A 57,041-nucleotide genomic window follows, 5' to 3' on the forward strand; every position below is an offset into this window, starting at 1 on the left:
CGGAAGAATCCGGTGGCAATGATCAGTCCCGCAACGTGTGCGGATTCCCCGGCTGCCGGATCGCCGGCCAGCGGCACCCGACCCAACAGCGGGGCGTTGTCCCGGGTGCCGGGCCGCGCCCGTGCCGTGCATTCCAGCAGCTCGAGTTCGGCGACGGCGGGCACCAGGACCTGGGCATCCCGGAGGAGCTGGTAGACCCCGCCTGCCGATACAGCGCCCGCTGCAGCCCGGGCACCGGCCGCCGGTGCATTATGTGTCGCGGCAAGGGCGTCCTCACGCTGGGTGGCTCCGATCACCACCGTCCCGTCCTGCCGCGGGACGATATACACCGGGACGCCATGGACCAGCCCGCGGACCGTTGAGGTTACGAGCGGCTGGAGCTGCCGGGGCACTGCCAGGCGCAGGATATCCCCATACACCGGCCGCAGCGGCAGCTGCAGGCCGTCGGGCAGGCCCGCCAGGGCGGCGGCATCCAGGCCGTTGGCAACGATCGTTTCGCGGGCCAGGACCGTGCCGCCGCCTGCGAGCCGGGCCCCGGCCACTGCCCCGTCCGCCCAGACCAGCCCGGCGGCCCGGTCCGGCACGGCGTAGCCGTCGATGGCCCCCGCCACGTCTGTTCCATTACTTTCGACGGCGGGGCCATGCGCGGCGAGCGCGCGCCGCAGGCAGGACACCAGGCGCCGGGGATCCACCTGGTGGTCCGCGGGCGTGTCCAGTGCGCAGGCGATGGCAGGGCTGAGCAGCGGTTCCCGGCGCCGGGCCTCCCGGACAGTCAACGGCTCCACGGACAGGCCGCTGGCCTGCTGCACCCCGCGCAAATCCATGAGGGCGCGGCGGTCGGCGGCATCGGCACCCACGGCGAGCGTCGGCGTCGTGAGGTACCCGGGACTTTCGCCGGAAGCGGCAGCCAGTTCCGCGGCAAAGCCCGGCCACCGGGCGGAGGAGGCAAGCATGAGCTCCAGGAGGTCCTCCTCCTGGTAGTGCAGCTCGCTCACCGGGGCCAGCATTCCGGCAGCCGCCCAGCTGGCCCCGGCTCCGGGCGCGTCATCGATCAGCACGACGGACCGCCCGGACCGCCTCGCCTCCCAGGCGATGGCATGCCCAACCACTCCGCCGCCGATCACGGCCACGTCGGCACGGATGGTGCCGGAGGGAGCCCCGGGCGGGGCAACGTTTGGGGTGCTCATGTGTCTCCTTCCCTACGCCGGCATTAACCGGATCAGGTCAAGCGGTCGGCTCTGACGCCCTCTCAGCCCGGCGCTTTATGACAGCTGCCGCGGGCTCCCGCAGTACGAGGCCAGTGTAGAGGAACTAGGCTTGCAGCCATGAATGTGTCCCAGTCCCCTGCCCCCGCTGCCGCAGTCCCCGCCGCCGATGCCTTTACCCATGCCGAAGGCACTGCAGGCCTGAACAGCGCCCGGCTTTACCTCTGCACTGATGCCCGCCGGGACCGCGGGGACTTCGGGCAGTTCGTGGATGCTGCCTTTGCCGGCGGCGTGGACATCATCCAGTTGCGGGACAAGGCCATCGAGGCGGCCGAGGAGCTGGAGCTGCTGGCGGTTTTGAAGGAAGCGGCGCAGCGCCATGGCCGGCCGTGGGCTGTGAATGACCGGGCGGACATCGCCGTGTTGTCCGGTGCGCCGGTGTTCCACATCGGTCAGAAGGACCTTCCGTTGGATGCAGCCCGCACCCTGCTCAACGGCAACGCCGCCATCGGGCTTTCCAGCCATGCCCCCGGGCAGGTGGACGCCGCCCTCGCTGCCGCAGCCGGACCGTCCGCGCTTGACTACTTCTGCGTCGGACCGGTCTGGGCCACACCCACCAAACCCGGCAGGGCCGCCGTCGGACTGGACCTGGTGAAGTACGCCGCCGAAGCCTCGGCCGAGGCCGGGAGCGGGGTGCCCTGGTTCGCCATCGGCGGCATCGACCACTCCAATGTGGACCAGGTTGTGGAAGCAGGAGCGAGCCGCATCGTTGTGGTGCGTGCCATCACGGAAGCCGATGACCCTGCCGCCGCTGCCGCCGCCCTTCTCGCTGCCTTGGACGGGGCCACACCCTAAAGACGCCGCAACACGGCGCAGCCCCGTGCGGCGTCAATGCCATGCAAAATCGGGGTTCTTCGGGCTAGGCTGATTTTCGTGTCACATCATCGGCTGGCTCCCAACGTCCACGAGCACAACAATGCCCTCGAGGAAGCCCTGGGTGCCCTGCGGACCGAACTGGAACTGCCCGGCCCATACCCCCTACACGCCGTCAGGGATGCCGAAGCGGCCGTCGCGGCCTTGCAGCTGCCGGCCTATGACCTCACCGGGGTCGGGTTCATCACCATCGATCCGGCATCGTCCACGGATTTGGACCAGGCCCTGTTCATCGAGGCCGACGGCGATGGGTACCACGTGCTGTACGCCATCGCCGATGTTCCCTCCTTCGTGACGCCCGGCGGGCCCCTGGACGCCGAAACACGGCGCCGCGGCCAGACCTTTTATGCCCCTGACGGCCGGATTCCGCTGCATCCGGAAGTCATCAGCGAGGGCGCCGGGAGCCTGCTGCCGGGGCAGGACTGTTCCGCCTTCGTCTGGGATTTCCGGCTGGACAGCGACGCCGAAGTCGCCTCCGTCGCCGTGAAGCGGGCCCGCATGCGCAGCCGGGCCAAGCTCAGCTACAAGGGGGCGCAGGCTGAACTGGATTCGGGCAACGCATCCCCCGTCCTCCAGCTGCTTAGAGAGGTTGGCCTCAAGCGCGTAGAGCTGGAACGCGCCCGCGAAGGTGCCAGCCTGAACATGCCGGAACAGGAGATCGTCCAGCTTCCCGACGGCGGCTACCGCATCGCCGCCGCCCCGCAGCTTCCCGTGGAGGACTGGAACGCGCAGATTTCGCTGATGACCGGCATGGCCGCCGCGCAGCTCATGCTGGCGGGCAGGGTGGGTATCCTGCGCACCATGCCCGCGCCTGACGAGCGCTCCCTCAACCACTTCCGCCTGCAGACCGAAGTGCTGGGCAAACCATGGGACGGGGAGGTCAGCTACGGCGAATACCTGCGCACCCTGGACCCTACCGATCCCCGACAGCTGGCCATCATGCATTCGGCGGGAATGCTGTTCAGGGGCGCCTCCTACACCGCCTTTGACGGTGTGGTCCCGGAAGACGCGGTGCAGTCCGCCATCGGTGCCGCCTACGCCCACACCACCGCTCCGCTGCGCCGGCTGGTGGACCGCTTCGTGCTGGTGATCTGCGAGGCCCTGAGCAACGGCGGCAACGTTCCAGCGTGGGCGAGGGAGGCGCTGCCGTCACTGCCGGACATCATGGCAGGCTCCGACCAGCTGGCGTCCCGGATGGAGCGCATGGCCCTGGACACCGTGGAGGCGGCGCTGCTGGTCAACCACATTGGCCAGGAATTCGACGCAATCGTCATTTCCGGGTCCAAGCCGCAAAACGGCAATGGAAAAAACGGGAACGGCAGGAACGGGAACGGCAACGGCGGTTCCGGAATCATCCAGGTGTCAGAGCCCGCGGTGACCGCCCGGTGCGCCGGCGAACTGGAGTCCGGCACCAAGGTCCGCGTGCGCCTGGTTTCCTCCGATATTGCCACCCGCGAGGTCCACTTCGAACTGGTGCAGTAGTCCCCTGCGGACACCACGCTTAAGGGCGCGGCAGGGCCGAAACCGGGATTTAGGCGGTGTACGGCTAGACTGGAGAAGTAGATATGGATGCCCGGTCGTTGATTTCCTTGATTTGAAACCAACAAGCCCGCCCCTACGCGATCTTGAGATTTGCCCGCTGGTCACCAGTGCCAGCATTTAGATAGCCCGCGATCGGCTTCCACTGGAATTGCTTGCGCGCCCGAGCGTGCTCCGGATCAGCCTCCCCGGCCGGCCCGTTGAGCAGGCAGCGCCATTGCCCAAATGAATAAGGAAACTCCCTGTGAGTGAATTGCATACCCATCAGCTTCTGACGGACGACACCGGCACCGAGACCATCGAGCCCGAAGAAACCATCATCTCCGATGAGAAGCCGCACGAAATCGCGGAAAAGTCCTTCGCCGACTACAACGTCCGCGAAGACATCGTGGAATCGCTGGCCGACGCCGGCATTACCCACCCCTTCCCCATCCAGGCCATGACCCTGCCCGTGGCGCTGTCCGGCCACGACATCATCGGACAGGCCAAGACCGGTACCGGCAAGACCCTTGGCTTCGGCATCCCGGCGCTGCAGCGCGTCGTCGGGCAGGACGACCCCGGCTACGCGAAGCTGGCCGTTCCGGGCGCTCCGCAGGCCCTGGTCATCGTCCCCACGCGCGAACTCGCGGTGCAGGTGGCCAATGACCTGCAGACCGCGTCCCGCAAGCGCAATGCGCGCATCACCACCATCTACGGCGGCCGCGCCTACGAGCCGCAGGTGGAAGCCCTGAAGCAGGGCGTGGAGGTTGTGGTGGGCACGCCCGGCCGCCTGATCGACCTCTACAAGCAGAAGCACCTGAGCCTCAAGAACGTCAAGATCGTTGTGCTCGACGAAGCCGACGAGATGCTGGACCTGGGCTTCCTGCCGGACGTGGAAACCCTTATTGCCGGCACCCCTGCCGTCCGGCAGACCCTGCTGTTCTCAGCCACGATGCCCGGCCCGGTCATCGCCATGGCACGCCGGTACATGACGCAGCCAACGCACATCCGTGCGGCGGACCCCGAGGACGAGGGCCTGACCAAGCGGGACATCCGCCAGCTCATCTACCGTGCACACAGCATGGACAAGACCGAAGTGGTGGCCCGCATCCTCCAGGCCAGGGGCCGGGGACGCACCATCATCTTCACCAAGACCAAGCGCACCGCCGCGAAGGTGGCCGAGGAGCTGGTGGACCGCGGGTTCGCCGCTGCCGCCATCCACGGCGACCTTGGCCAGGGGGCCCGTGAGCAGGCCCTGCGCGCCTTCCGCAACAACAAGGTGGACGTGCTCGTGGCGACGGACGTTGCTGCCCGCGGCATCGACGTCGAGGACGTCACCCACGTCATCAACTACCAGTGCGTGGAAGACGAGAAGATCTACCTGCACCGGGTGGGCCGCACCGGCCGCGCCGGCAACAAGGGCACCGCCGTCACGTTCGTGGACTGGGACGACATGCCGCGCTGGGGCCTGATCAACAAGGCCCTGGGGCTGAGCGTGCCCGAGCCCGTCGAAACGTACTCCTCCTCGCCGCACCTCTACACGGACCTGGATATCCCCGAGGGCACCAAGGGCCGGCTGCCGCGTGACAAGCGCACCCTGGCCGGCGTAGACGCCGAGGTCCTGGAGGACCTGGGCGAAACCGGCAAGAAGAACAGCCGCAGCCCCCGCAGCGGGGACGGCCGGGACCGTGACAGCCGTGGGCGCTCAGGCAAGACCGGTGGCCGTGAAGGTGGCCGCGGCGGCGAGTCCGCCGCCCGCTCTGGTGAGCGCCGCCGTCGTTCTTCCGAGCCTGCCGCAGCCTCCGCACCTGCCGCCGAGTCCCCAACCGGGACCGACGGCGAGCAGCCCTCGCGTGCCCGCCGCACCCGCACCCGTACCCGCCGCCGCAACGGTGAAGTGGTTGCCGGCACGGACAAGGGCGCACAGCCTGGCAGCAGCGAGGGCTAACTGCCTTCATGACTGACACTGTTTGGGCGCCGGACGGCGGCAGCCTGGTGGTGCACGCGGACAACGCGGAGTACCTCCCCACCCTGCCGGCCGGCGCCTTCACGCTGATTTACGTCGATCCGCCTTTCAACACGGGCAGGCCGCAGCTGCGCCAGGAAACCAGGATGGTGGCCAACGCCGAGGGCAGCGGGGACCGGGTGGGCTTCAAGGGCCGCTCCTACGACACCATCAAGGGTGCCCTGCACCGCTACGACGACGCGTTCAGCGACTACTGGTCCTTCCTGGAGCCGCGGCTCGTGGAGGCCTGGCGCCTGCTGGCAGAGGACGGCACCCTGTACCTGCACCTGGACTACCGCGAGGTGCACTACGCCAAGGTGATGCTGGATGCCATCTTTGGCCGGGAATGCTTCCTGAACGAGATCATCTGGGCCTATGATTACGGCGCCCGCGCCAAGAACCGCTGGCCCACGAAGCACGACAACATCCTGGTGTACGTCAAGAACCCCGCGAAGTACCACTTCGACAGCGCGGAGGTGGACCGGGAACCCTACATGGCCCCCGGCCTGGTGACCCCCGCCAAGCGGGAGCTGGGCAAGCTGCCTACGGACGTCTGGTGGCACACCATCGTCTCCCCCACCGGCAAGGAAAAAACCGGCTACCCCACCCAGAAGCCGGAGGGGCTGGTCCGCCGGGTCGTGGCCGCCTCAAGCCGGCCCGGCGACTGGTGCCTGGACTTCTTCGCCGGTTCCGGAACCCTGGGCGCGGTGGCCGCCAAGCTGGGGCGCAGGTTCGTCTGCGTGGACCAGAATCAGCCGGCCGTGGACATCATGGCCAAGCGGCTGGGTGCCCACGCCACCTTCGTGACCCACCAGCCCAACTAGGTAGCGCCAATTGTCGTTGTGGAGCTCCATAACGACAGTTGGCGCTACCCAGTTGGGGAAGCCGGGCAGGATCAGGGGCGGACGACGGCGGTCCCCGTGCCGAGCTCCTCGATCCGGGCCAGGACCTCCGGTGCCGTCAGGTTCTCCCCCAGCAGGTTGGGCTTGCCCGTGCCGTGGTAGTCGGAGGAGCCGGTGATCAGCAGGTCATGCTTCGCCGCCAACCGCCGCAGGAACGCGCGGCCGTCCTCCGGGTTGTCACGGTGGTCGATTTCCAGCCCTGCCAACCCGGCGTCGATCATCTCCTGGTAGACGCGCTCCCCCACGATCCTGCCCCGGGCGGATGCCACCGGATGGGCGAAGACCGGGACTCCGCCGGCTGCACGGACCAGTTCGACGGCGGTGGCGGGGTCCGGCGCGTAATGCTGGATGAAGTAGCGCGACCGCGAGGTGAGGATGGAAGCGAACGCCTCGGAGCGGTCCTCCACCACACCGGCGGCCACCAGCGCGTCGGCGATGTGCGGGCGGCCGAGCGTCGCACCAGGAGCCACATGGTGGATGACGTCATCCCACGTGAGCGGGTAGTCCTCGGCAAGGAGCGTGACCATCCGCTCGGCGCGGGTCAGCCGCGCATCCTTGGCCTTGGTAATCTCCTCCAGCAGCCCCGCATGCGCGGGATCGTGCAGGTAGCTCAGGAGATGGACACTGATCCCTTCGCCGGTCCGGCAGGAAACCTCCATGCCGGGCACCAGCGCCACCCCGTGCTCGGCAGCGGCGGCAGACGCTTCCGCCCAGCCGTCCGTGGAGTCATGGTCGGTCAGGGCCACCACGTCCAGGCCGGCGCGGGCAGCGGAGGCCATGACGTCGGCGGGTTTCTCCGTGCCGTCGGAGACATTCGAGTGGGCATGCAGGTCGATCCTCACCTGTCCAGCCTAGTAGACGGGCTGCCGGCCCGCCGGAAGCCCCGTTCGCATCGCCGGGAAGCTGGTGAGACGATGGTGCCGTGAACCATGCCGATAACACCCCGAACTCTGCTTCCCAGCCGCTGGAAGAGCGGGTCAACAACCGCTCGCAGCGGCCCAGTTCCGACGCTTTCAAGGCCTTCATGGCCAGCAACTGGGCGCCGTCAAACGAGGAGCTTCCCGGCCTCGACGCCGTGGCCGGCTACGCCGCAAACCGGCGGAAGGCCATCTCCACCCAGTTCAAAGGCGAGCGCCTGGTCATCCCCGCCGGCCCGCTGAAGGTCCGGTCCAACGACTGCGATTACCGGTTCCGCCCCCACTCCGGCTTCGCCCACCTGACCGGCCTCGGCCTGGACCACGAGCCGGACGCCGTGCTGATCATGGAGCCTGTTGAGGAAGGAAAGGGCGACGACGGCGGGCAGCACCGTGCCACGCTCTACTTCCGGCCGCTGGCTGGCAGGGATACCGAGCAGTTCTACGCAGACGCGCGCTCCGGGGAGTTCTGGATCGGGCGCCGGCCCACCCTGGCCGAGTTCGAGGCCCGCCTGGGCCTGGCCACAGCCCACATCGACCAGCTGGAAACGGCCATCACCAAGAACGTGGGCGCCCCGGAGATCGGCGGCATCTCCATCCGGCTGGTCCGCAAGGTGGACGAAAACATCGACGCGCTGGTGGACACGGCGCGCTACAACACGGCGAAGGATCCGGACAACCTGGACCTGGGCGTCCTGGATGCCCTCGACGAAAAACTCAGCGAAGCCCTCTCCGAGCTGCGCCTGCTCAAGGATGACTGGGAAATCGAGCAGATGAAGACCGCCGTGGCCGCCACCGTTGAAGGTTTCGAAGAAGTGGTGAAGGTCCTGCCGCGGGCACTGACCCACGCCCGTGGCGAACGGGTGGTTGAGGGCGCGTTCTTCGCCCGTGCCCGCGAAGTGGGCAACGAGCTGGGCTACGACACCATCGCGGCATCCGGCAACAACGCCACGGTCCTGCACTGGACCCGCAACACCGGAAAAATCAGTGCCGGCGAACTCCTGCTGCTCGACGCAGGCGTGGAAGTCGATTCCCTCTACACAGCTGACATCACGCGCACCCTTCCGGCCAGCGGGGTGTTCAGCGACGTCCAGCGCAAAGTCTATGAGGCAGTCCTCGACGCCGCCGACGCCGGCTTCGCCGCGGCGCGTCCCGGCACGAAGTTCCGGGACATCCACACGGCCGCCACCACCGTCCTGGCCGAGCGGCTCGCCGAATGGGGCCTCCTTCCGGTCAGCGTGGAGGAGGCCATCAGCCCCGAAGGCCAGCAGCACCGCCGCTGGATGCCGCACGGCACCAGCCACCACCTGGGACTGGACGTCCATGACTGCGCTCAGGCAAAGCGGGAGCTCTACCTGGACGGCATCCTTACAGAAGGCATGGTGTTCACCATCGAGCCGGGCCTCTACTTCAAGGAAGAGGACCTGGCCATTCCCGAGGAATACCGCGGAATCGGCGTCCGGATCGAGGACGACATCCTGATGACCGCCGACGGACCGGTCAACCTCAGTGCCGCCCTGCCGCGCAAGGCGGACGAGGTTGAGGACTGGATGGCCGGCATCTACCGCGAGGCTGACGCCGCCTCGTAGCCCGCTGTAGGCAGGCAGTCCGCCCGGCTTAGGGGATTCGGCAAACGAAAAAGCGGGACCTCCGGAAGTACCCGGTGGTCCCGCTTTTGCGTGTTCCTGTAACGGCTACTGGCGCGGTCCGGCAGGCCCCTGCTGGCCGTCTCCGTCGCGGTCGGCGTCCGCGGCGGGCACGTTGCCGCCGGGCACCTGGGTGGCGCCGGGCTGGTCCACGCCCTGCTGGGCCTGCCCTGGAGCCGGTTCCTGGGGCAACCGGACGCCGTATTGGGGCCGGCCGTCCGGCAGGTCCGGGTAACGGACCGTGCGCACCGGCTCCTGGCGCGGGCCGCCGTCGGTATTCTGTCCGTCCTGCTGGGCACCCTGCTGCTGGCTGCCGGCAGCAGGGTAGCCGCTGTCCTGGGCGGAGGATCCCGAGGACTGGCCGTAGGGGTCGTTCCAGCCCGACGGGCGGGCAGGGCCCTGGCCCGGCTGCTGGTAGTTCTGGTTCTGCTGGAACGGCTGGTTCTGGTAGTCGCGCTGCGTGTAGGGGCCGTTGCCCGCGGCCGCGTCCGAGCGGTTCATGGGCAGCTGATGCAGCAGCCGCCGGGCCTCGTGCGCCGCCTCAGGCGACACCACGACGTCGTAACTGGTCGCAACCACTTGGCTGGTGGAGGTGAAATCCCGCTTGCCCCGCTGCATGGCATAGGTGACGATGCCGAAGAGCATAAAGAACGCCGCGCCCATCAGCACCGACGTGAGGATCGAGAAGTACCCCGGCGAGGGCGCGAAGAACGAGAGCAGCACACCCACGAACAGGCCGAACCACATGCCGCTCAGTGCGCCGGAAAGGGCCACCCTGGGGTAGCTCAGGCGCCCCGTCACCCGCTCAACCATCTTCAGTTCGTTGCCCACGATGGATACCATGTGTACCGGGAACTGCTGGTCCGCGAGGTAATCCACCGCTTTCTGGGCATCCAGGTAAGAGGTATAGGAGCCGACGGTGTCGCCGGTGGGAACGGCCCTGGCTTCGTCCATGCCGTTGGGGCCACCTGCCTTGGGAGCACCAAAAATGTTTGCCATGGTCCCATTCTTGCCCATCCGTATGGATGCTGCCTGTGAATTCAGCTAAAAGAGAGCAGACTCGGTAGCCTGTAGGGGTGAGCACAACACCTACCCGCGTCTTCGTGGCCCGCCTGCTGGGCCTCGACGTCTTCGACCCGCTGGGCGACCGGCTGGGCCGGCTGCGCGATGTTGTTGTGCTGTCCCGCGGAACCCAGGGCGCGCCCCACGTGGTGGGCATCGTGGTGGAAGTACCGGGAAAAAAGCGCGTCTTTGTGCCCATGACACGCATCACCTCCATCGACCAGACCCAGATCATTTGCACGGGGCTGGTCAATTTGCGCCGTTTCGAGCAGCGCGGCGCGGAGACGCTGGTGGTGGCCGAGATGTTCGACCGCCGCGTGACGCTGCGGGACGGCAGCGGTGACGCCACCATCGAAGACATCGCCATGGACCAGACACGCTCCCGCGACTGGTTCGTCAGCAAGCTGTTCGTCCGCCGTGGCCATTCCCTCTCTCCCCTCAGCCGGCTGCGCCGCAACGAAACCCTGATCATCGACTGGGCCGACGCCCTGCAGGGCCCGCGCACCGAGCCTCAGGCCGCCACCCAGTTCGTGGCCAACCACGAGGACCTCAAGCCCGCCGACTTTGCCGAGGCCCTTCAGGAAATGAGCGACAAACGCCGTTTCGAGGTGGCCAGCGAACTGCAGGACGAAAGGCTCGCCGACGTCCTCCAGGAGCTTCCGGAGGATGACCAGGTGGAGATCCTCTCCGCCCTGGACGTGCAGCGCGCCGCCGACGTGCTGGAGGAGATGGATCCGGACGACGCCGCCGACCTCCTTGGCGAGCTCCCCTCCGCCCAGGCGGAGGAGCTGCTCCAGCTGATGGAGCCGGAGGGTGCCGAGGACGTCCGGCGCCTCCTGGAATACGACGAGGACACCGCCGGCGGCCTGATGACACCGGTCCCGGTGATCCTGCCTCCGGAAGCAACCGTGGCCGAGGCCCTGGCCCACGTGCGCCGTGAGGAACTGTCACCGGCCCTTGCCTCCTCCATCTTTATTGCCCGGCCCCCGCTGGAAACACCCACCGGGCGTTTCCTGGGCGTGGTGCACATCCAGCAGCTGTTGAGGTTCCCGCCGTTCGAGCCGCTGGGGAACCTGGTGGACAAGAACCTGGAGCCGCTGTCCGACCAGGCACACATCAGCGAGGTGGCCCGCACCCTGGCCACGTACAACCTGAATTCCCTGCCGGTGGTCAATGACACCGGCCGCCTTGTGGGGGCGGTGACTGTTGATGACGTCCTTGATCATCTGTTGCCGGATGACTGGCGCGCCCATGATGGCGAAGCCCCGATAAGAAAGCTCGGTGGCCGCATTGGCTGACAACACCGCTCCGAAGACCCCCAACCAGCGGATCCCGGGCCGGGCGGCCAAGAACAACATGGGCAGCCTGGACACGCCCCTGAGCGGCCGCCAGCGGATCCTGCCCAAGTTCTCCCCAGACCCGGACGCCTTCGGACACGCCACGGAGGGTTTCGCGCGCTTCATGGGCACGCCGCAGTTCCTGGTCTACATGACGGTATTCGTTGTGGTCTGGCTGGCGTGGAACACCTTCGCGCCGCTGGAGTGGCAGTTCGACTCCCGCGACCTCGGCTTTACGCTGCTGACCCTGATGCTGTCCCTGCAGGCCTCGTACGCGGCGCCGCTGCTGCTGCTGGCACAGAACCGGCAGGATGACCGGGACCGCGTTTCGCTGCAGCAGGACCGCCAGCGCGCCGAACGCAACCTCTCGGACACCGAATACCTCACCCGGGAACTCGCTTCGCTGCGGATCGCGCTGCGCGAGGTGGCCACCCGCGACTACGTCCGGGCGGAGCTGCGGTCGCTGCTGGAGGACATGCTGGAGGCCCAGGAAGAGCTAAGGACCCATGACCCTTCCGGCCCCGGCAGCCACGAGTCCCCGCGGGACAAGGTCAAGGACAAGCTCCGGGAACAGCGTGACCGGCAGCGGAACCCGCGCACGCAGCAGATTCCCCGGGTCAAGCCCGGCCACTCCACCCAAGACAGGTAAGCCCAGGACCCGATAGTGAGCACCCCCATCGTCAACTCCCAGCTGGCCGAGGCCATCAACAACGCCCTCGCTACTGTCATCGACCCTGAACTCCGGCGCCCCATCACCGAGTTGGGGATGGTGGACTCCGTCAGCGTGTCCGACGACGGCAGGGTCAGGCTGGCGGTGCTGCTCACCATTGCGGGCTGCCCGCTCCGCGACACCATCACCTCCGACTCCGAAAAGGCCCTCTTCGCCGTGCCGGGCGTCACCGCCGTCGACGTCGACCTGAAGGTGATGTCCCAGGCACAGCGGGACGCCCTCAAGGAGAAGCTCCGCGGCCCCGGCGGCCAGCGCGGCATCCCGTTCAACCAGCCCGACTCCCTGACCAAGGTCTTCGCCGTGGCCAGCGGCAAGGGCGGAGTGGGCAAGTCCTCGGTCACCGTCAATCTGGCGTGCGCCCTGGCCGCGCAGGGACTGCGGGTGGGCATCGTGGACGCGGACGTGTACGGCTTCTCCGTTCCGGGCCTGATGGGCATCACCCAGGCGCCAACCCGCGTGGACGACATGATCCTGCCGCCCGTTGCCTACGGCGTGAAGGTCATCTCCATCGGCATGTTCGTCACCGGCAACCAGCCCGTGGCCTGGCGGGGACCCATGCTCCACCGGGCCCTTGAACAGTTCCTCACGGATGTCTATTTCGGGGACCTGGATGCCCTGTTCCTGGATCTTCCGCCGGGCACGGGCGACATTGCCATCTCGGTGGCCCAGCTCCTTCCCAAGGCCGAAATCCTGGTGGTCACCACGCCGCAGGCCGCAGCCGCGGACGTCGCCGAACGGGCAGGTGCCATCGCCACCCAGACAGGCCAGAAAGTGGCCGGCGTGATCGAGAACATGTCCTACCTGGAAATGCCCGACGGCGGCCGGATGGAACTGTTCGGAAGCGGCGGCGGGGCGGTACTCACCGAGAGGTTGACGGCAACCGTGGGCGCCGACGTTCCCCTGCTGGGACAGATCCCGCTGGACATCCAGCTCCGTGAAGGCGGGGATGCCGGGGTTCCGATTGTCATCGGGCAGCCGGGGACTCCCGCGGCGGAGTCGCTGGCAGGAATTGCAGCCCGGCTCGCAGCCGTCCCGCGCGGCCTGGCAGGAATGAAACTGGGTCTGCAGCCGCGCTGACCCGCCCCGTGCCGCTTCCCGGTGTGGTCAGGTGGCTTCGGTGTCGAACGGAGCGGCTTCGCCGGCGGGCAGGGACTGCACCACCCGCTGTGGCCTTGCCGGAGCCGCATCCGCGGCGGCAACGGCCGCTGCGCCGGAAACAGCTGCGACGGCGGCAGGCGCCCCTGCACTGACAGGCTTGGGATCGTCGTCGAGGAGCGCTTCCTTGATGATGCGCCGGGGATCGTACTGGCGGGGATCGTACTTCTTCCAGTCGACATCGTCGATGTCGATCCCCACTTCTTCCTTGATCTGCTCGCGGGCGCCGGAGGCCATGCGCCGGACTTCCTTCACGAGGTTCGCAAGTTTCTGGGTGTATTCGGGCAGCCTCTGGGGGCCGATCACCAGGATGCCGATGAGCAGCAGAAGAAAGAACTCCGGGCCGTTGATTCCAAACACTTTAGGAAGATTACCCTCTCCGGGCTGCCAGTGACGATTCCCGTCACGCGCGGGCGGAAACCACCCTTATTACTGGGTAAAACGGGCCACGATCTTGTTGATTCCGCGCTGCAGCCGGGTGGCCAGTGACTCCGGCGCACTGCTGCTTTCGCCCGCTCCGGCTGAGACACCCTCTCCGGCCTGGCTGGCCAGGCGCTGCAGGATGGGCAGGGCGTCGTCAGCGCGTTCAGCCGGCAGGTTGGACTCGTAGGTAAAAGTGCGGCCGGCGGTCCGGTAGGTGGCAGACCACGGCGAGGAGCCCAGGACCTGCAGTAAGTTGTCCTGCCGGCCGCCAGCACCCGGGGACGGCGGGTGCTGTTCGGTGACGGTGGCGTAGTGGGATCCGTCCGAGAGCCGAAGATGGACCGCCGGCTGGCCGTCAATGACCACCGCTTGTGCCGACTCGAGATGGAACCCCATGGCTTCGAGTTCAGGGCAGGCCCAGCCTTCTGAGCGGAGCATGCTGACCTGTTCGGCGCTCAAGGCCCGCCCGTCTGCCGGCGTCTGCGACGAAACGGGCGACAACGCCGCTGAGGCGCCCGTCCCGGTGAGCGGATCACCGGCTGCAGCAAAGGCGCCAACGGCCAGCACACCGGCTGCCGCTACCGTGCCGCCGGCCGTCATGGCCAACACACGGACCGCTGCCCGGGGCCTCGCGGGGTGGACGGCAGCAGGCCGGGGCTCTGCCGCCAGCTCCGATGTGCGCGCCAGGAGCCGGGCGGTCAGGTCGTCACTGGCGGGCGGAATGGGGGCGTCCCGGAGCCGCTCCAGGTACTGGCGCTCCCGGCGCACGGCGGAAGCGCATTCATGGCACGAGGCAAGATGGCTGGAGGTTCGCTGGTGCCTGCCGCCAAGGGGAAACGGGGACCTCATGCGCCGTTCAGAGGATGCCCGCGATGCGCGGCATGGAAAGCTTGCGGCGCGCCTGCTGCGGACGTGGATCCCTGTGGGCGAGCTTCTCCCGAAGCATGGTCCGTCCACGGTGGATGCGCGAGCGGACGGTTCCGAGCTTAACGCCCAGGGCCTCCGCCACCTCGTCGTAGGACAACCCTTCCAGGTCGCACAGGACGACGGCGGCCCGGAAGTCCGGCGGGAGTTCCTCCAGTGCTGCCTGGACATCCAGGTCCAGGTTGTTCAGCTCGAAGCTCTGCTCGGGGCCCGGTTCGCGTCCGGGGAGGCGGGATTCCGCGTCCTCGGCCAGGGCATCGAACCGGATCCGCGTTTTGCGCCGCGCCTGATCCAGGAACAGGTTGGTGGTGATGCGGTGCAGCCAGCCGTCCAGGGTCCCGGGCTTGAAGTTTTCGAGCGAGCGGAAGACGCGGACGAACACCTCCTGGGTGAGGTCCTCGGCGTCGTACTTGTTACCGGTCAGGCGGTATGCCAGCCGGTACACTTTTGCCGAATGGTTGGTGACCACTTCTTCCCAGGTAGGACGGACCCACTCAGCGTCGGGATTATGTACTGCAGGGACAGGTGCCACAACTGAAGATGACATCGTCCACTCCCCTCGTGGAATTGCTAACGCCCGGATACTGTTGACATCTCTGATTCGGCGCCGATCACCTTTTGGATGAGCGGATAATAATCATTTCAAATTTGGCTGGGAATTTCCTGACTGCGGGAAAGTTCAGCCGTGGGCGCAACAGCCCGCCTCCGCTGCCCGCTCCCCCGGACACAGTAGGCTGTAGAAGACACTCCCCCTCCCGCCCAGAAAGCGAAAATTCATGAGCGCCGACAAGTCCATCAGCTGGTCCTATGCAGAAGATCTGCCCGCTGAGGATGAGGTCATGCTTCGGGCCCGGGAGCGTTCCTTCGAACTGGGAGTGACCCCCATCGGACCGGGAGTAGGCGCCGTGCTCACGGTCCTGGCTGCCGCGTCCAAGGCGCAGACCGCCGTCGAGATTGGAACGGGGGCGGGAGTGTCCGGCGTGTGCCTCCTCCGAGGGCTTGGCCCGCAGGCAGTCCTCACCACCATCGACGTCGACGTGGAACACCTGAAGGCCGCGCGGGAGGCCTTTTCCGAGGCCGGGAGCCCAGCCAACCGTACCCGTACCATTTCCGGCCGCGCAGGCGATGTCCTGCCGCGGCTCACGGATGCTGCCTATGACCTGGTGTTCATCGATGCCGACAAGCCCGGCCTGCCAGGCTACGTGGAGCAAGCCATCAGGCTCCTGAAGCGGGCCGGCCTGCTGATCATCAATGACGCCCTCGACAAAGACAAAGTGGCAAACCCTGCCGGCCGCGAGGCCACCACGGTGGTCCTTCGCCAGGTTGGCAAGGCGATCCGCGACGACGACAGGCTCGCGTCAGCCATGCTTCCCACCGGAGACGGCCTGCTGGTCGCCGTCAAGAAGTAGCCACCGCCGCAGCACAAGATAAAGGACAGGGTCCGCAGCACGGCTGCGGACCCTGTCCTTTTCACGATTATTCGGTAACGCCGACGAGGCATTCCTTGAGGTTTGCCGCTTCGGCAGCGTTCAGTTCGACCACAAGACGCCCGCCGCCTTCGAGCGGGACGCGCATGATCAGGCTGCGGCCCTCCTTGGTGACTTCCATTGGGCCGTCGCCGGTGCGTGGTTTCATAGCCGCCATGAGGAATTCCCCTCCATTTTGTCCCAGGACTGATCAGCCCGGGCGGGCTGTGTCCGCATGTCGATCAAGCCGCTATGGCGGCGGTAGTTTCCACCGCCAAGGCTGCGCGTATTCTGAATGCTTTTTGTCCTTGCTTACTTACCATTATCGCGGAATTACCCGCACGTAGCTAATCGATGGACATTTTCGGCGGGCCGGTATTCCTGTCCTGACCTGCACGGAAGTCCAAAAAAACTAGGGCGGGTAATCGCCGCCGCCCGGCAATTGCGCCCAGGCCCACAACCACACAATCCACACGATCTGCAGCAGCAGGAACATGGTCACCACCGTGCCCCGGTAGGCCCGCGAGCGGGACAGCAGCACGGCTCCCAGTGCCAGCGGAAACAGCGGCAGCAGCATACGGAACGTACTGGTCTGCGGATGCAGGAACGCCAAAAGGTACCCCATGTAGCAGGCGCACCACAGGCGGAGTTCGACGCCGAGCCGCACCACGGGCGGCAGGAACAGCAACAGGCCGAAAAGGGCCACAAAGACGAACGGCGCAAGCAGTCCCAATACCGGCCCGAAGAGGTCGACGCCGGTATCGAACCACGGTTTGAACGGCACCAGGTCATGGCCCCGCCACACGGTTTCGGTTTTGGTATACGCCTGGAAGTCGCCGGTAGCGGCCCACGCTGCGGCGGGCCACGCCAGCGCGGAAACGCCTGCGACGGCGGTCAGGCCGGTAAGTGCCGCCATTTCACCGAAGGTGTGGTTGCCGGCTGGCAGGCCAGCCGCGCCGCCGCTCCGGAGGCGTTCCAGCAGGCGATACACCAGGACGAGCCCGAGCATGGCGGCGAAAGGGACGCCGATGGGACGCGAGAGGCACAGGAGCACCACCACCGGTATGGCCCACAGGTAATGCCGGCGCATCACCAGGAGCAGGGCCGACGCCAGCAGGAGGAGCGACAGTGACTCCGCGTAGGGAACCTGCAGTATGGCCGAGACCGGGAAAGTGGCGAAGAAGGCAACGCCCCACAGCGCCGGGACGTGGGACACCCTGTGCCTGAAAAGGGTGTAAACCACCAGCGCCGCTCCCCAACCGGCCAGCATCGCAAGGAGGGTGAGTGAGGCGGCAGGAATTAGTCCCGTCAGCCTGCTGAGGCCTCCCGCCAGGGCTGGAAACAGGGGGTAGAAGGCCCAGGCGTTTTCCTGGACGTTGCCGGCAGCGTCTGTGGGGAGCTCTGACGGGTATCCGTTGGCGATGACCTCGCCGTACCAGCGCGCGTCCCAGATGTTGATGAAGTTCCAGTAGTCGGGCCTGGCCGGGAACCAGGGATTGGGGCCCTGGTGGAGCGCGGCGGCCATGAAGATGCAGGCGCTGACCAGCCGGGCCGCGGCGTAGATGACCGTGACCTGTGCCCACCAGGGCCAGCTGCGATAGGCGGAACCGGCCTGCCCGGCCCAGGCCTGGGCGGCAGTAGCAAAGCCCGTCCGGCGGCGCGCCACCGTACTCACTGCCCGCTCTTCCCTGGCACCGCATTCCCGCCGTCGCGCGCCGCGGCGGTTCCGTCGTCGCGCGTTCCGCCGGGGCTGCCCTGGTTCGGCTCCTCAACGGCCAGCAGCCGGGCGCGCAGCTCGTCCACTTCCTGCTGCCTGGCAGCAAGCTGGTCCCTCAGTTCATCAAGGACCTGGTCCACCTGGTCCATCCGGTAGCCGCGCAGGCCCAGCGAGAAGCGCACGCGGTCCACATCCTCCGCAGCTGCGTTGGCCGGAAGCAGCACCGGGGGAAGGTTGGCCGGCGGCTGCTCGAAGCCACCGTCCAGCAGGGTCGGCAACGGGCGGTGGCCCGACTTCCGGGGGCGCCGCCCCAGGCTGGCCCACAAGACCGCCCCTACCAGCACGATGGCGAGGAAAACCAGAAAAAAGCTCACTGCTCCATCGTGCCAGACCTGGCGCTGCCGCTACTCCGGACGCTGCTCCCCGTTCAGGGACGGGGTGATGGCCCCATGGAGGACACGGTCCACCGCTTCGGCCGGATCGTCAACCACCTGGATCAGGTCCAGGTCCTTTTCGGAGACCATTCCCTCGGCTACCAGGGTTCCCCTGATCCAGTCGATCATGGGGCCCCAGAAATCGACGCCGAGAAGCACGATGGGGAACGACGTCACCTTCCGGGTCTGCACGAGCACCATGGCTTCGAAGAGCTCATCGAGCGTTCCCAGGCCGCCGGGGAGCACAATGAACCCCTGGGCGTACTTGACGAACATGGTTTTGCGGGCGAAAAAGTACCGGAAGTTGATGCCCAGGTCCACCCACTGGTTCAGCCCCTGTTCAAAGGGAAGCTCGATGCCCAGGCCAACGGATATGCCGTTGCCCTCCACCGTGCCGCGGTTGGCTGCCTCCATGGAGCCCGGCCCGCCGCCGGTGATGACCGCGACGCCGGCCTCCGCCAGTTTCCGCCCCACCTCAACACCCATCTCGTAGTAGGGGCTGCCGGGCTTGGTGCGGGCCGAACCGAAAACGCTGACAGCCTTGCCGATGTCCGCCAGCGCGCCGAAACCTTCGACGAATTCGCTTTGGATCCGCAGTACCCGCCACGGATCGGTATGGACGAACTGGCCGGGGCCCTTGGTATCGAGCAGATGCTGATCGGACATTTCCACGGCGGCCTGTTTGCGGCGCAGTTCAAGGGGCCCCTTACGGCGCGGCTGGGAATTTTTGGCCGGATCTGCATTGATGCTCATTCACCTAGGCTAACCTCCCGCGGCAGGTATCTCTTGAATCACGATCCGCAGGAACTTGGGGTGATTCCCGTCATAGCCGCCCGCAGTTCGCTAGATTCTTCCTATGACTACTCATGTGCCCGGCGATACCCTCGTCTCCCTGAACGCCGTAAATAAGCACTACGGCCAGCTGCACGTTTTGAAGGACATCAATCTGCAGGTCCGCAAGGGCGAGGTTGTTGTGGTCATCGGGCCTTCCGGCTCCGGTAAGTCCACCCTGTGCCGCGCCATCAACCGCCTGGAAACCATCGAGGGCGGAACCATCAGCATCGACGGGAAGGTGCTTCCGGAGGAAGGCAAGGAACTCGCCCAGCTCCGCGCCGACGTCGGAATGGTTTTCCAGTCTTTCAACCTCTTCGCGCACAAAACCATCCTGGAAAACGTCACGCTCGGCCCCATCAAGGTCAAGGGCGTGGCCAAGGCCGCCGCGGACAAGGACGCCATGGCGCTGCTCGAACGGGTGGGCGTGGGCCACCAGGCGCCCAAGCTGCCGGCCCAGCTCTCGGGTGGCCAGCAGCAGCGCGTAGCGATCGCCCGTGCCCTGGCGATGAAGCCCAAGGTGATGCTCTTCGATGAGCCAACCTCCGCGCTGGACCCCGAAATGATCAACGAGGTCCTGGACGTGATGATCCAGCTCGCCAAGGAAGGCATGACCATGATCGTGGTCACCCACGAGATGGGCTTCGCCCGCAAAGCCGCGGACCGCGTGGTCTTCATGGCGGACGGCCAGATCGTCGAGGACGCCACCCCGGAGGAGTTCTTCACCAACCCGAAGAGCGACCGGGCCAAGGATTTCCTGTCCAAGCTCCTCACCCACTGATGCACCGCTTTCACTGATTTACCGAACAACCACACTTCAGTTCGCACCCAGGCCGTGACCCACGGCCACCAATGAAAGGAATGTCATGAAGGCATTTATGACCCGGCGGAAGTCATTCTTCGTGGCGGCTACCGCTGCCATCGCCCTGTCCCTGAGCGCCTGTGGCGGTGGCGGCACCGGCACCGGCAGCGACCCCACCGTTGAAGCAGCACCCACCTTCGCCGCCGGCAGCACCATGGAGAAGCTCTCCTCCGCCGGGACCATCAAGATCGGCACCAAGTTCGACCAGCCGCTGTTCGGCCAGGTGGGCCTGGACGGCAAGCCCGTAGGCTTCGACGTCGAAATCGGCAAGCTGATCGCAGCGAAGCTGGGAATTTCCGCCGACAAGATCGAATGGTCCGAGACGGTCTCGGCCAACCGCGAACCCTTCATCGAACAGGGCAAGGTTGACCTGGTCATCGCCACGTACACCATCAACGACAAGCGCAAGCAGGTTGTCAGCTTCGCCGGCCCGTACTACGAAGCCGGCCAGGCCCTGATGGTTAACAAGGACAACGACGCCATCAAGACCCCCGAGGACGTCAAGGGCAAGAAGGTCTGCTCCGTCACCGGTTCAACCCCTGCCGCCACCATCGTGGAGAAGTACGGAGCAGAGCTGGTCCCGGCCGCCACCTACTCAGCCTGCCTGGAGCCGCTGCGCAACAAGCAGGTGGAGGCTGTCACCACTGACAACGTGATCCTCGCCGGCTTTGTGGACAAGGAGCCGGACGCCTTCAAGCTGGCCTCCGATGAAACATTCACCAAGGAGCCCTACGGCATCGGCCTGAAGAAGGACGACACCGAATTCCGCACCTGGATCAACGACCAGCTGGAGGCATTCGAAGAGGACGGGTCCTACAAGGAGGCCTGGGAAGCCACTGCAGGTTCGGTCATCAAGACTGCACCCGAGCTCCCCGAGATTGACCGCTACTAAGTGAGTCCGGAGCTGCCGGGGCCGGTAGGCCGGCCCCGGCAGCTTTCAGCCTTTAAATCCGTCCACGCCCAAAGCCAAAGGATCCTATGGACGTCATCATTGAAAACCTGCCCCTGTATTGGAACGGTTTTCTCCGCACCCTCTTCCTGTCAGCCGTCTCCGGGATCATCGCACTGGTCCTTGGCACGCTGCTGGCAGCCGCCAGGGTGTCCCCGGTAGCAGCCCTGCGCGGCTTCAGCACCGTGTACGTGGAGGTTCTCCGGAACACCCCGTTGACCATTGCCTTTTTCTTCGCGGCGATCGTCCTTCCCCGGCTCGGCGTCAAGTTTGAGCAGTTTGAAATTGCCGCGATCATCGCCCTCAGCACGTACACCGCAGCGTTCATCGCCGAAGCTGTCCGCTCAGGTGTCAACAGTGTTCCTGTGGGGCAGGCCGAGGCCGCGCGCAGCATCGGCATGAACTTCGGGCAGGTCCTGAACCTCATCATCCTCCCCCAGGCCCTGCGGACGGTGGTCCCGCCGCTGATCAACATCCTGATCGCCCTGGTGAAGAACTCTTCCGTCGCCGGCGCCTTCTTTGTCCTCGAACTGTTCGGCTACGGCCGCCAGCTGGCCAACGCCAACGGTGATGCCGTCATCGCCGTGCTGCTGGGTACCGCGTTCTTTTATCTGCTCCTCACCGTTCCGCTCGGCATCCTTGCCAGCACGGTGGAACGAAAGGTGGCGATTGCCCGATGAGCTCAGTCCTTTACGACGTTCCGGGACCCAAAGCCCGGCGGATCTCCCTGATCGGCTCGATCGTAGGTTCCGTTCTGATCCTGGGTTTACTGGCATGGATTGTCATGACCCTCGCCCAGCAGGGGATTTTCGAAGGCCGACGCTGGCAGATCTTCACCCGCGCTGATGTGTGGATGCTCCTGGCCAACGGCCTGAGCGCCACCCTGTCTGCTGCTGCACTGGCAGCCGTCATCGCGTTCCCGCTGGGGCTGCTGCTGTGCCTGCTCCGCATCTCCGATGCGGCCATCATCCGGATCCCCACCCGGGTGGTCCTGGAGTTCCTCCGCGGCATGCCCGTGGTCCTGATGATGCTGTTCGTCCTGCTGGGCTTCGGCACGTCACCGTTCATTGCCGTTGTCACCGGTTTGGTGCTCTACAACTCGGCAGTGTTCGCCGAGATCATCCGGGCAGGCATCCAGTCGCTGCCCCGCGGGCAGCGCGAAGCAGGCCTTGCCATTGGCCTGACCAGCTTCAAGTCCCGGATGCTCATCGAACTTCCGCAGGCAATCCGCCGCATGATGCCGTCCCTGGTGGCGCAGATGGTAGTGCTCCTGAAAGACACCTCGCTGGGCTACATCGTGGCGTACGGCGAGCTGCTGCGCGCCGTCCAGGTGATGGCGGACTTCCTGGGCACGCAGTTCCTGTTCCCCATCTTCTTCGTCGCCGCTGCGATCTACATCGCCATCAACATCCTCGTTTCCAGGCTTGCGGTCTGGATTGAGCGCCGGGGGTCGAAGAAGGCAGCCGGAGGTGTGGCCAAGGCCGAGCCGGAAAAGGCAGAGGCCCCGGTTCCCTAGACAGACCCTACGCGAACGGCCCGGACCACCAGGTCCGGGCCGTTCGGCATTTTAAGCGCGGGCAACGTGCTCCTGGCTCAGCCCGCCAGCCAGTCCTGCAGCGCCCGGAGGCAGGTGCGGATGGCATCCGCGTGGACATGCTCGTTGTCCTTATGCGCCAGCAGTGCATCACCGGGTCCGAAATTCACCGCCGGTATCCCCAGTTCGCTGAAACGCGCGACGTCGGTCCAGCCGTATTTGGGTTTCGGCTCGCCTCCCACGGCGGCAACGAAGGAAGCGGCAGCCGGGTGCTGAAGGCCGGGGCGGGCGCCGGCTGCAGCGTCCGTGCGGACCACGTCGAAGCCCTCAAGGAGTTCCCGCACCACGGCTTCGGCCTGGTCCGGTGTCTTGTCCGGGGCGAAGCGGTAGTTGATTTCCACCACGCAGCGGTCCGGGATGACGTTGCCGGCGGTCCCGCCGTTGATCTTCACGGCGTTGAGGCTTTCGCGGTACTCCAGGCCGTCCACGGTGACCGTTTGCGGTTCGTAGGCCGCGAGCCTTGCCAGGATGGGGGCTGCGGCGTGGATGGCATTGCTGCCCATCCAGGCCCGCGCCGAGTGCGCTGCTTCGCCCACGGTTGTTGCTTCAAACCGGCTGGTGCCGTTGCACCCGCCCTCCACAATGCCGTCCGTAGGTTCCAGAAGGATGGCGAAGTCCCCGTGCAGCAGGTGGCCGTGGTTGCGGACCAGGCGGCCCAGGCCGCTTTTCACCGCTTCCACTTCCTCATGGTCGTAGAAGACGAACGTGACGTCCCGCTTGGGCTGCGCGCCGCCGTCGAACAGCGTGGCCGCCAGCGCAAGCTGTACTGCCACACCGCCCTTCATGTCGGTGGCGCCGCGGCCGTACAGGATGCCTTCGCCCGGGACGCCGGACTCCCAGCTGGAAGGCACCGTTCCCTTCGAGCCTTCGGTCAGCGGCAGCGGCACAGTGTCCAGGTGACCTGCCAGGATGACGCGTTCGGGGTGCTCCAGTTCCGTCCGCGCGATGATCGAATCCCCGTCGCGGACCACCGTCAGCTCCGGAAGACCCAGCAGCGCCGTTTCCACGGCGTCGGCCAGTTCCTTTTCATTTCCGGACACGCTGTTGATGTCCATGATGGCGGAGGTCAGAAGCGCAACGTCCTGCCGCAGGTCCAGCCGCGCAGGCACGGACCCCTGGCCGGATTCCTGGCTGGACAGGACGGATGCGGGGTCTGGAGCGGTTTCGGCAGTCACGAAGCCAGTCTAGTTCGAACCCGGCGCCCGGCCCTCGATAGACTGGAGCACATGACTGAGACCGCTTCTTCCGCCGTGCCCGAAACCCTGAACGCAACCACCGACGAACGCTCCGCCTACGGCTTTGGCGTGGCCACCATCGCCACCGCCAACGGCAGCGCCACCGTTTTGGACGTCTGGTTCCCCGCACCGGCCCTCGGTGTCGCCGCCGAGCACCTGCGTGCCGTGGAAAACGCTGACGATTCCCTGACGCAGATCGCGGAAAACGGCACCGATGAGGACCGCGGCACCGAGCAGAAGGTGGTGTTCGTCCAGATCAACCTTGACGAGGCCCCCGCCGACACCGCCGACGCCTACCTCCGGCTGCACCTGCTCTCGCACCGCCTGGTCAAGCCCAACACCATCAACCTGGACGGCATCTTCGGGAAGCTGCCCAACGTCGTCTGGACCAACTTCGGTCCCGCTGCCGTGGAGGGCTTCGAACTTACCCGTGCCCGGCTCCGCCGGCGCGGCGCCGTCACGGTGTACGGCATCGACAAGTTCCCGCGCATGGTGGACTACGTTGTGCCCTCCGGCGTACGGATCGCCGACGCCGACCGGGTGCGCCTGGGTGCGCACCTGGCTGAAGGCACCACCGTCATGCACGAAGGCTTCGTGAACTTCAACGCCGGAACGCTGGGCACCTCCATGGTGGAAGGCCGTATCTCCGCGGGCGTCGTGACCGGTGATGGCAGCGACGTGGGCGGCGGCGCATCCATCATGGGCACCCTCTCCGGCGGCGGCAAGGAAAAGATCACCATCGGCGAGCGGGTCCTGCTGGGCGCAAACTCAGGCGTTGGCATCAGCATCGGGGACGACTCCGTGGTGGAAGCCGGCCTGTACGTCACGGCCGGCACCCGCGTGCGCGTGCCCGGGCCCAAGGACGAGGTGGGAGAGGACACCACCAAGATCGTCAAGGCGGCCGAGCTGTCCGGCGTTTCCAACCTGCTGTTCCGCCGCAATTCCACCACCGGTGCCGTGGAGGTCCTCCCCCGGGCCGGCCAGACCGTGGAACTGAACGACGCCCTGCACGCCAACTAATTTATGGCTCGACGACGCGGCCTGCGCCGCCTGGCGGTACTGCTGCTGGCCCTTGCCCTGGTGGCCGGCGGCATCTATTCAGCGGTGTTCTTCGTGCAGCGTTCCGAAACCCTGGTTTCGGAACGCTGCACCGCTGTTGTCGGCGACAGGACAGCCGAACTGGCACCCGACCAGGCAGTCTACGCCTCGCTGATCACCGCCGTCGCAGTCCAGCGCGGGCTGCCTCCCCGGGCCGCGAGCATCGCCCTGGCCACGGCCATGCAGGAGTCCAAACTCCGCAACATCGCCCACGGGGACCAGGCCGGACCGGACTCGCGGGGACTGTTCCAGCAGCGGCCTTCGCAGGGCTGGGGCACCGAGGAACAGGTCATGGACCCGTACTACGCCGTCAATGCGTTCTACGATGCGCTGGTGAAGGTCCCGGACTACGAGACGCTTGACATCACCGACGCCGCACAGCGCGTCCAGCGGTCCGCGTACCCCAGCGCCTATGCGCAGCACGAGGATATGGGGCGGTCCTTCGCCTCCGGGTTGTCCGGCCAGACACCCGAAGCCGTGCAGTGCACGCTGCGTTCGTCGGGCTCCGCCGGAGACGCCGCGGCAGTGGCCGCCGAACTCAGCACGGCGTACGGAGCGCTGGACGCTTCCGTGGAGGGACAGACCGTGGTGGTGAACGCCAGCGGCAGCCAGGCCTGGTCCGTTGCCCAGTGGGCGGTGGCGAATGCCAAAGGCCTTGAGGTGACCCGGGTGGAGGTGGCGGGCCGCAGCTGGGACCGTGCGGATCGGAACGGCTGGCAGGAATCTGCGGCGCCGGACGGACAGGTCCGGATTACGGTAGCCCCGCAAAGCACCCAGGCGGGTGTGGGCCAATGACTCAGACGAGGATCTCCACGACCGGCTGCACGTAGCTGCGGAACAGCTCCGGCTGGCCCATCAGCTGGTGGCTCATGATGATCTTGTCCGGCTCCAGGTACCAGGCCCGCTGCTCATTCAGGGGCAGTTCGATGATGGTCAGTGTGAAGTCACGGGAATCCCGTCCCACTTCCATCAGCCGGTCGTCCACCAGTTCCTCCAGGAGCTGGTCCGTGCCGCTGGCCAAGCGTTCCGCCTCCAGCCGGGCGTACTCGCTCCTCCGCTCCCGCGCCCAGGTGAGTGCAGCGCCAAAGTGGGCCTGCAGGACCCGCTGCAGGGCGGGCGAGTTGCCGAATGCGCCAAACTCCGGCGGCGACAGTTCCGGCGAGGTCTGCGGATGGGCTTTGACCAGTTGTTCCCACCAGGCTTCCCACTCGGTCTTGAGCGCGCTCAGCCCGCCGACGTCGGCTGTCAGGTGGGTGTGGTCCGCCGGACGGATCTTGGGAACGGCATGGGACAGCGCGGGGTGGCCTGCGCCGTTCAGCCCGACCGTGTCGCGGACGTAGAGTGCGATCATCATGGGTCCGGACGTGTCCGTAGTGATCTGCCACCGTGAACCGCTTGCCTGATGCATCCGAAATCCTTCCCTGGCGTGCTCCTGCCGGGTCTGCTGATCCGGTTTCGCGCCCCCGGCTATCAGTCTATTCCCGCTCCCTGCCCACGGTAACGCCCCTCAGCGACTCAAGCCGTCAACATGGCGTTCCAGCACGTCGGAGCACATTTGCGCGGTCATCCACCCGGGTTGCAGCAGGGCATGCATGCACAGCCCGTCCAGTGTTGCCAGGAGGCGTTCCGCTTCCACCACCAGGCTCTCCTGCGGTTCGTCCTGGGGCATCAGTGCAGCCACCACCTGCCCGGCAATCGCTGCCACCTCCCGGTGGCTGCTGTCGGCAACCGGGGCGAGGAAAGGCCGGATCCTGGCCGCGTTCTTGAACGCCATCCAGGCGCAGGCTTCTACCGCCCGGGACTCATCCAGGGGCAGCAGGCCACCCATCAGGGTTAATACCGCTGCACGCTGCTCAAGGCTGCGCGGCGCTGCGGCGGCGACACCGGGCAACGCTCCCTTGAGCCGGCGGACAATCCGGTCCACCACCGTGGCAAAGGAATAGGTCAGGAGTTCGTCGCTGCCGGCGAAGTAGTGCCGGACGGATCCGACGGCGAGTCCGGCCTCATCCGCCACCTCACGCAGCGAGGCGCGTTCCAGTCCGTCCACCGCGATGATCCTGAGGACCGCTTCCACAACGTCCTGGCGGCGGGCTTCGGCATCTACAATTTTGGGCACTGCTCCTTTTTAGCACGGTTGTGCTCCATCGCTTGCCGCGCCTGCCCGGCATCCGGAACATGGCGGCGGCACCGCGGCCCGGTGGGATAGCGTTGAGGCATGAAAATTCTGGTTACAGGGGGCACCGGCTACATCGGTTCCCACACTGTTCTTTCCCTGCAGGAAGCCGGCCACGATGTTGTCGTCATCGACAACCTCACCAACTCCAGCGAGGAGTCACTGCGCCGGGTTGCCGAACTCAGCGGCAAAACGGCTGAGTTCCATAACGTGGACCTGGTGGACGAAGCCGCGGTTGAGGCGGTCTTCGCCGGCAGCGCGATCGACGCCGTCATCCACTTCGCCGGCCTGAAGGCCGTAGGGGAATCGGTGCAGGAGCCGCTGAAGTACTACTACAACAACCTCGTGGGCACCCTGAACCTGATCCGCGTGATGGACCGGCACAACGTCCGGTCTTTTGTGTTCAGCTCGTCAGCGACGGTTTACGGCGAACACAACCCCATCCCCTACGTGGAAAAGATGGAGATCGGCGCCAACAACCCCTATGGCCGCACCAAGGAGCAGATCGAGGACATCCTCTCCGACCTTGGCGCAGCCGACGACCGCTGGCATATAGCCCTGCTGCGCTACTTCAACCCGGTAGGCGCCCACCCGTCCGGACGCATCGGCGAGGATCCGCAGGGCATCCCCAACAACCTGGTTCCGTTCATCGCGCAGGTGGCCGTTGGCCGGCGCGAAAAGCTCATGGTTTTCGGCGGCGACTACGACACCCCGGACGGCACGTGCCTGCGGGACTACATCCACGTGGTGGACCTTGCAGAAGGCCACGTGGCCGCCCTGAACCACGTGGCGGACCGCGCCGGGGTGTTCCGCTGGAACCTCGGCTCCGGCAAGGGCTCCTCGGTGCTGGAGGTCCTTCGCTCCTTCGAAAAGGCCGTTGGCAAGCCCATCCCCTACGAGATCACCGGCCGCCGCGCGGGCGACCTTCCTGCTTTCTGGGCTGATGCCACCTCGGCGCTGGCAGACCTGAGCTGGTCCACCACCAAGACCGTGGACCAGATGTGCGAGGACCACTGGCGGTGGCAGAAAAACAACCCCCAGGGCTACGCGTCCTGACAGCAACGCGGGGTCACTAAAGTGCCCCTCAGGGACACTTTATTGGGCGTTTGGTGACCCCGCGTTGCCTGTAGTTGGTGATTAACGACGACGGCCGCCCACCTCCAGGAGGTGGGCGGACGTCGTCGTTAATTTCAGCGGGCGGGGTAGTCCCTGGCCGGCTCGCCGATGTACAGCTGGCGCGGGCGGCCGATCTTCGTGTTCGGGTCGCTGATCATTTCACGCCACTGCGCAATCCAGCCGGGGAGGCGGCCGATGGCGAACAGGACGGTGAACATCTTCTCCGGGAAGCCCATGGCCTTGTAGATCAGGCCGGTGTAGAAGTCCACGTTCGGGTAGAGCTTGCGCTGGATGAAGTAGTCATCGTTCAGCGCCTTCTCTTCCAGGCGCAGGGCGATGTCCAGCAGTTCGTCGTTGCCGCCGAGCTTGGTGAGGATCTCGTGGGCCGTGGCCTTGACGATCTTGGCACGCGGATCGTAGTTCTTGTAGACGCGGTGCCCGAAGCCCATCAGCCGGACGCCGTCTTCCTTGTTCTTGACCTTCTCCATGTAGTCCTCGGGCTTGGTGCCCTCGGCCTGGATCTGGCGCAGCATCTTCAGCACGGCTTCGTTGGCGCCGCCGTGGGCGGGTCCGAAGAGTGCGTTGATACCGGCGGAAACGGAGGCGAACAGGTTGGCGTTGGAGGAACCCACCAGGCGCACCGTGGACGTGGAGCAGTTCTGCTCGTGGTCGGCGTGCAGGATGAGGAGCAGGTCCAGGGCCTTGGCGACGACGGGGTCAACCTCGTACTGCTCGGCCGGCAGGCCGAAGCTGAGGCGCAGGAAGTTCTCCACGAGGTTGTGGGAGTTGTCCGGGTACAGCATGGGCTGGCCGATGGACTTCTTGTGCGCGTAGGCAGCGATGACGGGCAGCTTGGCCATCAGGCGGATGGTGGAAACTTCCACCTGCTCGGCGTTGAACGGGTCCAGCGAGTCCTGGTAGAAGGTGGACAGCGCGGAGACGGCTGAGGACAGGACGGGCATGGGGTGCGCGTCGCGGGGGAAGCCGCCGAAGAAGCCCTTCAGCTCCTCGTGAAGCAGCGTGTGGCGCCGGATCTTCTGGTCGAACTCGTCCAGCTCGGTGGGCGTGGGCAGGTTGCCGTAGATCAGCAGGTAGGACACCTCGAGGAAGCTGGAGTGCTGCGCCAGCTGCTCGATGGGGTATCCGCGGTACCGCAGGATGCCCGCATCGCCGTCGATGTAGGTGATAGCCGAGGTGGTTGCTGCGGTGTTCATGAAGCCGGGGTCAAAGGTGACTGCGCCCGTCTGCTTCAGCAGCTTGGAAACGTCGTATCCTTCGTTTCCTTCAATAACCTGGATGCGCGGGAGCTTGAGCTCGCCTCCTGCATGGAGCAGGGTAGCCGCGTTGTTGGTCTCAGTCATGGAGTCCCCTTCATGAGGCTCTCTGGGCCTCTGTCGAAAGCTTGATCCAACATCAGGTGAGCCGCGCACTGACCCTGAGAACACAGGTTCCAACACCCGGGCTGCCTTCTTGTAGAAAGCCACCATTGATAGTCACTTAAAAAGTACCGCTCCTTGGCGGGTGTCACTAATCCAAGACAGCCCAAAATCCCCTAAAATGCGGGCTGTGTGGCGCGAGTCACACGATTGTTACGCGGCTTTTTGCTACCGGGCTTCCTGCAGCCGGGCCACTGCGGCGTCAATCCGCTCATCGGTTCCGGTAAGGGCGACCCGGACATAACCGTTGCCTGCCTCGCCGTAGAAGACTCCCGGGCCCACCACGATGCCCCGTTCTGCCAGGCGCGCCACCGTGTCCCAGGTGTCTTCCCCTGCCGTGGACCACAGGTAGAGCCCGGCATCTGAATCCTTGATTTCCAGGCCGAAGTCCAGCAATGCCGGAACCAGCCGCTCCCGCCGGCCACGGTAGAGGTCCTTCTGGGCCTCGACGTGCGCATCATCGCCGAGCGCCACGCGCATGGCTTCCTGCACGGGGTAGGGAACGATCATGCCGGCATGTTTGCGGCTGTTGACCAGGTTGGGCATCAGGTCCGGATCGCCGGCTACGAAGGCGGCACGGTAGCCCGCGAGGTTGGACTGCTTGCTCAATGAGTAGACGGAGAGCAGGCCCTGGTGCGATCCGCCTGCCACCCGCGGGTCCAGGATGCTGGGGACGGACTGGCCGCCGCGCTGCACATCCCAGGTTCCCCAGCCGAGTTCTGCGTAGCATTCATCCGAGGCCACCACGGCCCCCAGCTCCCGGGCCTGCTCCACGAGCGCTTTCAGGGAGTCTGCGTCGCGGACGCTGCCTGTCGGGTTGCCCGGGGAATTGACCCAGACGAGCCGGACGCGCGCACGGGTGGCGTCGTCGAGCTCGTCAAGGTTGTCGGTGGCAACGGAGGTGACGCCGGCCAGCGTGGCGCCGATATCGTACGTGGGGTAGGCGACCTTGGGACGTACGACGACGTCACCCGGCTTCAGCCCGAGCAGCAGCGGCAGCCACGCCACAAGTTCCTTGGAACCCACCGTGGGCATGATGTTGCGGGGATCCAGCCCGGCCACACCGCGGCGGCGTTCGAACCATCCTGCGATGGCTTCCCGAAGCGCCGGTGTGCCGTGCACCGTGGGGTACCCCGGCGCGTCGGCAGCAGCCTTCAAGGCATCCTGGACCAGCGCCGGGGTGGGGTCCACGGGTGTGCCGATCGACAGGTTGACGGCACCGCCGGGGTGCTCCGATGCCTTCGCAAGATACGGCGCCATGGCCTCCCACGGGTAATCGGGCAGGTCAAGGCCAAACGTAGTCACTGCTGCGGTCACCTTTTCTGCGTCAGTGGTCTTGGTTCTGCGGGGGCAGCGCGGCGATCATCGGGTGGTCCTTGCCGGTGTTGCCGATCTTGGCGGCGCCGCCGGGTGAACCGAGGTCGTCGAAGAACTCCACGTTGGCCTTGTAGTAGTCGGCCCACTCGTCGGGGGTGTCATCCTCGTAGTAAATGGCCTCGACCGGGCAAACGGGCTCGCAGGCGCCGCAGTCGACGCATTCGTCCGGATGGATGTACAGCGAACGCTCACCTTCATAGATGCAGTCGACGGGGCATTCCTCGATACATGCCTTGTCCTTGACATCTACACACGGCTGCGCGATTACGTACGTCACGTCCCTGGCCTCTCCACGTTGGTTCCGGCAACCCGCCGGTTCTTGCATCCGGCAGCTCTGGCCGGACTCTTGACATCTGAGCCTATTATCTCCCAGGCCGTTCCCGCGAACCTAGCCGGGCCGCCTAGTATGAACTGGTGAGTCAGCCCCCTACCCCCGCAGGGTTCCTTTCCGCCGCCGCACCCGGAACACGGGTGGTGGTGCGGTACCGAATCGAGGACGGTCTGACCGATGCGCTCGGCCACCTGGTCTCGTGCGACGCCGGTGCGTGCACCGTCCGCACCCGGCAGGCCGACGTCGTCATTCCCCTTGACCTTGTGGTGGCGGCCAAGCAGGTCCCGCCGGCGCCGGAGCGCCGCAGACCCGCGGCACAGTAAAGCGCGCCGTCACTGCGCTGGGACTGCCGCCGCGCACCGAACCCGGGCTTCAGTGCGCCCGCCGGTACGCGGCAAGAGCTTGGTGAACCATCCGCACGAACTCCCCGGGCTCGCCGACCAGCATCTCGAACGTTACGCGGAGCGTGGGAACGCCCCGGACAACAGTGATGTTCCACCGCCGCCGGTCCTCCCTGTACGCCTGCCGGCTGCTGTGATGGGCATACCCGTCCGTCTCGATGCCCAGCAAGCCGTCAACGAGGAGGTCAAGGTGTCCCATTCCGGGAATGTTGACCTGGAGCTCGACTGTCAGGCCGGCTTCTTCCAGCAGGTACCGGGCCATGGTCTCGATGATGGAGCCGGACTGGGGCCGGATTCTTGCCACCAGCCCCAGCAAAGCCTTTTCCCGTGCCGCTGGAAACCGGCCGCGCAGTTCCGAAAGTTGAACCAGGCCCTGTTTGACCGCCGATTCTGCGATAGTCAGGCCCTCGAGCGGCGGCAGGCATCGCAGCGATTGGCCCACGATGTCCAGGTGCGTCAGTGGCAGGTGGCTTCGATGCACCACGCAACCGTTGATGTGCCTGCCGTGGCGAGCGGCCAGATGCGGCTCGACGGGCCTTCGTACGACCCACAGCCCTGCTGCTAGGGCGGCCGTCACGCAGCCAGGCACCGCATGATGGCGACCGGCGTGGACTAAAAAGGGATCCGCGCCGGGCAGCGCATAGACACCCCTGGCCACTCTTTGAACGGATGCATCCAACAGGCCGGCTTCGAGTGTCCGGCGGGTGACGCCGGCCTGCCTCAGTGAGTCGACGCCCGCAACTCCGCCCAGCCCGGCCAGGGCATCAGAAACTGTTCGCATGACTGCATGATCCCCGTGACCGGGTTCCCGAGTACAGCAGGGACAGAAGGCATGTGGACAACGTCCGGGCGCGGAGACGCCGGGACTCGGTGCGCTGGGACTGCTGCTGCGGCCCGAACCCGGACTTCACTGCGCAGCCCGGTACAAACATGGCAAAACAAAAGCTGCCGGCACGACGGCGGGAATCCCGCCTGCCGTACCGGCAGCTTTCAAAGAGGTCCTGAGGAACTAGGCCTTGGCGCGGGCGCGGTTGGCCTTGGCACGCTCGTTGGTGTCCAGGATGACCTTGCGGATGCGGATGGCTTCCGGGGTCACCTCGACGCACTCGTCCTCGCGGGCGAATTCGAGGGACTCTTCGAGGGTCAGGTCGCGCGGCGGCGTCAGGTTCTCGAAGGTGTCGGAGGAAGCGGCACGCATGTTGGTGAGCTTCTTTTCCTTGGTGATGTTGACGTCCATGTCGTCGGCGCGGGAGTTCTCGCCCACGATCATGCCCTCGTAAACCTCGGAGGTGGGCTTGACGAAGAACGAGCCGCGCTCCTGCAGGTTGATCATGGCGAACGGGGTCACAACACCGGCGCGGTCGGCAATCATCGAGCCGTTGGTGCGGTACTCGATGGGGCCTGCCCACGGCTCGTAGCCTTCGGAGATGGACGCCGCGATGCCTGCGCCGCGGGTGTCCGTGAGGAACTTGGTGCGGAACCCGATCAGGCCACGGGCCGGAACGATGAACTCCATGCGGCACCAGCCGGTACCGTGGTTGGCCATGTTGGTCATGCGGCCCTTGCGTGCGGCCATCAGCTGCGTGACGGCACCGAGGTATTCTTCGGGCACGTCGATGGTCATGTGTTCCATCGGCTCGTGGATCTTGCCGTCGATGGTCTTGGTGACAACCTGCGGCTTGCCCACGGTCAGCTCGAAGCCTTCGCGGCGCATCTGCTCAACGAGGATGGCCAGCGCGAGCTCGCCACGGCCCTGGACTTCCCAGGCGTCGGGACGCTCGGTGGGGAGCACCTTGATGGAGACGTTACCGATCAGTTCCTTGTCCAGGCGGTCCTTCACCTGGCGGGCGGTAACCTTGGCGCCCTTGACCTTGCCGGCCAGCGGGGAGGTGTTGATACCGATGGTCATGGAGATGGCGGGATCGTCCACGGTGATCAGCGGCAGCGGCTGCGGGTTCTCGACGTCCGTGAGGGTTTCGCCAATGGTGATGTCCTCGATGCCGGCGACGGCGACGATCTCACCAGGTCCCGCGGACTCGGCAGGAACGCGGTCCAGTGCCTTGGTGGCGAGGAGCTCGGTGATCTTCACGGTCTTGAGCTCGCCGTTGGCACGGGCCCAGGCAACCTGCTGGCCCTTGCGCAGGGTGCCGTTGTAGATGCGGAGCAGCGCGAGGCGGCCCAGGAACGGGGAGGCATCCAGGTTGGTGACGTGCGCCTGCAGGACACCTTCCGGGTTGTAGGTGGGGGCCGGGATGTGCTCGATGATGGTCTTGAACAGCGGCTCAAGGTCCTCATTGTCCGGGGCGGAGCCGTTGGCCGGCTGCTCCAGGGACGCGCGGCCAACCTTGGCCGCCGCGTACACAACGGGAACTTCAAGGACCTTGTCCAGGTCAAGGTCCGGAACTTCGTCCGCAAGGTCGGAGGCCAGGCCCAGGAGCAGGTCCATGGACTCGTGCACCACTTCGTCGATGCGGGCGTCGGGACGGTCGGTCTTGTTCACCAGGAGGATGACCGGCAGGTGCGCTGCAAGGGCCTTGCGCAGCACGAAGCGGGTCTGGGGCAGCGGGCCCTCGGAAGAGTCAACCAGCAGCACGACGCCGTCCACCATGGACAGGCCGCGCTCCACCTCGCCACCGAAGTCAGCGTGGCCTGGGGTGTCAATAACGTTGATGGTGATGGTCTCGCCGTTGGAGGACGGACCGTTGTAGGCCACCGTGGTGTTCTTGGCCAGGATGGTGATGCCCTTTTCGCGCTCCAGGTCACCGGAGTCCATCACGCGGTCTTCGAGGTGGTTGTGCTCGGCAAAGGAGTTGGTCTGCTTGAGCATGGCGTCGACCAGCGTGGTCTTGCCGTGGTCAACGTGGGCCACAATCGCGACGTTGCGGAGGTCACTGCGTGATGCAGTGGCTACCGCGGTGTTGGTGGTGGTTTCAGACATGCGTAATGGCTCGATTCAGTGGTGAAAGTCAGCTGTTGTATCGCGACATTTCCAACTGGAACGCACGACGGACAAGGCCCTTAGCACAGGGCACCTTCCCCCAGTCTACCGGCAGTGGCATTTATTGGCCTAAATTTCTGGCGGCCGGGGTACAGAGTGCACGCGCAGGGCCAGCGCCACGCCGAAAAATAGTGATGAAAATCACTGGCCTATCAGGCCGGCATGCCACATGATTGCTCTGACGCATCACGTACGCCGCATAACGCAAGCCCGGAGACACCACATGACAAAGGCCTCGGCCCGCACCCGCATTGGCGCATCCCGGGCCGCGGCCGCTCTGGCAGTGTCTTCCCTAATGGCCTTGTCCGGATGCGGCATCGCCGCCTACTCCCCCGGGATGTCCTCCGCGCCGGCGGCCGCCGCTGCGGGCCATCCGCAGGACGGCGGGCAGCCCGCCGCGGTGGCTGCCGGTGCCAAGGTCCGGAATCCGGCTAATGGCCGGCTGGAAGCGGTTCTCCCCGAGATCACCAGAACAGTCCTCCTGATTGGGGACTCGCAGTCCGAACCGGCCGACGGCTGGCCCCGCCAGGCACTTGCGGCAGCGGGGTACAAGGTCTACTTCTGCGGGCGCGGCGGCACCGGATTCGTCTCCTCCAACGGCAGCACCGGCAACTATGTGGATGCCCTCCTGGAAGGGGACTGGCTGCTACCTTCGGGAACTCCGGCCCTGATCGTCATCCAGGGCGGCGGCAATGACGCCGCCACCGGGGCAACTGACCGGCAGATCACCGGTAACGCGGAAAAGCTGATCGCTGAACTTCAGGCCCGCTACCCCGGCACCCGGATGGCGATGATCGGCACGTTGGCACGCGGCGCGGACCACGGCGGGGGGCGCCGCAGTGAGGTTGACGCCTTGCTCGGCTCGGTGGCGGCGGCCCACGGGCTGCCCTTTGTGTCAGTGGGCGACTGGCTCACCCGGTACGGCCTGGCCAAGGATCTCGCCGACGCAGTCCACATGAATGCCGCGGGCCGCCAGTCGCTTGGAGCGCTGCTGGAGCGCCGGCTGCGTGAACTTGGCCTGGACCGAAAGGCTACGCCTGACACCGCACCGCTGCTGGCCGCGGGTACGGGCGCCACAGGTGCAGTCCAGGATTAGGCGGCAAACAGCGCCACATACGAAAACGGCTGGAGCCGGGCCCATGGGCTCCGGCTCCAGCCGTTCGTTTCTATAAGTGCTGCTACGCCACTTCGGGCGGAAGCATCAGCTTGGCGCCGGGGATGGCGTTGAGCAGCGCCTTTGTGTACTCCTGCCGTGGTGATTCGAAGACGTCATCCGTGGAGCCGGTCTCCACCAGGCGCCCCTTCTCCATGACACACACATGGTCCGCAATCTGCCGGACCACCGCAAGGTCGTGCGTGATGAAGAGATAGGTCAGCCCAAGGTTCGCCTGGAGATCGGCCAGCAGGTTGAGGACCTGTGCCTGGACCAGCACGTCCAAAGCGGACACCGCCTCGTCACAGATGATCACCTCGGGATCCAGTGCCAGCGCCCGGGCAATGGCAACACGCTGCCGCTGCCCGCCGGAGAGCTCGTTCGGGTACCGCTGCATGGCGGACTGCGGCAGCGCCACCTGGTCCAGCAGTTCCCGGACCTTCTTCTCCCGGCTCGCCTGGTTGCCGATCTTGTGGACCCGCAAGGGCTCTTCGATGGTGCGGAAGATGTTGTACATCGGGTCCAGGGAGCCGTACGGATCCTGGAAAATCGGCTGCACGCGCCGCCGGAATTTGAACAGTTCCTGCGACTTGAGCAGCGAGGTGTCCACGCCATCGAACAGGATCCTGCCGTCCGTGGGCTTCTCAAGCTGGAGCACCATCTTGGCCACCGTGGACTTGCCCGAACCGGACTCCCCCACAATCGCCGTCGTGGTTCCACGCTGGACGTCAAAGCTCACGCCGTCCACCGCCGCGAAGTCCGTCGCCTTCCCGAAGCCTTGGCGGAGCTTGTACACCTTCCGCAGGTCCTGGATCTGCAGGACGTTATCCGCGACGGCAGTCTCGGCAGCGGGAGCCAGCAGGTCCGCCGTCTCCACACCCTGTTCCTTGGCGGCCTGGATGCGCCGGCTTGCCAGGGACGGTGCCGACTCGACAAGCCTCCTGGTGTAGGGGTGCTGCGGGTTTCGCAGCAGTTCCAGCGACGGTCCTGCCTCCACCACCCGGCCCTGGTACATCACCACCACCTTGTCGGCGCGTTCTGCTGCCAGCCCAAGGTCGTGGGTGATGAGCAGCACCGAGGTGCCCAGGTCGGTGGTCATGGTGTCCAGGTGGTCCAGGATCTGCCGCTGCACCGTCACGTCCAGGGCCGACGTCGGCTCATCGGCGATGAGCAGCCGCGGCTGGCACGAAAGGCCGATGGCGATCAGGGCACGCTGGCGCATGCCGCCCGAGAACTCATGCGGGTACTGGTTGGCACGGCGTTTGGCGTCCGGCAGGCCCGCCTCGGACAGCACCCGGGCGATGTCCTCCGGTCCGCTGGGCCGCCCGTTGGCACGCAGGGTTTCCCGGACCTGGTAGCCGATCTTCCACACCGGGTTCAGGTTGGACATGGGGTCCTGGGGCACCATGCCGATGGTGTTTCCGCGCAGTTCGATCATGCGCTGCTCGCTGGCGTGGGCGATGTCCTCGCCGTCGAGCAGGATCTGCCCGCCGGACACCCTGCCGTTGTTGGGAAGCAGTCCGATGGCCGCGAGCGCAGTGGTGGATTTACCGGAGCCGGACTCCCCCACAATCGCCACCGTTTCGCCGGGCATGATGCTCAGGTGAGCATTGCGGACCGCCTGGACGTCGCCGCCGCCGGTCTTGAACGTGATGGCGAGGTCGCGGATTTCCAGCAGCGGCCTGACGCCGGTGGTGCCGGCTTCATCGATGCGGACTTCTGGAGTTGTCATCTCTTTATCTCTCATCGCTGACGGCTCTTGGGGTCGAGGGCGTCACGGACCGCGTCGCCCAGCATGATGAAGCTCAACACCGTGATGGACAGTGCAGCAGCGGGGTACAGCATGATCTCCGGGCTGGTCCTGATGGACGCCTGCGCACCGGCGATGTCATTGCCCCAGGACATGATGCTCTGCGGCAGGCCGATACCCAGGAAGGACAGGGTTGCCTCGGCCACGATGAAGACACCCAGTTCCAGGGTGGCCAGCACGATGATCGGGGCGAGGGCATTTGGCAACACGTGCCGCACCAGCGCCCCGAATTTGGAGACGCCCAGCGCACGGGCAGCGGTGACGAAATCCGCGTTGCGCACTTCGATCACGGCGCCACGGGTAATCCGCGCCATCTGGGGCCACGCCAGGAGCGAGATGACAAACACCACTGTCCACACACTCTTGTTCTCGCGGAACAGGGGCAGCTGCGTGATGACCAGCGCGCCCAGGATCAGCGGAAGGGCGAAGAAGATATCACCGAGGCGGGCGAGCACTGAATCGATCCAGCCACCGTAGTAGCCGGCAAGTGCACCAATGGTCACTCCAATCACCAGCACGCACAGCACCGAGAGCACACCCACGGACATGGATGCCTGGGTGCCGTGGATCACGCGTGAGTAGACGTCGCAGCCCTGGAACGTGAAGCCAAACGGATGGCCGGCGGTGGGTCCGCCTTCCGAGTTGGCCAGTTCGCAGCCGGCATTCGGAGCTACCGAGGTGAAGAGTCCGGGGAACAGTGCCACCACGGTGAGGGCAAGGATGAGCAGCGCCGAGATGATGAACAGCGGACGACGGCGGAGCTTGCGCCATGCGTCGGACCACAGGCTAAGCGGTGCCTGGTCAGTCTTGACCGCGTCCGTTGCCAGCAGCGGGGTTTCGTCAATGGGCGCCACGAAGTGGCTGTTGTTACTGGTCATAGCGGATCCTCGGGTCAAGCCAGGCGTACAGGAGATCGACGAGCAGGTTGGCCACCACGAACACCAGCACCAGAACGCTGACGATGGAAACGATGGTGGGTCCCTCGCTGCGGAGGACGGCCTGGTAGAGCTTGTTGCCGACGCCCGGCACGTTGAAAATGCCTTCGGTCACGATCGCGCCGCCCATCAGTCCGCCAAGGTTGGCGCCCAGATAGGTCACCACCGGAATCAGCGAGTTGCGCAGGATGTGCGCCAGGACCACCCGCGGCCGGGACAGGCCCTTCGCCGTTGCGGTCCGGACGTAGTCGGCGTTCATGTTTTCGCTGACAGAAGCGCGGGTCAGGCGAAGCACGTACGCAAAGGATACGAGGCCCAGGACCACCGCCGGCAGCAGCAGGCTGCCCCAGTCGGCGTTGGCACCAACGGTGGGCTTGGCCCACCCGAGCTGGACACCGAAGACGAGCTGGAATACGAAGCCAAGGACGAACGTGGGGACGGCGATGACCACGAGGGACGCCACCAGGACGGTGGAGTCGAACCAGCCGCCGCGGCGCAGCCCGGCAAAAACGCCGAAGGCAACGCCGAAAATGGCCTGGATGGCCAGGGCTTCTATGGCCAGCATCGCAGTCACGGGAAAGACACGCGCCAGGCTTGCCGATATGGGCTGGCCGGTGAAGTCGTTGCCGAGGTTGGAGGTGAAGAGGTTCTGCAGGAAGAGGCCGTACTGGACCCAGAACGGCTCGTCCAGGTGGTACTGGCTGCGCAGGGTATCGATGACGGCTTGCGGTGGCTGCCGGTCGCCGAAGAGCGCCGCGATGGGGTCGCCGGGCAGGGCGAACACCATGTAATAGACCAGAAGCGTGGTGCCGATGAAGACGGGGATCACCTGGAGCAGTCGGCGCAGGATAAAGCGGACCACGGGATCACCAACCTTCCGGATGGGAAGTAAACAGGTTCATGGGTGCCTTCCTGCCGTTGCAAGCCAATGGGGGCCCGGCCGTGACCGGACCCCCATCTGCCTGGCGGCAAGTTAGATCTGGGACTACTTTGCCGTGATGTCGAAGTAGCGGATGCCGCCGTTCCAGCCGGTCTCGGCCTTCACAACGTTGTTGCTCCAGACAATGGCGCGTGCCTGGTCCCAGAGCGGCAGACCCGGAAGGTCCTCAAAGAGGATCTCCTGTGCCTGGTTGAACTTCGCGTTGGCCTCGTCCGTGGACTTGGCGGCGAGGCCTTCCTGGAGGAGCTTGTCGAACTCGGGGTTCGTGTACTTCTCGTAGTTGGAAGAGGCGTTCGTGGCCCAGATCGGTCCCAGGAAGTTGTACAGCGACGGGTAGTCACCCTGCCAGCCGGCGCGGGTCAGGCCCGGGAGCTCCTGGGACTTGCGCAGGTTCAGCACTTCGGCGAACTTGGCGAAGGGCTGGATTTCAGCCTCGATGCCGAGGTTGTTCTTGAAGCCGTTGGCTACGGCGTCGATCCATTCCTTGTTGCCACCATCGGTGTTGGAGGCAATCTGGAGCGGCTTGGAGTCGTCGTACGGCTGGATCTTTTCAGCCTGTTCCCACAGGTCCTTCGCCTTGGCGGCGTCGAACGTAAGAACTTCGCTGCCCTTGATCCCTTCTTCAAACCCTTCGATAACCGGCGGGACGAAGGCCTTTGCCGGGGTGCGGGTTCCGTTGAAGATCACCTTGCAGATTTCTTCGCGGTTGATGGCGTAGGAGAGTGCCTGGCGGCGGAGCTTGCCTGCTTCACCCTGGAAGTTCGGGTTGTAGCCCGGGATGTTCAAGGTGGAGTTGGTGGCAGTCGCCTTGGTGGCGTTGCGGTCCGGGAAGTCCGTGGTGTAGGTCTTCAGTGCGTTGGACGGGAGAACATCCGTGACATCCAGGTTGTCGGACTGCAGGTCGGTGTAGGCCGGGCCCGGATCGGTGTAGAACTTGAAGTTCACGCCACCGTTCTTCGCCTCGCGGGGACCGGTGTAGTCAGGGTTCTTGACCAGGGAGATGGACTGGTCGTGGACCCAGGCACCCTCTTTTTCCATCTTGTACGGGCCGTTGCCCACCGGATTCTCGCCGAAGGCCTTCGGGTCGGCCAGTGCCGCGGAAGGAAGCGGGAAGAAGGCGGAGTAGCCAAGGCGCAGCGACCAGTCAGCCTCCGGCTGCGCAAGCTTCACCGTGATGGTGGAATCATCGGTGGCAACCAGGCCGGACATGGTTTCGGCCGTGGGTGCAGGAGTGGTGGTCTTTTTGCCGTCAGCACTGGTTTCCTCGGTGACGGCGGAAACTTCCTCGTACCCGGCAATTGACTCAAAGAAGAAGCTGTTGATCTGCAGGTTCTTCGAGTTCGCGGCGAAGTTCCAGGAATCAACAAACGTCTTGGCAGTGATTTCCTCGCCGTTGGTGAACTTCTGGCCCTGCTTGACCTTGATGGTCCAGTTCTGGGCGTCCGCGGATTCAATGGATTCCGCCAGGGCTTCGACCGGCTTGCCTGAGGCGTCGTACGTCCGAAGTCCTTCAAACAGCAGCTCCACCACCCGGCCGCCGTAGACTTCGTTGGTTGCGGCCGGCAGCAACGGGTTCTGTGGTTCGTTGCTGTAGGCGGTGATGACCTTGTTGGGATCGCCGGCGGTGTCGCCGCCCCCTTCGGTGGTGCCGCCTCCAGCGCCGCACCCGGTCAGGGCCAGCGCGGCAATTGCCACGATGCCCAGTGCTTTGGAAGTGCGCGTGAAACGCATTCCGCCTCCTATGAGTTGTGGGAGATATCGAGGGGAATCTTGTGCTTCCCCGTAAGCCCGGCACAGCGTTTTACTGTGACGCAACTTACATATAACGAGTAGCCTAACCGCACGAAGTCCAGATACTGGTACTCCGTTGCCAAACCGTGACCGGGTCACTCCGACGTGATAGCCGGTGAACGGAAGTTGTGCAAGTCACATGCTACTCGCCGGTAGCTCCGACGGCGAATCGGGCGTGGCGAGTCCCACAAGGCCCCCTGCAGGGTGCTGCTGGAAGCACAAGCCACTAGGAGGCCAGGCGCCACTCCCACACGTTCCACCAGACTCCGAGGGGTCCGGAGCTCGATTTCACTCCGGTGATCCGGGGGCCGAATGCGGTGGTGCCAATGGTTTGGTACAGCGGGAGTCCGTAGGCGTTCTCCCAGATGCGTCGGTCGATCTCAGCAAGTAGTTCGTCCTGTTTGCCAAGGTCCGTGGTCCGGGCCAACTGTTCCATGGCCTTGTCCGCGTCGGCGTCGGAAAATCCGTTAAAGTTGCTGCCCGAGCCGGTGCGGAAGATCTGGGGAACCCGGCTGACTCCGGCCCCGGTCCCGATCCAGCCCAGCAGCGCAGCGTCATAACCCGACCCGCCCAGGGACTTTGCCCAGTCCGCACTGCTTTGCCCGCCGTCGACCACTTGGAACCCGGCCTGGGCCGCCGAGTCCCTGATCAGGGCAAAGGCTTCGGCGCGGTTGGGATTGTCCCTGTTGTACAGGATTCTGACCGTGGGGGTGTCGCCGTCCAGGAGCGCCCTGGCAGCCTCGATGTCCACCTCAGCGAAGTCGGAAGATCCGTTGTTCTTCACCGTGTCCGGGTATTTAGGCTGCGCCGGAAGGAAGACGTGGGAATCGAGCGGTTTGGCGTCGGGAACCAGGTCTCCCACGACGGCGTCAACGATCGCCTGGCGTGGAACTGTCTTCAGGAAAGCCTCGCGGACGTCTTCCTGGGCAAAGGGGCCGGAGAAAATGAGGTCCAGGTGGTCGTAGCCGGACTGGTTGTACCGCTCCAGGGTGTTGCCCTGCTCGGCGAGGCCAGCGAAAAGATCCTCCGTGCCGGCGGACGGCTGCGGCGAGATGATGTCCACCTGACCGTTCCGGAGGGCGTCAACCGCAGCAGGGAGGGCACCCGTGAAACGGATGGTGATTTCATCGAGCCAGGGTTCGGCTCCCCAGACGTAATCGCGGTTGCGGACGAGCCTCATGGAAACCTCCGGAACAATGTCTCTCACAATGTAGGGGCCGCTGGAGAGGTAAAGGGCCGGATCATCGGGGAGGGACTTCGTGTCGAAGCCGGAGTTCCAGAAATCGGCCACCCTCTTCAGCTCAGCGTTGACGGCGGGCTTTTCGGGGTCGCCCCGGGGTGAGTCCCGGATCAGGTCAATCAGGTCCTCTTCATCATTCAGCCCGCTCTTCGCGGCAACGACGTGCGCCGGCAGCCCGACGTCGAACGCGACTTCCCAGTCGGCGTACGGCGTGGCGTACTCCAAGGTGATGGACCGCCGGTCGTCCCCGAGTTCGGGCAAGACCGTGCCTGCCAGGCCGCCGGTGTCCGAGGCGACGGAGAAGTACTTGGTCCCTGCTCCCGTCATGGGATCGGCATCGTCAAAATAACCTGAACCGGCCGCCCAGCTCAGGAGCAGGTCCCCGGCGTCGATCGCTTCACCGTCGGACCATTTGACGCCCTCATTAACGGTGTACTTCACCTTCAACGGCTCGTCGGAGACCTTCTCGAACCGCCCGAACTTGTCGTTGCGCAGCACCGCGGCGCTGTCATCCAGGTAATAGAACCCGGAGTGGGTGATGTACCCGACCTTGGAGTTGATGTCGGTGTTGCCGTCGGCGCTGTAAGGGTTGAAGGACGAGAACGCGTTGACCTCGGCAACATTGGCGACGCCGCCCCGCTTGGCCTCCCCCACCACAACGGGGGTACTGCCGCCAGCGCCGGAGCAGCCGGAAAGAACCAGCGCAGCCGCCACCGCCGCGGTGATGTAGTGCATCAGACGCCTGACCGGCATGCCGCCTCCTCGTATTTTCCCTCCGGGAGGGGGACCTGGAGTCGCCAGGATCACGCCCTCCATAGTCAGGATAAGGTGTCCGCCCAGTCCGGCGGCGAATCGGCTCAGACGTTGAAGCGGAACTCCACCACGTCGCCGTCAGCCATGACGTATTCCTTGCCTTCGATCCGGACCTTGCCGCGGGACTTTGCTTCAGCCATGGAGCCTGCATCCACGAGGTCTTCGAAGGACACCACCTCGGCCTTGATGAAGCCGCGCTGGAAATCGGAGTGGATCACGCCGGCGGCCTGGGGAGCCGTGTCGCCCTGGTGGATGGTCCAGGCGCGTGCTTCCTTTGGCCCTGCGGTGAGGTAGGTCTGCAGCCCAAGGGTGTGGAACCCGACGCGTGCCAGCTGGTCCAGCCCTGACTCGTCCTGGCCGTTCATCTCCAGCATTTCGCGGGCTTCTTCCTCGTCCAGTTCCACGAGGTCGGATTCGAGCTTGGCGTCAAGGAAGATGCAGTCAGCCGGGGCCACCATGGCCCGCAGTTCCTCCTGCTTTTCCGGGCTGCCCAGGATTCCTTCGTCCGCGTTGAACACGTAGATAAAGGGCTTGGCCGTGAGCAGGCTGAGCTCCTTGAGGTGCTCCATCTCCAGCTTATCGCTCTTGATGGACGAGTAGATGGTGTCGCCGCGTTCCAGCACCGCCTGGGCAGCCTTGATGGCGGCAAGCTCGGCAGCTTCCCGCTTCTTGATCTTGACCTCTTTTTCGATCCGGGGAATAGCCTTCTCGATGGTCTGCAGGTCGGCGAGGATCAGCTCGGTGTTGATGGTTTCCATGTCCGAGCGGGGGTCCACCTTGCCGTCAACGTGGATCACGTCGGGGTCGTCGAACACCCGCACCACTTCGGCGATGGCTTCGGCCTCGCGGATATTGGCCAGGAACTGGTTGCCCAGCCCTTCCCCCTCGGATGCGCCCTTGACGATGCCGGCGATGTCCACGAAGGAGACCGCGGCCGGAAGCACGCGCTGCGATCCGAAGATGCCGGCCAGCTTGTCCAGCCGCGGGTCCGGCAGGTTCACGACGCCCACGTTCGGTTCGATGGTGGCGAACGGATAGTTCGCGGCCAGGACCTGGTTGCGGGTAAGCGCGTTGAAGAGAGTTGATTTGCCGACGTTGGGCAGTCCGACGATGCCAATAGTAAGAGCCACGAGCATTGATTCTACCCGCAGGGCACCCGCGGCCTGTACCGGCGGATGTCATTGCCCCGGATTGTCAGAGCCCCATGCAACAGTGAGGGCATGGATGTTTTTGCGTTGATTCTTGCCTTGTTCATGCTGCTTCTGGGTGCCTTAGCCGGTGCTGCAGCCACGTATTTTGCACTGCGGAAGAACTCGCATGCCCTTGAGGCGGATTTCGACGCCGTCTCGTCCCGGCTGTCCGAAGTCAGCGCCCAATTCGCCGCGGCCGACGCCGAGCGCCGGCTTTTGGCCGCACAGAACCGGGAGCTGGGCGAGGCACGGACGCAGGACGGTAGTGTGCTCCGTGCCCTTGCACCCGTTGCGGAGAAGCTCTCCGCGGTGCAGCAGCAGGTGGCGCTGCTGGAGCGCGACCGGGTGGAACAGTACGGCCAGCTTGCGCAGCAGCTCCAGGAAGCCAGGCTCTCGGACGAACAGCTGATCAGGTCCACGCACGCACTTGAGTCCGCCCTGCGCTCCAACAGTGCACGCGGCCAGTGGGGCGAGGTGCAGCTGCGGCGCGTGGTGGAAGCCTCCGGGATGCTGCGGCACGTGGATTTCGTGGAACAGGTCCACAGCGCCGGTGGTGATTCGGCGGTCCGCCCCGACCTTGTGGTCCAGCTCCCCGGCGACAAGCAGCTGGTGGTTGATGCCAAGGTTCCGTTGTCGTCCTATCTGGAGGCCCAGGAACTGGGAGCGGCCGACGCCCGGCACGGGCAGCAGGGCATGACCACCGCAATCGACCGCCGAAACCAGCAATCGCTGCTGGCAGCGCACGCGAAGGCGCTCCGGGCCCACGTGGACTCGCTCAGCAACAAGAGGTACTGGGATATCCCCGGCAACTCCCCCGAACTGGTGATCTGCTTCATCCCGGCCGAGTCCATCCTGGCCGCGGCGCTGACGGCGGACGCGGAACTCCTGGACCACGCCCTATCGAGGAACGTGGTCCTGGCCTCACCCAGCACCCTGCTGGCCGTCCTGAAATCGGTCGCCTTCACGTGGCGGCAGGACGTGCTGACGGACAGCGCCCGGGAACTGTTCGACCTGGCGAGGCAGCTCTACGACCGCATGGGAACACTGGGCGAGAACGTCACCAAGCTGGGATCATCGCTGAAAACCTCGGTGGACCGCTACAACGCCATGGTCGGCACGCTGGAAGCACGGGTCCTTCCCACGGCCCGGAAGCTGAACACACTCGAAGAGTCAGGTTTGACCGCCCCGCCGGCCGTGGAGGTCACGCCACGCGCCCTCGCCGCTCCGGAACTCCAGCACGACGAGGCAGCCGCCTAGGACGATACATCCAAGACGGGGGCGCCGCTGCCGGGGTGAACCCGGCGGCGGACGGCGTCAGCTGCGCGGCCTGCGCCCGCCGAGCGCGCGGCTGACGTCACCGGCCTGCTTCAGGGTCGCGCGGAGCTCCTTGGGCAGCGAGAAGAGAAGGTCTTCCTCCGCTGTGACCACTTCCTCGACGGTGCCGTAACCGTAATCGGCCAGCAGCCGGAGCACGTCCTGCACCAGCACCTCCGGCACCGATGCCCCGGACGTCACGCCCACGGTGGCCACGCCTTCGAACCAGGCTTCGTCCACCTCGTTGGCGAAGTCCACCCGGTAGGAAGCCTTGGCCCCGTATTCAAGGGCCACCTCCACGAGCCTGACGGAGTTGGACGAGTTCGCCGAGCCAACCACGATTACCAGGTCCGCCTGGGGCGAGATCTTCTTGATGGCCACCTGCCGGTTGGTGGTGGCGTAGCAGATGTCGTCGCTGGGGGGATCCTGGAGGGTAGGGAACCGCTCCTTGAGCAGCCGTACGGTCTCCATGGTCTCGTCAACACTCAGGGTGGTCTGCGAAAGCCAGATGACCTTTTCGGGATCGCGGACCGTGACCTTGTCCACCTCGTGGGGGCCGTTGATGATCTGGATGTGCTCCGGCGCTTCGCCTGCTGTCCCTTCGACTTCTTCATGGCCGTCGTGGCCGATGAGGAGGATGTCGAAGTCGTCCTTGGCGAACCGGACTGCCTCCTTGTGGACCTTGGTCACCAGCGGGCAGGTGGCATCGATGGTGCGCAGTCCCCGTTCCTCGGCTGATTCCACCACGGCTGGAGAAACGCCGTGGGCGGAAAAGATGACCAGGGCACCCTCGGGCACTTCGTCGGTCTCGTCCACGAAGATTGCGCCTTTTTCCTCCAGGGACGTGACCACGTGGACGTTGTGCACAATCTGCTTCCGCACGTACACCGGAGGACCATAGTGTTCCAGCGCCTTCTCAACGGCGATCACCGCGCGGTCAACACCGGCGCAATAGCCGCGCGGAGCGGCCAGCAGCACTCTCTTGGTTCCTGCGACGGGGGCTGCCGCTGCTACTTCCTCAGGGGAGCGGCGCCTACGCGGGATGGTGGGCATCGAAAGGGAAACAGCTGAGGAGGTCATTTCTCCATGCTACCGGGTTGCCCGCGGCCGCCTTCGCGATGAGATTCCGGCCACAATGCCCAGCAGTAGCAGCAGCCCGCCGGTGATGGCCGCGCCCGCCGTCCATGCCGCGAAGTCAGTGTTGGCTGCGGCCACGAACTCATCCCGGAACATGTTGGCAACCTCATTTCCGGTGTCCGCGGCCAGTGCCTGGGCCGCACCCACCTGCGCGCCCACCGCCCAAAGACCTGCAAGCAGCAGCCCGCCAATTCCGGCGCCCACCAGCACGGTCCAACGCCGTCGTGCCGCCACGAGGGCCAGGAGGAAGGCGATGCCTGAACCGACGGCGAGCATGTAGCCCATGGGGGCATAAGTGGCCAGCCGCTCGGTCCACTCCCGTTGTTCGGGCTGGCCAACGTTGATCAGGGTTTCCCCCGGCGGATCGAGCGGAAGGCCGGTTGCCCGGGAAATTTCCCCGGCACCCAGCGCCACCAGCGGGGCCACGTCAAGAGTCAGCGAGGAGACGGACCCGGATGGGTCTGGCTCCGCCGCGGCCTCCGGGAAGCTGAGGCGGTGGCTTTTGCGCAATGTTTCCTCCCAGGCGGCGGGGTATCCCGGGAGCCCGGACAGCGACGTGGCCGCATCCTCCAGCACTGGCTGGACCAGATCGGACAGGAACCCCGGAACTGCGCTGGTGTCGATGGTTCCCACGGCCGCAGCGGCCAGCTGCTGCTGGAATTCGGCGTTTCTTCCCAGGGGCGCCGCCAGCCCCACGAAGCCGTCCTCCTGGACGATGCTTCGGTCAAGCCAGATGGCCGGAACAGCAACAGCGGCCAGCAGGACACCCAGCACGGTGGCGACGGCGGAAACGAAAGTGCGCACAGCAGATCCTTCGGGTTGATGGCGGTAGACCCATCCTAGGCAAGGATCCTGGCCGGGCGCTGTCAGTCCCGCGTGCTACAGCTTATGGATAAGGTTGAATAACCGCCGCACAACAGACGAAGGACCCCATGCCCGCAGCTCCAGCCCCGCAAGGGCGTTTGCATGTCTGACCAGGCTTCCCTTCCCGGCACCGCGCCCTCCACACTGCCCGCCACCGCTGCTGAAACCACCCCGGACAACCCGTGGCCGCTTCAGTTGCTCTCGCAAAAGCTCAAGGCCCACATCGACAGGACACCCTCGGCGTGGGTGGAAGGCCAGGTCATTGAACTGAACCGCCGCGGTACCAACGCCTACCTGACGCTGCGGGATGTTGATGCCGAAGTGTCCCTGCCGGCTTCGGTCTGGACCAAAGTACTGGAGCGCCAGAATCTGCCCCTGGAACGCGGATCACGCGTGGTGGCCCTGTTGAAGCCCGAGTTCTGGATTAAGACCGGACGGTTGAACATGCTGGTCAGGGACATCCGGCCGGTGGGCCTGGGTGACCTCCTGGCCCGGATTGAGAGGCTCCGGCAGGCCTTGTCCGCGGAGGGAATTTTCGCCGATTCCCGCAAGAAGCCACTCCCCCTGTTGCCACACCGCATCGGCCTTATTACTGGCCGGGATTCCGACGCCAAGAAGGACGTCCTGCGGAACGCTGCCCTGCGTTGGCCTGCGGTGGAGTTCGAAATCCGTGAAGTGGCTGTCCAGGGAAACACTGCAGTGTCCCAGATTGTCCGCGCCCTGCGGGAGCTCGACGCGCATCCCGTGGTGGACGTCATTGTCATCGCCCGCGGCGGAGGCGCACTTGAAGACCTGTTGCCCTTCAACAGCGAGGAGCTGGTCCGTGCTGTGGCGGCAGCAGCCACGCCTGTGGTGAGTGCCATCGGGCACGAGGCCGACCGGCCGCTGCTGGACGACGTTGCAGATTTGCGGGCGTCCACCCCCACCGACGCCGCGAAGCGTATCGTTCCGGAGGTTTCCGAGGAACTGGCGGGCGTCCGGCAGGCGCGGGAACAGCTGAGGCGCTGCATGGAGCGCATGGTGGACCGTGAAACGGACCGGCTCGCGTCGCTTCATTCCCGGCCGGTCCTGGCGTCACCGGAGGCACTGGTGACCGTCCGCAGCGAGGAAATTGAGCGGCTGCTGAGGCGGTCTTCCGCTGCCGTGAACTCCACGGTGGTACGCGCCGCCGATCAGCTGGAACACCTCAAGGCACAGGTGCGCGCGCTGTCGCCGCAGAAGACGCTGGACCGGGGGTACGCCGTCGTCGAACTCGCCGGGCAGCAGGCAGGACCGGCAGCGGTCGCCGGGCACGCAGTGGTCCGCCGCCCGGCTGATGCGCCGGCCGGTTCGCCGCTGTCCATCAGGGTGGCGGAGGGCCGCTTCGGTGCAACCTCCACCGGCGCAGGCGCATCCACTGATTCTGGCCAGGACAATCCGAACAACGGGAGAACCGCATGAGTGAGCAAAAGCCGGACGCCGGCACCGCAGGCCTGAGCTACGAGGAGGCCCGTGAGCGGCTCATCGCCGTCGTGGGCAGGCTCGAGGCCGGAGGCGCCAGCCTCGAAGAGTCGCTGGCGCTGTGGGAACGCGGTGAAGCCCTGGCCGCACGCTGCGAGGAGTGGCTCGAGGGGGCACGGAAGCGGCTGGCTGCCGCCCGCGACCAGCCGCTGTAAACGGGAAGCCATGCCGGGTAACGCGGAACCAGCCCGGTTCCCGTAACCAGCCGGCAGGGTTCAGGACCGAAGAATCAGCTCCCGCTCGGTGGAGACGTCAAACTCGGCCTTGGGCCATTCCAGGTTCAGTTCGGCAAGGGCACCCAGCAGCAGCTGCTGCACGGCGATCCGGGCGTACCACTTCTTGTTGGCCGGAACCACGTGCCATGGCGCATCCCTGGTGCTGGTCTCGTCAATGGCGTCCTGGTAGGCATTCATGTAGTCCTCCCAGAAGGCGCGCTCGTCGAGGTCGCCCCGGTTGTACTTCCAGTGCTTGGCGGGATTGTCCAGCCGGGCCAGCAGCCTGGCCTTCTGCTCCTCGCCGCTGATGTAGAGCATCACCTTCACCACTTTGGTCCCCGAGTCGGTGAGGCGCGTCTCGAATTCGTTGATGGCCACGTAGCGGCGCTTGATCTCGTCGGGGCTGGCCCAACCGTGCACCCGGTGGATCAGGACGTCCTCATAGTGGGAACGGTCGAAGACCCCCACCATGCCGGCCGCCGGCACTTCCTTCTCGATCCGCCAGAGAAAGTCATAGGACTTCTCCTCGTCCGTGGGCGCCTTAAAGGCCTTGAACTGGACGCCCTGCGGATCCATGGCGGCCATGACGTGCTTGACGATCCCGCCCTTGCCGGCGGTATCCATGGCCTGGAGGATCAGCAGGATCCGCTTGCGGCCGCCAAAACGGGACTCGGCGAACAGCTTTTCCTGCAGTTCGGTGAGCTCGTCGTCCATGTCGGCCAGCAGCAGCCTGCCGTCCTCCTTGGAGCCGCTGTAGCCCGGGGTGGAATCCGGATCGACGCCGGACAAGGAGAACCCGTCCCCTACCCGAAGGGTTTCAGAAGGATGCTGATCGAAGCGAATGACGCCGGCCATGGGAATTCCTTTCCGCGAAGTGCCACGGGACTCAAGCGCCCGTGAGCAAAGGCTAGTTCCCCTGATACCTGCTCAGGAAGTCCCCCATCCGGCCCACTGCCTCTTCGATGTCCTTGACGTTGGGCAGCGTGACCATGCGGAAGTGGTCCGGACGGACCCAGTTGAAGGCCCGGCCGTGGGATACCAGGATTTTCTGCTCCCTGAGGAGGTCCAGGACGAATTTCTCGTCATCGCGGATGTGGTAGACCTCAGGGTCAAGCTTCGGGAAGAGGTACAGGGCGCCGCGTGCCTGCTGGGTGCTGACACCGGGGATGGCGTTCAGCATGTCGTAGGCCTTGTTGCGCTGTTCCAGGAGGCGGCCGCCGGGCAGGATCAGGTCGTTGATGCTCTGGTACCCGCCCAGTGCGGTCTGGATGGCGTGCTGGGCCGGTACGTTGGCGCACAGTCGCATGTTGGCCAGCAGGCTGATGCCCTCCAGGTAGTCGGCCGCGTCCTTCTTGGGTCCCGAGATGGCCATCCATCCGGCGCGGTAACCGCACACCCGGTATGCCTTCGACAGTCCACTGAAGGTCAGGCAGAGAACGTGGTCACCGGTCAGTTTGGCCAGGTTCACGTGGACCGCATCCTCGTAGAGGATCTTTTCGTAGATCTCGTCAGCGAAGAGCACCAGGCCATGTTTCTCGGCAAGGGCCACGATGCGCTTCAGCGTCTCTTCGGGGTACACGGCGCCGGTGGGGTTGTTGGGGTTGATCACCACGATGCCCTTGGTCCGCGGCGTGATCTTGGCTTCGAGGTCTTCCAGGTCGGGCTGCCAGCCGGAGTCCTCGTCGCAGAGGTAGTGCACCGGCTTTCCGCTGGCCAACGCCACCGAGGCCGTCCACAGCGGGTAGTCGGGGGTGGGGATCAGGACTTCGTCGCCGTCGTCAAGCAGGGCCATCAGGGACATCGTGATGAGTTCACTGACGCCGTTCCCCAGGTAGATGTCGTCCACGTGGATGTTTTGGATGCCGCGGGTCTGGTAGTACTGCGAGACGGCAGTCCGGGCGGAAAAGATGCCCCGCGAATCGCTGTAGCCCTGGGCGTGGGGCAGGTGGCGGATCATGTCCACCAGGATGGCGTCCGGCGCTTCGAACCCAAACGGCGCGGGGTTGCCGATGTTCAGTTTGAGGATCCGGTGCCCCTCTGCCTCCATCTGCTGGGCCGCCTGGAGGATCGGTCCACGAATGTCGTAAAGGACGTTGTTGAGCTTCGTGGACTGCCTGAATTCTGCCATCCCTCAAATATGCCACAGGAAGGATGTGTCACCCGTGAGACCTCGCCCACACACGCACGACGGCGGCTGCCGGACTTTTCGAAGTCCGGCAGCCGCCGTCGTCATCACCTAAATACAGCGCCGTGGCGGGCGTTCTACTTCAGAATGCCCTTTTCCTTCAGCCAGGCTTCGGCTGCTTCCTTGGCACCCTGCTTCTGGCTGCCGCTGACCGCACGGTTGAGGTTGATCAGATCCTCTGTGGTGAGGATCCTGGACACCGAGTTCAGGGCTTCCTTCGCCTTGTCCGTCATCTTGGCCTCGTTGTACAGCGGGATCACCTGCTGGGCGATGAAGTTGTTCTTGGGATCCTCCAGGACCACCAGGTCGTTGTCCGCGATGGACGGGGTGGTGGTGTAGATGTCCGCCACCTGGACCTGGTCTTCCAGCAACGCCTTGAGGGTCACCGGACCGCCGCCGTCGCTGAAGGGCTCCAGCTTCTTGGGCTCGCAGTTGTAGTTCTCCTTCAGGCCAGGCAGCCCGTAGGCACGTTCAGCAAACGTTGCCGGAGCACCCACCACAATCTCACTGCAGACCTTGGCCAGGTCCTCGATGGACTTCAGCTGGTACTTCTCCGCCGTTGCCTTGGTGACAACCATGGCGTCCTTGTTCTCCGCCTTGGAAGCTTCCGCAACCGCAAGGCCGTCGGGCAGCTTGTCCGGCAACGCACCGGCGATGTCGTCCGCCGATTCCTCGGTGGCTTCCTTGTCCACGTGGAGCAGCAGGTTTCCGGTGTAGTCCGGAACCACATCCACCGAACCGTCCTGGACAGCCTTGAAGTACACCTCACGGGAGCCGATATTCGGCTTGGTGGTGGCCGTCAGTCCTGCCGCGGTCAGCGCCCCGGCGTACAGTTCGGCGACGATCTGGCTTTCCGGGAAGTCCGCCGAGCCCACCACGAGGGACGTTGCCTCGCCGGAGCCGCCTGCGCTGGTGGCCGGCGGATTGCTCAGGGGATCGGAACCACCGCAGGCGGACAGCGCCAGTGCCACGCCGAGCCCGGCGGCCAGCCCGCCCAGGGCCCGCCTGCCGAAGAGTTGGGGACGGCTTTCATTCATGACTTACCTCCTTGTACAACAGCCTCCGCGATTACGGGGTCTGTGAGATCGACCGCAGCCTGCTGGCTGCGGCGTGACTGCTTCGAGGCTCCCGATGCGAGGAAGAGCCTCTGGAAGAGGGACAGCACGAGGTCGACGGCGATGGCCAGGGCTGCGATCAGCAGGGAACCTCCCAGCATCTGCGGGAAGTCGCTGAGGACAAGGCCGTCGAAGAGGTAGCGGCCAAGGCCGCCCAGGTTGATGTAGGCAACGACGGAGACGGTGGCGATGACCTGCAGCACGCCGGTGCGGAAGCCGCCGAACATCACGGTCAGCGCGTTGGGCAACTCAGCGCGGAACAGGACCTGGAGTTCGGTCATTCCCATGGCCCGGGCGGCGTCCACCACGTTGCGGTCCACGCTCGAAATTCCGGCATAGGTGCCCGCGAGGAGCGGCGGTACGGTGAGGATGACAAGTGCCCAGACCGGGGGCATCAGGCCGATGCCGGCAAGCAGGACGAAGAGCGTCAGCAACCCGAGGGTGGGCAGGGCGCGCAGGGCCCCCGCGAGGGCAACGATGGCCACCCTCCCCCGGCCGGTGTGGCCGACGTACAGGCCAATGGGGACGGCGATTGCGGCGGCAATGAGCATGACCAGGCCGGTGTACTGCAGGTGCTCCGCGAGCCGGGAGGGAATGCCGGCGCTGCCGGTCCAGTGCTCCGGGTCGGCGAGCCATGCGAAGGTGTCGGTGAAGACGCTCATGCGTTGCCGCCTCCCGTTTTCGGTGCGGAAAGACGACGGGCGGCGGAAGCTTCCCCTGGTGCGTTGCCGCCGACCGGTTGCGGTGTGCGCCGCTTCCCGGCGCTCTCCCACGGCGTGAGGATCCGCTCCAAGAGGACCAGGAGGGCGTCCATCAGCAGTGCCAGGACCAGGATGGCGATGATCCCCACCACAATTTCGGTAACAAAATCCCGCTGCAGGCCGGACGTAAAGAGCATGCCCAGGTTCCCGATGCCCAGCAGGGCTGCCACGCTGACCAGGGAGATGTTGCTGACGGACACCACCCGGAGGCCGGCGAACAGGACAGGCAGGGACAGCGGCAGATCCACCTGCAGGAACCGTGCCAGCGGCCTGTACCCCATGGCGACCGCAGCCTGGCTGACATCCTCACTTACGGAGTCGAAGGCGTCCAGGGCTGCACGGACCAGCAGTGCGACGGCGTAGATGGTCAGTGCCACCACCACGTTCAGCGGGTCCAGGATCCGGGTGCCGAGGATGGTGGGCAGGATGATGAACAACGCCAGGGACGGGATGGTGTACAGGAGCGAGGAGGCCGTCAGCACCACCGAGCGGAGCGTGCGGTTCTGCCGTGCGAGCTGTGCCAAAGGGATGGAGATCAGCAGCCCCAAAACCATGGGAACAAGGGCGAGCAGCATGTGCTGGCCCGCGCGTTCCAGGACCATGCCGCTGTTGGCCAGGAACCACTCCATCAGAGAGCAGCCTGCCGTATCTGGCGTGCCTCTTCAATCAGGGCCAGGACTTCGCCGCCGCGGACCACGCCCAGGACTTTGCCCTCGGAATCGACCGCCACGCCAAGGCCCGACGGCGATGACAGGGCTGCATCCAGCGCCCGGCGCAGGCTCTCGCCCGGCCGGAACAGCGAGCCGCCGGGGATCAGGCCGGTGTCGGTGCCCGGTGTCGCCCAGCCCAGGGGGCGCATGTCCGCATCCACCACAAGCTGCCAGCCGCCGGCGGCTGCGGGGTCGGATTCGTGGCCGGAGGGACCGCGGACGACGGTCGGCACCGGGTGGAGCGTGACGCCGTCGGACGGGGTGAACCCGAGGTGGCGGAAACCGCGGTCGCGCCCCACGAAGGAGGCCACAAAGTCGTTGGCCGGTGCACGCAGGATCTCCTCCGGCGTGGCGTACTGGGCGAGCCGTCCGCCGACCGCGAAGACAGCAACTTTGTCCCCCAGGACGGTGGCCTCATCGATGTCATGAGTAACGAAGACGATGGTCTTGGCGAGGTCCTTCTGCAGCCGCAACAGTTCCTGCTGGAGTTCGTCGCGGACCACAGGGTCCACAGCACTGAAGGGCTCGTCCATGAGGAGGACGGGTGGATCCGCGGCGAGGGCGCGCGCGACGCCCACACGCTGCTGCTGCCCGCCGGAAAGTTGTGCCGGGTACCGCTTGCCCAGATGGCGGGCCAGCCCCACCACGTCCAGGAGTTCCTCAGCCCGTCTGCGGGCATCGGACTTTGATACGCCGTTCAGGCGGGGGACGGTGGCGATGTTGTCCACCACCGAGCGGTGCGGCAGCAATCCGGCGGACTGCATCACATATCCCATGGACCGCCGCAGCTCTGCTGCCGGCACCGAGGTGACGTCCTTGCCCCCAACAGTGATGGTGCCGGACGTGGGTTCAACCATCCGGTTGATCATGCGCAGCGAGGTTGTCTTGCCGCAGCCGGAGGGCCCTACAAAGACCGTGATGGAGCCCTTCCCAATGGACATGGAGAGGTCATCCACGGCCGGCTGCCCGCCCTGGTACTGCTTGGTCACGCTCTGAAACTCGATCATCGCCTGGTCCATGGTGCGGACTTACCTGTTCTGCTCGGACGGCGCGGGAAGCACCGCCACATTGTCATCAGCACGCTGATAGTTACGGTAGCCCAATCCTGGGCCGCCATCACCAGCAGCGGCACCAATTCCGGGCAAAGGAATCCCTACTGTGACCATTCGGAGCCGCGGGCGGCCCGGATGGGACGCCGTCCGGGGAGCGGGACCGGCAGGGCGGGGAAGCACTGAGCCGTCGGGGGCATACCGGCCTAAAGTGGGAGCGTGACCAACTTGGAGATATCACCCCAGCAGGAAGTCTGTCCGCCGGCGAGCGCCGAGGGAAGCCCGGGGCCGTGCCTGCAGTTGTGGCCGGAACGGGAAGTGCCGCTGGGTGGTGTGCGTGCCATGAATGTCCAGCGGACGCTGCCGCAGCGCGGCCTTCCCACCATCGGGGCGTGGTGCTTCCTGGACAGCTTCGGGCCGGACCGGACGGCCATGTCTGTCCTGCCGCACCCGCATATCGGCCTGCAGACGGTGACCTGGCCTTTGGCCGGCCACATCCGCCACCGGGACAGCGTGGGCAGCGATGTGGTGGTCCGTCCGGGGGAACTGAACATCATGACGGCGGGTCACGGCGTGTCGCACTCGGAGTTCGCGGTGCTTCCGCCTGCGGGGGAGGAACTGCCTGTGCAGCGGGGCCTCCAGTTGTGGGTGGCGCTTCCGGACGGGGAACGGCACCGCCGGCCGGCCTTCGAACAGCACCGGGCACTGCCCCAGGCCAGAGGGAAAGGCTATACCGCCACCGTGATGGTAGGTGAGCTCGCGGGAGTCGCCTCCCCGGCCACCATGTACTCGCCCATTGTGGGAGCGGACGTTTCCTGTGAGGGGGCAGCGCTGCTGCCGCTGAACCCGGACTTTGAACACGGCATCCTGGTGCTTGACGGTGGCCTGGCGCTGGACGGCCAGGAACTTGCCCCCGGCCCGCTCGGCTATCTGGGCACCGGCCGGCAGGAACTCCAGGTCGAGGCCCTGCCCGGTACGCGCTTCCTGCTTATCGGCGGCGAGCCGTTCGAGGAGGAGCTGTTGATGTGGTGGAACTTCGTGGGCCGCACGCACGAGGAAGTGGAACAGGCCCGGGATGCCTGGGAAGCCCAGGACGGCGTGCCGGACGCGGAGGCGGCTGCCGCCCGCTACGGCCTGGTAGCGGGCCACGGTCCTGACGCCGGCGCCGAAGCCGGACGCATCCCCGCTCCCCCGCTTCCCGGTGTCCGGCTGACTCCCCGGAAACGCTCTGTCTAAACAGCGGGTCTCAACAGCGCGGCCAGTGCCGGCCGGTGCAGCAAACTGTCAGGCCGGCTCCGCCACCAGCTGCAGCACGCCGAAGACCGGTTCCTGCTCCAGCACCCGGACGTCCGTTACGCCGGCGCTTTCGAGGTGCCGGCGGAAGGACTCCTGGAGGGGTGCCACGTTCATTCCCAGGCCGCCGCCCAGGATGACGGGGCCGGTGATCCGCAGTTGGTCCAGGACCTGGAGCGCCAGGCCTGCCAGGTCCCGGCCGGCCTGGTCGAGCATTGCCTGGCTCGCGCGGTGTCCCCCGGCTGCGGCTTCCA

General features: G+C 65.7%; 55 protein-coding genes and 1 riboswitch (2 of these 56 cut by a window edge). Of the genes, 22 read left to right on the plus strand and 33 right to left on the minus strand.

The genetic code is table 11. The annotated features are described in order from the left end of the window. Positions 1-1,187, minus strand: partial view of a glycine oxidase ThiO gene (gene thiO, locus B5520_RS12110; RefSeq protein WP_079597309.1) — the 5' portion only. Its footprint begins 151 nt before the window's first position; only the first 1,187 of its 1,338 coding nucleotides appear in the window; it begins with the start codon at positions 1,185-1,187; the stop codon falls past the left edge of the window. Next, positions 1,180-1,298: riboswitch (TPP riboswitch) on the minus strand. (Overlaps the previous gene by 8 nt.) A 27-nt stretch (positions 1,299-1,325) precedes the next feature. Here thiO and thiE point away from each other — a divergent pair. The 4 genes from thiE to B5520_RS12130 all read left to right on the plus strand — a co-directional run bounded on the left by thiE (position 1,326) and on the right by B5520_RS12130 (position 6,485). Next, complete coding sequence (gene thiE / locus B5520_RS12115) at positions 1,326-2,060, plus strand: thiamine phosphate synthase (RefSeq protein WP_079597310.1); 735 nt, start codon at positions 1,326-1,328, stop codon at positions 2,058-2,060. 78 nt (positions 2,061-2,138) lie between these two features. Continuing rightward, a complete protein-coding gene (locus B5520_RS12120) occupies positions 2,139-3,620 on the plus strand; it encodes an RNB domain-containing ribonuclease (protein ID WP_079597311.1) in 1,482 nt (493 codons plus the stop codon). 301 nt (positions 3,621-3,921) lie between these two features. Next, complete coding sequence (locus B5520_RS12125; protein WP_079597312.1) at positions 3,922-5,604, plus strand: DEAD/DEAH box helicase; 1,683 nt, start codon at positions 3,922-3,924, stop codon at positions 5,602-5,604. A gap of 8 nt (positions 5,605-5,612) precedes the next feature. Further along, entirely contained in the window at positions 5,613-6,485 is an 873-nt protein-coding gene (locus B5520_RS12130; protein WP_079597313.1) for a DNA-methyltransferase, read from the plus strand. A gap of 71 nt (positions 6,486-6,556) precedes the next feature. Here B5520_RS12130 and B5520_RS12135 read toward each other — a convergent pair whose 3' ends face one another. Further along, entirely contained in the window at positions 6,557-7,405 is an 849-nt protein-coding gene (locus B5520_RS12135) for a PHP domain-containing protein (protein ID WP_079597314.1), read from the minus strand. 80 nt (positions 7,406-7,485) lie between these two features. On the opposite strand from B5520_RS12135, the gene B5520_RS12140 reads away from it, so the two are divergent. Beyond that, positions 7,486-9,066, plus strand: a complete 1,581-nt coding sequence (locus tag B5520_RS12140) for an aminopeptidase P family protein (RefSeq protein ID WP_079597315.1) — start codon at positions 7,486-7,488, stop codon at positions 9,064-9,066. 105 nt (positions 9,067-9,171) lie between these two features. Here B5520_RS12140 and B5520_RS12145 read toward each other — a convergent pair whose 3' ends face one another. Continuing rightward, positions 9,172-10,122, minus strand: a complete 951-nt coding sequence (locus tag B5520_RS12145) for a general stress protein (RefSeq protein ID WP_079597316.1) — start codon at positions 10,120-10,122, stop codon at positions 9,172-9,174. A gap of 77 nt (positions 10,123-10,199) precedes the next feature. Here B5520_RS12145 and B5520_RS12150 point away from each other — a divergent pair, with 77 nt between their 5' ends. From B5520_RS12150 to B5520_RS12160, 3 genes are read left to right on the plus strand one after another with little or no spacing between them, the layout of a single operon-like run. After that, entirely contained in the window at positions 10,200-11,483 is a 1,284-nt protein-coding gene (locus B5520_RS12150) for a magnesium transporter MgtE N-terminal domain-containing protein (RefSeq protein ID WP_079597317.1), read from the plus strand. Then, positions 11,467-12,171: a DUF1003 domain-containing protein gene (locus B5520_RS12155; protein WP_104443484.1), complete on the plus strand. Its 705-nt coding sequence runs from the start codon at positions 11,467-11,469 to the stop codon at positions 12,169-12,171. Before B5520_RS12150 ends, B5520_RS12155 begins: the two co-directional genes overlap by 17 nt. A 15-nt stretch (positions 12,172-12,186) precedes the next feature. Beyond that, complete coding sequence (locus B5520_RS12160; RefSeq protein ID WP_079597318.1) at positions 12,187-13,329, plus strand: Mrp/NBP35 family ATP-binding protein; 1,143 nt, start codon at positions 12,187-12,189, stop codon at positions 13,327-13,329. Between the two features lie 27 nt (positions 13,330-13,356). On the opposite strand, the gene B5520_RS12165 is transcribed toward B5520_RS12160, so the two are convergent. From B5520_RS12165 to sigE, 3 genes are all read right to left on the minus strand, one after another. Beyond that, positions 13,357-13,767, minus strand: a complete 411-nt coding sequence (locus B5520_RS12165; RefSeq protein ID WP_079597319.1) for a hypothetical protein — start codon at positions 13,765-13,767, stop codon at positions 13,357-13,359. A gap of 69 nt (positions 13,768-13,836) precedes the next feature. Then, complete coding sequence (locus B5520_RS12170) at positions 13,837-14,598, minus strand: anti-sigma factor (protein WP_079597320.1); 762 nt, start codon at positions 14,596-14,598, stop codon at positions 13,837-13,839. Between the two features lie 88 nt (positions 14,599-14,686). Then, on the minus strand, positions 14,687-15,301 hold the full coding sequence (gene sigE, locus B5520_RS12175; protein ID WP_079597321.1) for an RNA polymerase sigma factor SigE: 615 nt from the start codon (positions 15,299-15,301) through the stop codon (positions 14,687-14,689). Positions 15,302-15,530: 229 nt separating this feature from the next. Between sigE and B5520_RS12180 the strand changes: the two genes are divergently transcribed. Further along, on the plus strand, positions 15,531-16,163 hold the full coding sequence (locus B5520_RS12180; protein ID WP_079597322.1) for an O-methyltransferase: 633 nt from the start codon (positions 15,531-15,533) through the stop codon (positions 16,161-16,163). Positions 16,164-16,230: 67 nt separating this feature from the next. Here the strand turns inward: B5520_RS12180 and B5520_RS12185 are convergent, their stop codons facing one another. The 4 genes from B5520_RS12185 to B5520_RS12200 form a co-directional block, all read right to left on the minus strand. Then, positions 16,231-16,398, minus strand: coding sequence for a DUF3117 domain-containing protein (locus B5520_RS12185; protein ID WP_009357720.1), 168 nt, complete (start codon positions 16,396-16,398; stop codon positions 16,231-16,233). A 234-nt stretch (positions 16,399-16,632) separates the two neighbouring features. Continuing rightward, positions 16,633-17,895 (minus strand): hypothetical protein, encoded by a 1,263-nt coding sequence (locus B5520_RS12190; RefSeq protein WP_079597323.1) that lies wholly within the window; start codon positions 17,893-17,895, stop codon positions 16,633-16,635. Continuing rightward, positions 17,892-18,311 carry a DivIVA domain-containing protein gene (locus B5520_RS12195; RefSeq protein ID WP_079597324.1) on the minus strand — a complete coding sequence of 140 codons (420 nt, stop codon included), beginning with the start codon at positions 18,309-18,311 and terminating at the stop codon, positions 17,892-17,894. The genes B5520_RS12190 and B5520_RS12195 overlap by 4 nt, the downstream gene beginning before the upstream one ends. Positions 18,312-18,341: 30 nt before the next feature. Next, positions 18,342-19,124, minus strand: a complete 783-nt coding sequence (locus B5520_RS12200; protein WP_079597325.1) for an LOG family protein — start codon at positions 19,122-19,124, stop codon at positions 18,342-18,344. Positions 19,125-19,227: 103 nt separating this feature from the next. On the opposite strand from B5520_RS12200, the gene B5520_RS12205 reads away from it, so the two are divergent. The 4 genes from B5520_RS12205 (at position 19,228) to B5520_RS12220 (ending at position 22,529) form a co-directional block, all read left to right on the plus strand. After that, positions 19,228-19,983: an amino acid ABC transporter ATP-binding protein gene (locus B5520_RS12205; RefSeq protein ID WP_079597326.1), complete on the plus strand. Its 756-nt coding sequence runs from the start codon at positions 19,228-19,230 to the stop codon at positions 19,981-19,983. A gap of 85 nt (positions 19,984-20,068) precedes the next feature. Beyond that, positions 20,069-20,956, plus strand: coding sequence for a glutamate ABC transporter substrate-binding protein (locus tag B5520_RS12210; RefSeq protein WP_079597327.1), 888 nt, complete (start codon positions 20,069-20,071; stop codon positions 20,954-20,956). A gap of 86 nt (positions 20,957-21,042) precedes the next feature. Beyond that, the gene (locus B5520_RS12215; protein WP_079597328.1) at positions 21,043-21,693 is read left to right on the plus strand and encodes an amino acid ABC transporter permease; all 651 of its coding nucleotides are present in this window, start codon (positions 21,043-21,045) and stop codon (positions 21,691-21,693) included. Further along, the gene (locus B5520_RS12220; RefSeq protein WP_079597329.1) at positions 21,690-22,529 is read left to right on the plus strand and encodes an amino acid ABC transporter permease; all 840 of its coding nucleotides are present in this window, start codon (positions 21,690-21,692) and stop codon (positions 22,527-22,529) included. Before B5520_RS12215 ends, B5520_RS12220 begins: the two co-directional genes overlap by 4 nt. A 77-nt stretch (positions 22,530-22,606) precedes the next feature. Here the strand turns inward: B5520_RS12220 and dapE are convergent, their stop codons facing one another. Further along, positions 22,607-23,746: a succinyl-diaminopimelate desuccinylase gene (gene dapE, locus B5520_RS12225; RefSeq protein WP_176156856.1), complete on the minus strand. Its 1,140-nt coding sequence runs from the start codon at positions 23,744-23,746 to the stop codon at positions 22,607-22,609. An 87-nt stretch (positions 23,747-23,833) separates the two neighbouring features. Between dapE and dapD the strand changes: the two genes are divergently transcribed. Beyond that, on the plus strand, positions 23,834-24,862 hold the full coding sequence (gene dapD / locus B5520_RS12230) for a 2,3,4,5-tetrahydropyridine-2,6-dicarboxylate N-succinyltransferase (RefSeq protein WP_079597331.1): 1,029 nt from the start codon (positions 23,834-23,836) through the stop codon (positions 24,860-24,862). 3 nt (positions 24,863-24,865) lie between these two features. Further along, on the plus strand, positions 24,866-25,735 hold the full coding sequence (locus B5520_RS12235; protein WP_079597332.1) for a hypothetical protein: 870 nt from the start codon (positions 24,866-24,868) through the stop codon (positions 25,733-25,735). A gap of 1 nt (position 25,736) precedes the next feature. Here B5520_RS12235 and B5520_RS12240 read toward each other — a convergent pair whose 3' ends face one another. Together B5520_RS12240 and B5520_RS12245 are read right to left on the minus strand one after the other, a co-directional pair. Further along, positions 25,737-26,348: a hypothetical protein gene (locus B5520_RS12240; RefSeq protein ID WP_079597333.1), complete on the minus strand. Its 612-nt coding sequence runs from the start codon at positions 26,346-26,348 to the stop codon at positions 25,737-25,739. Positions 26,349-26,447: 99 nt separating this feature from the next. Continuing rightward, positions 26,448-27,056 carry a TetR/AcrR family transcriptional regulator gene (locus B5520_RS12245; protein WP_079597334.1) on the minus strand — a complete coding sequence of 203 codons (609 nt, stop codon included), beginning with the start codon at positions 27,054-27,056 and terminating at the stop codon, positions 26,448-26,450. A gap of 99 nt (positions 27,057-27,155) precedes the next feature. On the opposite strand from B5520_RS12245, the gene galE reads away from it, so the two are divergent. Further along, positions 27,156-28,169 carry a UDP-glucose 4-epimerase GalE gene (gene galE / locus B5520_RS12250; RefSeq protein WP_079597335.1) on the plus strand — a complete coding sequence of 338 codons (1,014 nt, stop codon included), beginning with the start codon at positions 27,156-27,158 and terminating at the stop codon, positions 28,167-28,169. Between the two features lie 134 nt (positions 28,170-28,303). Here galE and B5520_RS12255 read toward each other — a convergent pair whose 3' ends face one another. The 3 genes from B5520_RS12255 to fdxA form a co-directional block, all read right to left on the minus strand. Then, a complete protein-coding gene (locus B5520_RS12255; RefSeq protein WP_079597336.1) occupies positions 28,304-29,590 on the minus strand; it encodes a citrate synthase in 1,287 nt (428 codons plus the stop codon). 243 nt (positions 29,591-29,833) lie between these two features. Further along, positions 29,834-30,982 carry a succinyldiaminopimelate transaminase gene (gene dapC, locus B5520_RS12260; protein WP_079597337.1) on the minus strand — a complete coding sequence of 383 codons (1,149 nt, stop codon included), beginning with the start codon at positions 30,980-30,982 and terminating at the stop codon, positions 29,834-29,836. Between the two features lie 10 nt (positions 30,983-30,992). After that, positions 30,993-31,319: a ferredoxin gene (fdxA, locus tag B5520_RS12265; RefSeq protein ID WP_009356972.1), complete on the minus strand. Its 327-nt coding sequence runs from the start codon at positions 31,317-31,319 to the stop codon at positions 30,993-30,995. A 137-nt stretch (positions 31,320-31,456) separates the two neighbouring features. Here fdxA and B5520_RS12270 point away from each other — a divergent pair, with 137 nt between their 5' ends. Beyond that, positions 31,457-31,696: a putative acetyltransferase gene (locus tag B5520_RS12270; RefSeq protein WP_079597338.1), complete on the plus strand. Its 240-nt coding sequence runs from the start codon at positions 31,457-31,459 to the stop codon at positions 31,694-31,696. Positions 31,697-31,745: 49 nt separating this feature from the next. Here the strand turns inward: B5520_RS12270 and B5520_RS22425 are convergent, their stop codons facing one another. Together B5520_RS22425 and typA are read right to left on the minus strand one after the other, a co-directional pair. After that, positions 31,746-32,555 carry a hypothetical protein gene (locus B5520_RS22425; RefSeq protein ID WP_139386241.1) on the minus strand — a complete coding sequence of 270 codons (810 nt, stop codon included), beginning with the start codon at positions 32,553-32,555 and terminating at the stop codon, positions 31,746-31,748. 228 nt (positions 32,556-32,783) lie between these two features. Continuing rightward, positions 32,784-34,712: a translational GTPase TypA gene (gene typA / locus B5520_RS12280; protein WP_079597340.1), complete on the minus strand. Its 1,929-nt coding sequence runs from the start codon at positions 34,710-34,712 to the stop codon at positions 32,784-32,786. A 283-nt stretch (positions 34,713-34,995) separates the two neighbouring features. On the opposite strand from typA, the gene B5520_RS12285 reads away from it, so the two are divergent. Beyond that, positions 34,996-35,868 (plus strand): SGNH/GDSL hydrolase family protein, encoded by an 873-nt coding sequence (locus tag B5520_RS12285; protein WP_079597341.1) that lies wholly within the window; start codon positions 34,996-34,998, stop codon positions 35,866-35,868. Between the two features lie 82 nt (positions 35,869-35,950). On the opposite strand, the gene B5520_RS12290 is transcribed toward B5520_RS12285, so the two are convergent. The 6 genes from B5520_RS12290 to ychF form a co-directional block, all read right to left on the minus strand. Then, positions 35,951-37,657 (minus strand): dipeptide ABC transporter ATP-binding protein, encoded by a 1,707-nt coding sequence (locus tag B5520_RS12290; protein ID WP_079597342.1) that lies wholly within the window; start codon positions 37,655-37,657, stop codon positions 35,951-35,953. Positions 37,658-37,668: 11 nt separating this feature from the next. Continuing rightward, complete coding sequence (locus tag B5520_RS12295) at positions 37,669-38,613, minus strand: ABC transporter permease (RefSeq protein WP_079597343.1); 945 nt, start codon at positions 38,611-38,613, stop codon at positions 37,669-37,671. Then, positions 38,603-39,532 carry an ABC transporter permease gene (locus B5520_RS12300; RefSeq protein ID WP_079597344.1) on the minus strand — a complete coding sequence of 310 codons (930 nt, stop codon included), beginning with the start codon at positions 39,530-39,532 and terminating at the stop codon, positions 38,603-38,605. The genes B5520_RS12295 and B5520_RS12300 overlap by 11 nt, the downstream gene beginning before the upstream one ends. A gap of 123 nt (positions 39,533-39,655) precedes the next feature. Further along, positions 39,656-41,341, minus strand: a complete 1,686-nt coding sequence (locus tag B5520_RS12305; protein WP_079597345.1) for a peptide ABC transporter substrate-binding protein — start codon at positions 41,339-41,341, stop codon at positions 39,656-39,658. Between the two features lie 286 nt (positions 41,342-41,627). After that, positions 41,628-43,394, minus strand: coding sequence for an ABC transporter family substrate-binding protein (locus B5520_RS12310; RefSeq protein ID WP_079597346.1), 1,767 nt, complete (start codon positions 43,392-43,394; stop codon positions 41,628-41,630). Between the two features lie 104 nt (positions 43,395-43,498). Then, positions 43,499-44,584, minus strand: a complete 1,086-nt coding sequence (gene ychF, locus B5520_RS12315; RefSeq protein ID WP_079597431.1) for a redox-regulated ATPase YchF — start codon at positions 44,582-44,584, stop codon at positions 43,499-43,501. A 90-nt stretch (positions 44,585-44,674) separates the two neighbouring features. On the opposite strand from ychF, the gene B5520_RS12320 reads away from it, so the two are divergent. Beyond that, a complete protein-coding gene (locus tag B5520_RS12320) occupies positions 44,675-45,901 on the plus strand; it encodes a DNA recombination protein RmuC (protein WP_079597347.1) in 1,227 nt (408 codons plus the stop codon). A gap of 57 nt (positions 45,902-45,958) precedes the next feature. Here B5520_RS12320 and B5520_RS12325 read toward each other — a convergent pair whose 3' ends face one another. Both B5520_RS12325 and B5520_RS12330 read right to left on the minus strand, forming a co-directional pair. Next, positions 45,959-47,038 carry a 4-hydroxy-3-methylbut-2-enyl diphosphate reductase gene (locus B5520_RS12325; protein ID WP_079597348.1) on the minus strand — a complete coding sequence of 360 codons (1,080 nt, stop codon included), beginning with the start codon at positions 47,036-47,038 and terminating at the stop codon, positions 45,959-45,961. Between the two features lie 9 nt (positions 47,039-47,047). Further along, entirely contained in the window at positions 47,048-47,899 is an 852-nt protein-coding gene (locus B5520_RS12330; protein WP_079597349.1) for a hypothetical protein, read from the minus strand. Positions 47,900-48,061: 162 nt separating this feature from the next. Between B5520_RS12330 and xseA the strand changes: the two genes are divergently transcribed. Continuing rightward, entirely contained in the window at positions 48,062-49,399 is a 1,338-nt protein-coding gene (gene xseA, locus B5520_RS12335) for an exodeoxyribonuclease VII large subunit (RefSeq protein WP_079597350.1), read from the plus strand. Next, a complete protein-coding gene (locus tag B5520_RS12340) occupies positions 49,396-49,614 on the plus strand; it encodes an exodeoxyribonuclease VII small subunit (RefSeq protein WP_079597351.1) in 219 nt (72 codons plus the stop codon). Before xseA ends, B5520_RS12340 begins: the two co-directional genes overlap by 4 nt. 60 nt (positions 49,615-49,674) lie before the next feature. Here B5520_RS12340 and B5520_RS12345 read toward each other — a convergent pair whose 3' ends face one another. The 6 genes from B5520_RS12345 to B5520_RS12370 all read right to left on the minus strand — a co-directional run bounded on the left by B5520_RS12345 (position 49,675) and on the right by B5520_RS12370 (position 55,464). Next, entirely contained in the window at positions 49,675-50,529 is an 855-nt protein-coding gene (locus tag B5520_RS12345; protein ID WP_079597352.1) for a polyphosphate kinase 2 family protein, read from the minus strand. 52 nt (positions 50,530-50,581) lie between these two features. After that, positions 50,582-51,802: a pyridoxal phosphate-dependent aminotransferase gene (locus B5520_RS12350; protein WP_079597353.1), complete on the minus strand. Its 1,221-nt coding sequence runs from the start codon at positions 51,800-51,802 to the stop codon at positions 50,582-50,584. A 134-nt stretch (positions 51,803-51,936) separates the two neighbouring features. Beyond that, positions 51,937-52,896 carry an ABC transporter substrate-binding protein gene (locus B5520_RS12355; RefSeq protein ID WP_079597354.1) on the minus strand — a complete coding sequence of 320 codons (960 nt, stop codon included), beginning with the start codon at positions 52,894-52,896 and terminating at the stop codon, positions 51,937-51,939. Continuing rightward, positions 52,893-53,636 (minus strand): ABC transporter permease, encoded by a 744-nt coding sequence (locus B5520_RS12360; protein WP_079597355.1) that lies wholly within the window; start codon positions 53,634-53,636, stop codon positions 52,893-52,895. Before B5520_RS12360 ends, B5520_RS12355 begins: the two co-directional genes overlap by 4 nt. Beyond that, positions 53,633-54,364: an ABC transporter permease gene (locus B5520_RS12365; RefSeq protein ID WP_079597356.1), complete on the minus strand. Its 732-nt coding sequence runs from the start codon at positions 54,362-54,364 to the stop codon at positions 53,633-53,635. Before B5520_RS12365 ends, B5520_RS12360 begins: the two co-directional genes overlap by 4 nt. After that, complete coding sequence (locus B5520_RS12370) at positions 54,364-55,464, minus strand: ABC transporter ATP-binding protein (RefSeq protein ID WP_079597357.1); 1,101 nt, start codon at positions 55,462-55,464, stop codon at positions 54,364-54,366. Before B5520_RS12370 ends, B5520_RS12365 begins: the two co-directional genes overlap by 1 nt. 249 nt (positions 55,465-55,713) lie before the next feature. Here B5520_RS12370 and B5520_RS12375 point away from each other — a divergent pair, with 249 nt between their 5' ends. Further along, positions 55,714-56,730 carry a pirin family protein gene (locus B5520_RS12375; protein WP_079597358.1) on the plus strand — a complete coding sequence of 339 codons (1,017 nt, stop codon included), beginning with the start codon at positions 55,714-55,716 and terminating at the stop codon, positions 56,728-56,730. 48 nt (positions 56,731-56,778) lie between these two features. On the opposite strand, the gene B5520_RS12380 is transcribed toward B5520_RS12375, so the two are convergent. Beyond that, positions 56,779-57,041: the 3' portion of an N-acetylglucosamine kinase gene (locus B5520_RS12380; protein WP_079597359.1), read on the minus strand. It continues 679 nt past the right edge of the window; 263 of the gene's 942 nt are visible here — the last part of the coding sequence; its start codon lies beyond the right edge, outside the window; the stop codon is at positions 56,779-56,781.

This window comes from Arthrobacter sp. P2b (assembly GCF_900168295.1).
Lineage (GTDB): Bacteria > Actinomycetota > Actinomycetes > Actinomycetales > Micrococcaceae > Arthrobacter.

Bases quoted from the DNA above. Each gene is read 5' to 3' on its own strand.
- B5520_RS12180 (WP_079597322.1), top strand. From the start codon at position 15,531: ATGAGCGCCGACAAGTCCATCAGCTGGTCCTATGCAGAAGATCTGCCC.
- sigE (WP_079597321.1), bottom strand. From the start codon at position 15,301: ATGTCATCTTCAGTTGTGGCACCTGTCCCTGCAGTACATAATCCCGAC.
- B5520_RS12305 (WP_079597345.1), bottom strand. From the start codon at position 41,341: ATGCGTTTCACGCGCACTTCCAAAGCACTGGGCATCGTGGCAATTGCC.
- B5520_RS12130 (WP_079597313.1), top strand. From the start codon at position 5,613: ATGACTGACACTGTTTGGGCGCCGGACGGCGGCAGCCTGGTGGTGCAC.
- B5520_RS12240 (WP_079597333.1), bottom strand. From the start codon at position 26,348: ATGCATCAGGCAAGCGGTTCACGGTGGCAGATCACTACGGACACGTCC.
- B5520_RS12370 (WP_079597357.1), bottom strand. From the start codon at position 55,464: ATGGACCAGGCGATGATCGAGTTTCAGAGCGTGACCAAGCAGTACCAG.
- xseA (WP_079597350.1), top strand. From the start codon at position 48,062: ATGTCTGACCAGGCTTCCCTTCCCGGCACCGCGCCCTCCACACTGCCC.
- B5520_RS12355 (WP_079597354.1), bottom strand. From the start codon at position 52,896: ATGAATGAAAGCCGTCCCCAACTCTTCGGCAGGCGGGCCCTGGGCGGG.
- thiE (WP_079597310.1), top strand. From the start codon at position 1,326: ATGAATGTGTCCCAGTCCCCTGCCCCCGCTGCCGCAGTCCCCGCCGCC.
- B5520_RS12215 (WP_079597328.1), top strand. From the start codon at position 21,043: ATGGACGTCATCATTGAAAACCTGCCCCTGTATTGGAACGGTTTTCTC.
- B5520_RS12255 (WP_079597336.1), bottom strand. From the start codon at position 29,590: ATGACTGAGACCAACAACGCGGCTACCCTGCTCCATGCAGGAGGCGAG.
- B5520_RS12210 (WP_079597327.1), top strand. From the start codon at position 20,069: ATGAAGGCATTTATGACCCGGCGGAAGTCATTCTTCGTGGCGGCTACC.
- galE (WP_079597335.1), top strand. From the start codon at position 27,156: ATGAAAATTCTGGTTACAGGGGGCACCGGCTACATCGGTTCCCACACT.
- B5520_RS12345 (WP_079597352.1), bottom strand. From the start codon at position 50,529: ATGGCCGGCGTCATTCGCTTCGATCAGCATCCTTCTGAAACCCTTCGG.
- B5520_RS12360 (WP_079597355.1), bottom strand. From the start codon at position 53,636: ATGAGCGTCTTCACCGACACCTTCGCATGGCTCGCCGACCCGGAGCAC.
- B5520_RS12145 (WP_079597316.1), bottom strand. From the start codon at position 10,122: ATGGCAAACATTTTTGGTGCTCCCAAGGCAGGTGGCCCCAACGGCATG.
- B5520_RS12350 (WP_079597353.1), bottom strand. From the start codon at position 51,802: ATGGCAGAATTCAGGCAGTCCACGAAGCTCAACAACGTCCTTTACGAC.
- B5520_RS12295 (WP_079597343.1), bottom strand. From the start codon at position 38,613: ATGACCAGTAACAACAGCCACTTCGTGGCGCCCATTGACGAAACCCCG.
- B5520_RS22425 (WP_139386241.1), bottom strand. From the start codon at position 32,555: ATGCGAACAGTTTCTGATGCCCTGGCCGGGCTGGGCGGAGTTGCGGGC.
- B5520_RS12235 (WP_079597332.1), top strand. From the start codon at position 24,866: ATGGCTCGACGACGCGGCCTGCGCCGCCTGGCGGTACTGCTGCTGGCC.
- B5520_RS12365 (WP_079597356.1), bottom strand. From the start codon at position 54,364: ATGGAGTGGTTCCTGGCCAACAGCGGCATGGTCCTGGAACGCGCGGGC.
- B5520_RS12285 (WP_079597341.1), top strand. From the start codon at position 34,996: ATGACAAAGGCCTCGGCCCGCACCCGCATTGGCGCATCCCGGGCCGCG.
- B5520_RS12290 (WP_079597342.1), bottom strand. From the start codon at position 37,657: ATGACAACTCCAGAAGTCCGCATCGATGAAGCCGGCACCACCGGCGTC.
- B5520_RS12340 (WP_079597351.1), top strand. From the start codon at position 49,396: ATGAGTGAGCAAAAGCCGGACGCCGGCACCGCAGGCCTGAGCTACGAG.
- B5520_RS12320 (WP_079597347.1), top strand. From the start codon at position 44,675: ATGGATGTTTTTGCGTTGATTCTTGCCTTGTTCATGCTGCTTCTGGGT.
- B5520_RS12220 (WP_079597329.1), top strand. From the start codon at position 21,690: ATGAGCTCAGTCCTTTACGACGTTCCGGGACCCAAAGCCCGGCGGATC.
- B5520_RS12310 (WP_079597346.1), bottom strand. From the start codon at position 43,394: ATGCCGGTCAGGCGTCTGATGCACTACATCACCGCGGCGGTGGCGGCT.
- dapD (WP_079597331.1), top strand. From the start codon at position 23,834: ATGACTGAGACCGCTTCTTCCGCCGTGCCCGAAACCCTGAACGCAACC.
- B5520_RS12325 (WP_079597348.1), bottom strand. From the start codon at position 47,038: ATGACCTCCTCAGCTGTTTCCCTTTCGATGCCCACCATCCCGCGTAGG.
- B5520_RS12200 (WP_079597325.1), bottom strand. From the start codon at position 19,124: ATGAGCATCAATGCAGATCCGGCCAAAAATTCCCAGCCGCGCCGTAAG.
- typA (WP_079597340.1), bottom strand. From the start codon at position 34,712: ATGTCTGAAACCACCACCAACACCGCGGTAGCCACTGCATCACGCAGT.
- B5520_RS12185 (WP_009357720.1), bottom strand. From the start codon at position 16,398: ATGGCGGCTATGAAACCACGCACCGGCGACGGCCCAATGGAAGTCACC.
- B5520_RS12205 (WP_079597326.1), top strand. From the start codon at position 19,228: ATGACTACTCATGTGCCCGGCGATACCCTCGTCTCCCTGAACGCCGTA.